Raw genomic sequence first — 55,757 nt, 5'->3', positions numbered from 1 at the left:
CAGATCCCTTTAACGACCTGTTGCTGAAATCGGCGCCAGAGAATTTCTGCCGCATAAGATCGTGAGCCGGATAAAACAGAACTCGAACTCGCCGCAGGCCCTCTCGCAGCGCTTCGAGCGTTTTGGATTTGATGCCCTCCGCCATGGTAAACGGGGTCGCATATTCGGTTCCACTGGTGGTGAATGTAGCGCCGGAGAACGATGCCCGATGGAAAGCCGAAGGATCGGCTGCTCGGGTACGTTCCGTTACCACCTGCGCGTAGTCGGGCAACAAGGATTTCGCTCGCTCGTCGGCCCAGTCTACAAGCGCCTGACGATCGCCTCCCCTGAACGACGCAACATCTCCGAATGTCGCGCCCTCGAACCCGGCACGCCCGCAAAAAGCAGCGCCTTCGAAATTGGCCCCCACGCCAAATTCCGTGTTGTTGAACTGAGCCAATGCCGAGAACACCGTAAACTCGAAACTCGCACCTTCCCCAAAAAGGCAACTCTGAAAATGAACACGCTCGAAAATGGCGCGGCTAAAGTCGACGTGGCGTCCAAAAATCGACTCTTCGAATGAGCCATCACGGACCATCAGAATTTCATCGAACCACGTCATGGGGCCGAAGATTGAGTGCGCGAACGACGAACTTTGGAAAATGGCTCGTGAAAATCGTGCCCCTTCACCAAACGTCACATCGACAAAATTGACGATGTCCTTGAAAATCGCGCCGTCAAAGCGTGCGTTACTCCCAAATTTAGCCTTACTAAACTGCGCACGCCGTTCAAACACTGTATTCTGAAATAGTGCCGCCCCTTTGGGTGATCCTGGAGCGCCTAATGCGGCACCATGAACCTGAAAGGGAACCGGAGTATCGCCGAATGTCGCTCCCTCGAAAATGACTGGCAGCAAGAAATGAAAATCGGAGAAGGTTATGTGCTCATTTTCGGGAGCACGAAAATCGACTCCGCTGAAGTCGAGCGTGTCATCGGGATGGCTGCGCTGAAAAGCCTCAAGTTCTGCCCTACCTTTGCGCGCCGCTTGCAGTACTTCTGATGCCGACATTCGTGGGTTCCCATATCTTCGTCATCGATCATCCAGCGCCTGTCCAAATCGACCCCAAAGCTTTCCCTTGCCACGATCAGACGGCGCCTGCCAAGAGGAACGGAACCGTCCCGCCCTGCGCTCGACGCCCACGGTCGGGTGAAATCACGCGCACAACGCGATCTTGAAGCGAGTTTATAACAGCCACCTTGGCGGCGGCTACTATGTGCCCCTCGGTGCAAGGGCGCGAACCAGCTCGGTAGCATCTACATCAAGCGCTTCGGCCACCTGGCCCAGGACGGTGACGCTCGCCGACACGTCGGCGCGCTCGATCGCCCCGATATACCGGGCGCTCAACCCGGCCCGCTCGGCCAACTCCTCTTGCGTCATCCCTTTCGCATGACGCAACCGACGCAGATTGATCGCCATGAGCTCCTTGAGATCCATGGCGATGATGGAGCCGGCGCAGGAACCATCGTTCCAGGAACGATCATTCCGATTCGTCCGCGGGTTATGCTATCCATGCCCGGTCTCGACTGCCTCTGCACCGTCAATTTGAGCAACGTGATGCGCCATAGGCATCGCGGCGCCGGCCTAATCATGCGCGAAGTCTGTCAAAATTTGCGGTAAATGAATCCCTACTGCATTGCTTTGATCTCGACGGGGGAAAGATCGCAATGACCGAGGCGCCCTTCTGTGACCGGCCGCCGCTTACCGACCGCGTGAACGCCTATGATGAGCGACATCTGGCGATATACCTACGGTTGCTGATGGCCGAGGAAGAAGGAGCCGACTGGCGAGAGGTCGTGCTGGTGCTCTTCGGCCTCGATCCGGCGCAAGAGCCCTGCCGTGCCAAAATCGTCCATGAAAGCCACCTGGCCCGCGCCCGCTGGATGACCAAAACCGGCTATCGGCACCTGCTTCAGCCACGAGCGCAGTGAGCCACCAAGACGTCTGTTGTACGGGTTGTCGTCGCGCGCGATGCAATCATAGGGTCTAGCGCAAAGCCTGCGTTTCCGGATGGTTTGAAGCTCCCCGAATAGGGGAGCAAGACGAGAGGAAACGCCATGCCCACACAGTATTGGCGCTCGCCGGAGACGATCGATCACTTGAATCGCCTTGAACGCCCCGGCTTCGCCGTCGAATTCCTGCGCCGCAACGCCGAATACCGGCGTGACTACGCCCAAATCCAGCGCCAGATCGCACGCGATCACGTCGATGCGGAGTCCGCTCGCGCGGATTTCGCCCGACGATGGGGGTTGCGGTTTCGCCCACGACCCGAGCATTCCGGTCGGCGACGAACCCGCTACCTGGCTGCCGGAACTGTCGCCCGGCACGCTGCTGCTCGATGCAGCGCCGAGCGGATTCGCGCCTGTGGCCCTCGACCCATCCCAGCTCGGCTCGATTGTCGCTGACCGGACCGATGATGAGGGTCGTGAGGTCGTAATCGTCGATGGGTCCGGCGAGCTTCACATCCGGCTCAACAGCGATCTGGCCGTTCGGCGCCCCATGATTCTCCTGCCGCTCGGCGCCGCATCGGTCGATCTCCGACTCGATGTCGCGTCGCGTTTCATCCGCAAGGTAGGCGGCCAAACCATCGGCCTTCTCCCACGGGCGTTGCGAATGACCACGCAGCGCAAGCGCCGTCTCGTCCAGCTTCTTCACGCCTTCGACGTTCACGACATGGGCGGCGGTCCTCGCGACGTCGCGGAGATCATCCTGCATTCGGACCAGGCCCAACTTCCATCTGTCGAGTGGAAGGACTCCCACGCGCGACGCGCGGCCAATCGTCTGATCCACGACTCGATCGCGCTCGTCGAACGCGGCTATCTCAAGTTTCTCCGCGGCGGCTGACCAGCCACATAACCTGATTTCAGCGCGCATCGCTCTTCGATCCATCTCCGTCTCGGCAGTGACGAATTGGACCATCGTCCCGCTCATGGTCGCGCGAAGGGGGACACACCCTTCCGAAAATCTTCGTCCACCCCCAACGCCTGAACCCTCCGCCACCATGACCCCGACATGCCGCGACTTGGCCGCGGCGCTTCGAGGCAAGACGGAGGCTTCCCATGCTCGACAGGTCCGCGCAGCTCGCCACCCGCTACGTCCGAACCCATGAGGCGGCGCGCATCCTTGGCATCTCGCCGCGCACCCTGGAAAAGTATCGCTGCCACGGCAGCGGCCCGACCTTCCGTAAGCTCGGCGGCCGCGTCGTCTACGCCATCGGCGACCTGGAGGCCTGGGCTGACAACGCCGCCTGCAACTCGACGTCGGATCCCCGCTACGTCGAGGCCCGCGCCGCCGGCCATGCGCATCGCTGAGGCGCTCGCCGATGTCGTCGCGCCGCCTCATCACCAGCAGCGAACGGAGCAAGCTCGATCCGTTCGTCGTCGCCATGGGCGACGCCAGCCCGCGCGACCAGCGCGACCTGATGGAGCGGCCGTTCTTCTCGCTCGCCAAGACCAGGCGTACCGCGCCCATCCTCTACGAGACCGGCGGCGTCCGCGTGGAAGTCTACGCCGTGCCCGAACACGGCATGGCGACTATCTGGGACGCCGACGTGCTGATCTGGGCGGCGAGCCAGATCGTCGAGGCCGAAGACCTTGGTTTCAAGACCTCACGCTTCCTGCGCTTCACGCCGTATCAGCTCCTGACATCCATCGGCCGGCAGACCGGCGCGCGCGATTACAAGCTTCTGAAGGGCGCGCTCGCTCGCCTGCAATCGACCGTCATCCGCACGACGATCCGCAACGGCGAGCATTGGCGCCGCCATCAGTTTTCCTGGATCAACGAGTGGGAGGAATGCACGACCCGCGACGGCCGCGTCGAGGGCATGGAGTTCGTGCTCCCCGACTGGTTCTACCGCGGCGTTATCGATCGCTCGCTGGTGCTCGCCATCGACCCAGCCTATTTCCGCCTGACCGGCGGCATCGAGCGCTGGCTATATCGAGTCGCCCGCAAGCATGCCGGCCGCCAGCCCAAGGGCTGGCTGTTCGAGGTCGCGCACCTGCACGAGAAGTCCGGGAGCCTCGCCAAGCTTCCAGATTTCGCCTTTGACCTCCGCCGGATCGCCGCTCGCCAACCGCTCCCCGGTTACCGATTACGCATCGAGCGCAACGGCCGACGCGAACTGCTGCGCATCGTGCCCGCCGCCTTATCCACAGGGCCTGTGGATATCGCTGTGGACGGGGTCGGGACTTCAGGCGTTCCGACTATCGGGACTTCGGGCGTGCGGGTATCGGGACTTCGGGCGTGCAAACCGCAGTTAACCCTCTGGCCTGAAACGACGATTCCGGGCCTTAACTTAGAGTCTAACTCAGAATCTAACTCTTGTTGTTGGCCCGCGCGTTCGGCGGATAACCCCGCCGACCGGCCGATTTCAGATCGCCCAGGACGCCAACCGTCGCTGCCCTTCAGCCGCAAGCCGGGAGGGAAGAGATGATCGTCGCCCTCCTCAACCAGAAGGGCGGTGTCGGCAAAACGACGCTCGCACTGCATCTCGCCGGTGAATGGGCGTTGCACGGCAGGCGCGTCACGCTGGTCGACGCCGACCCGCAAGGTTCAGCACTCGACTGGTCGCAGCAGCGCGCGCGGGAAAACGTCTCGCGGCTGTTCGGCGTCGTCGGCCTGGCGCGCGACACGCTCCATCGCGAAGCGCCCGAGCTGGCCACGACCTGCGATCACGTCGTCATCGACGGGCCGCCGCGCGTCGCCGGTCTGATGCGCTCGGCATTGCTCGCTGCCGACCTGGTGCTGATCCCCGTCCAGCCGTCGCCGCTCGACGGCTGGGCGTCGGCCGAGATGCTGGCCCTGCTGCGCGAGGCGCGCATCTACCGCCCAGGACTTGCCGCGCGCTTCGTGCTGAACCGCTGCGGCGCCCGCACGGTGATCGCCCGCGAGACGGCCGAGACGCTGGCCGATCATGATCCGCCGGTGCTCGCGAGCACCGTCGGCCAGCGGGTCGCCTTCGCCGACGCCGCGCAGTCCGGCCGCCTGGTTTTCGAGCTGGCCGAGCAGAGCGCCGCCGCCCGCGAGATCGCCGCGCTCGCCGCCGAAGTCGCGAGGATCGCGCCGTGAGCGAGCGACCCAACAGGCGCGGCTTCGCAGCGCGGCCGGGCGACGCCGAAAGCTGGATCAAGGCGCCCGAAATCCCGGCGCGGCGCGCCGATGACGCCTCGGCGTTCACCGCGCGCCTGACCATCGACGTCACGCCGGCGCTGCGTGGTCGCATCAAGGTCGCGGCCTTCCGGCGCGGGATCACCGTCGCCGACATGCTGCGCGATCTTCTCGCGCGCGAATTCCCCGACGATTCCGGAGAGCCATCATGAGCGACAACACGCTGTCGCCGCGGCATGTCGCGCCATCGCGAGGTCGCGCGGGCCTCGCGCTCACGCATGTCGAGCTGACCTGGATCGAGAGGAAGATCGAGCGCTGGCTCCGCTTCGGCCGCCGCGCCGAGGAGAAGATCCTCGACCGCCGCCGCAGCATCTCCAGCTTCAGGCCGGGCAGCATCTTCGCCTTCGTCCGCTGGGCGTCGAACGACTTCGGCACCATCGTCTCGCGGATGGACATCGTGCGCGCGGTCGAAGCCGGCGCGCCCCACCAGACACTGCCCTTCGTGCAGCCCGGTGGCGAAATCCTGTTGCGCGTCGATGGCTGGCCGAAGGTCGAGCGCGTGCTGCAGGCGATCGATGCGATCGAAGCCCTCGACATCGATCCGGCCGACGCCGCGCCGGAACACTGGCGTCATCTCCACAACCGCCTGGCCGTCGGCGACGAGCCGCACGCCTACACGCGCGCGCAGCATGCGGCCTGGCTGAGGCGTCGGAGGGTCGCGCCATGAGTCGCTTCGGCTACGTCATGTCGACCTATGTGGCGATGCTCGCTGCCGGCGCGCTGGTGTTCTTCCATCCCGCGCCGCGGCTGATCTGGAATGCCACGGCCAGCACGCCGACAGGGCTCTACGCGCTGCGGCCGGCCGGCCCGCTTCACGCGCTCGAGCTGGTCGCCGTGCGTCCGCCCGAGCCGATCGCGAGCTATCTCGCCGATGGCGGTTTCCTGCCGAGAGGCGTGCCGCTGCTGAAGCACGTCATGGCGGTCGCCGGACAAACGGTGTGCCGGGAGAACGACGCCGTGACCGTCGATCATATCGACGTCGGCGTCCCCAAGACACGCGATCATCTCGGCCGTCCGTTGCCGCGCTGGAGTGGCTGCCACACCCTCAGCGCGGGCGAAGTTTTCCTCATGAACCCGACCGTCCCGGACAGCCTGGACGGCCGCTACTTCGGCCCGCTCCCCGTCACTTCGATCGTCGCCCGCGCGGTCCCGCTTTGGACCGACGAGGCCGGTGATGGCCGCTTCGTGTGGCGCGCCGCCACCGATTGACCCGCTTCTCAACCCGCCAACCACGGAGGTTTCTCATGGTGCAGATCGGTCATTTCACCCGCGATAAGTCCGGCTTCGGCGGACGCATCCAGACGCTCACCTTCACCCAAGCCCTTTCTCTCGTTCCGGCCGAAGCTTCCGATGCCGAGAACGCGCCCGACTATCGCGTCCATCTGGGCGACGCCGACGGCCCGGAGATCGGCGCGGGCTGGAAACGCACCGGCGAGAAGGCGGGCGAATACGTCTCGCTCGTCATCGATGACCCGGCGCTGCATCAGCCAATCCGCGCCAATCTCTTTCAGTCCGGCGACGACAAGTCTGCGTGGGTGCTGAACTGGAACCGCCCGCCCAAGCGCGGCCAGCGGGATTGAGCGCATGCGGGCCGCTCTCGTCATGCTCGTCGGGGCGACGACGTTCGGCACGCCCGCCGTCGTCGCTCACGCCCAGACCGCTCGGATCGAGCTGCAAGCGCCGAGCGATACCTATGCCGGGCTCATCGCGGAGGCGGCCCAGCGCTTCGGCATTCCGGCAGCATGGATACGGGCGATCATGCGGGTCGAAAGCCGCGGCGACCGGCGCGCGATCTCGTCCAAGGGGGCGATCGGGTTGATGCAACTGATGCCCGACACCTGGGCGGGGATGCGCGCTCGGTACGGCCTCGGGCGCGATCCGTTCGATGCGCACGACAACATCTTGGCGGGCGCGGCCTTCCTGCGCGAAATGCACGACCGCTACGGATCGCCGGGCTTCCTCGCGGCATACAATGCGGGTCCTGGTCGATACGAAGACTATCGCGATCGACACCGCCCGTTGCCGCCCGAAACGGTCGCTTATGTCGCGGCGCTCGTCCCTTTTGTCGGGGACGGCGCGATCGATGGGCCTGTCCTCGTGGCGGCCTCCGATCCGTCGTCCTGGACGCAGGCGCCGCTCTTCATCACGCGTTCGGCAAGCGCTGAACCCGCTGATCGCACGTCGGCCAAGCAGCCGCCGAGCGAGACACCGGAGGTCGTCGCGGTGCGCGATGTCTCCGCCATCGCACCGCAATCGGCCGGCCTGTTCGTCTCGGTTTCCGCAGCGGGACCGAAGCCATGATCTCGCTGCCGCCTTGCAGTCATGCCGCGGCGATGTCTCAGCCAGCTCGCGCTTTCCTTAGCGGCGCGACGGTGCTCGGCGACTCCATGGGCCATGCCAAGGCTTTCGCGCGCGATTTCGCAGGCTGGCGCGGCGCAGCGTACTTCCGGAAAGGAGGACGGGCGGACAGGGGTGAAGGGCAGAAACCGACCGACAGAGGGCCAGATAAAAGGCCGCAATGTGCGGCTCTGTCGGTCGGTTGTTTTTGTTTGTGTTTTTGGCTGATCCGGCAAGGTGCGGCCTCGGCGCGCAATGTGCGCTGCAACTTCAACGCTTTGCCGATCCTGCATTTTCTGCACATTGCCGGGGCCGGCCATGGCTGAGGAGAACGACTTCCAGCCGCGGCCTGGCCGCATCCGCTCCTCGCGCAGCCAGCGGGCGAAGCCCTTCATCGCCCAAGCACTCGCCGCCGCGCAGCAGGCCGGCGGCGGTGTATCGCGCCAGGGCCTGCTCAGGAGAGGCAGCCGCTCGACTTTTGGCCGAGGCCGCGCCGCCAGCGTCCGGGCCAACCACCTGCTGACCGGCCGGTCCCGCTTGGTGACAGTGAAGGCCCGCGTCGTTCGTCACACCGCGCGATCGGCGCCGCTCGGCGCCCATCTCGGCTACCTCCGGCGCGAGGGCGTCACCCGGGACGGGGAGAAGGCCCGGCTGTTCGGTCCGGAGACCGAGGACGCCGATCCCAAGGCGTTTGCCGAGCGCTCCGAAGGCGACCGCCACCATTTCCGTTTCATCGTCTCGCCGGAGGACGCGCCGGAGATCGCCGACCTCAAGGGCTTCGCTCGCGAACTGGTTCGCCAGATGGAGAAGGACCTTGGGACCAAGCTCGATTGGGTCGCCGTCGATCACTGGAACACCCAGCACCCCCACGTCCACATCATTGTGCGCGGCGTCGCCGAGGACGGCCAGGACCTCGTCATCTCCCGCGACTACGTCAAGGAGGGCATGCGCGCCCGCGCCCAGGACCTGGTCACGCAGGAACTGGGATTGCGCAGCGATCTCGATATCCGGCACGCGCTGGAGCGCCAGGTCGAGGCCGAGCGTTGGACGCAGCTCGACCGGCAGCTTGCCCGCGACGCGGACCGTCACGGCGTCATCGATCTCGCACCAGATTCAGGACACCCGTCCGATCCGTACCACGCCCTCAAGGTTGGGCGACTGCGGCATCTGGAAAGTCTCGGCCTCGCGCATCAGCTTGGTCCGGGCCAATGGACAATCGACGAGGCCGCCGAGACCACGCTGCGCGAGCTCGGCGAGCGCGGCGACATCATCAAGCGCATCCACCGCGGTCTACGCGAGCGGGGCATCGAGCGCGCGGCCGCGAGCTATGTCCTCGCCAGCGAGAGCCTCGACGTGCCCGTCGTCGGCCGGCTAGTCGATCGCGGTCTCGACGACGAATTGAAGGGCACCGCCTACGCCGTGATCGACGGCGTCGACGGGCGCACGCACCACATCAAATTCCCCGACCTCGACGCCACCGGCGACAGTGGGTCCGGCTCGATCGTCGAGCTTCGTAAGTTCGACGATGCGCAAGGGCGCCGCCGCGTGGCGCTGGCGGTGCGCTCCGACCTCGCGATCGAGGACCAGGTGACGGCGAGCGGGGCGACCTGGCTCGACCGGCAGGCGGTCGCCCGCGATCCCGTGCCTCTCGGCCAGGCCGGCTTCGGCGCTGAGGTGCGCGACGCGATGGACCGGCGGACCGAACAGCTCATTGAGCAGGGCCTCGCCGAGCGCCAGGCCCGAGGCGTCGTCTTCTCCCAAGGCCTGATCGGCACGCTCCGGCGCCGCGAGGTCGAGGCCCTGGGCGAGCGGCTCGCGGCGGAGACCGGGCAGCCTTTCAATCAAGCGACGTCGGGTGAGTATGTCGCCGGCGCCTATCGGCAGCGCTTCGCGCTCGCCTCTGGCCGCTTCGCCATGATCGATGACGGCCTCGGCTTCCAGCTCGTGCCTTGGACGCCCAGCCTCGAAAAGCAACTCAGCCGTCACGTCTCCGGCGTCGCCCGCGATGATGGCGGCGTCGACTGGGGTTTCGGCCGCAACAGAGGAATTGGCATATGAGTGATCCTTCGAGCCAAAGATCCCAAGACAGGCTCGCCGGCATGTCCGCGACCAAGATTCTCTGGGGTCAGATCATCACCGTCTTCGCCATCGTCTTGCTGGCGATCTGGACCGCGACGGAGTGGACCGCTTGGCGGCTCGGCTTTCAGCCCGAGCTGGGGCGGCCCTGGTTCGAGGTCCTGCACTTCCCGTTCTATCTGCCGCCGGCGTTCTTCTGGTGGTGGTACGCTTATGACGCCTACGCGCCGTCGATCTTCATCGAGGGCGCATACATCGCCTCATCCGGTGGTCTCATTGCCGCGGCGGTGGCCATCGGCATGTCGGTCTGGCGCGCCCGCGAGGCCAAGAACATCGAGACCTATGGCTCCGCGCGCTGGGCCCAGGCGAAGGAAATCGAGCAGGCCGGCTTGCTCGGCCCCGACGGCGTCGTGCTGGGCCGTCATCAGCGCAGCTATCTCCGCCATGACGGTCCTGAGCATGTCCTGTGCTTCGCCCCGACCCGCAGCGGCAAGGGCGTCGGCCTCGTCATCCCATCGCTGCTAACCTGGCCGGGTTCGGCCATCGTCCACGACATCAAGGGTGAGAACTGGCAGCTCACCGCCGGCTTTCGCGCCCAGCACGGCCGCGTGCTGCTGTTCGATCCGACCAATGCGAAGTCGTCCGCCTACAACCCGCTGCTCGAGGTCCGCCGCGGCGAGTGGGAGGTCCGCGACGTCCAAAACATCGCAGACATTCTGGTCGATCCCGAAGGCAGCCTGGAAAAGCGGAACCACTGGGAGAAGACCAGCCATGCGCTGCTGGTCGGCGCGATTCTCCACGTCCTCTACACCGAGGAGGACAAGACCCTCGCTGGCGTCGCCTCGTTCCTCTCCGATCCGAAGCGGCCGATCGAGTCGACGCTATCGGCGATGATGCGGACGCCGCATCTCGGCGAGGCGGGCGTCCATCCTGTCGTCGCGTCCGCCGCGCGCGAGCTGCTGAACAAATCCGCCAACGAGCGGTCCGGCGTGCTCAGCACGGCGATGTCGTTCCTCGGCCTATATCGTGATCCCGTGGTCGCCGAGGTGACGCGGCGCTGCGACTGGCGGATCGGCGACATCGTCGCCGGCGACCGCCCGACGACCCTCTACCTCGTCGTGCCGCCGTCCGACATCAACCGGACCAAGCCGCTGATCCGCCTGATCCTCAATCAGGTCGGCCGACGGCTGACCGAGGACCTGCAGGCCAAGGCCGGCCGCCGGCGGCTTCTCCTCATGCTCGACGAGTTCCCGGCGCTCGGCCGCCTCGACTTCTTCGAGTCGGCGCTCGCCTTCATGGCCGGCTACGGGATCAAGAGCTTCCTGATCGCCCAGTCGCTGAACCAAATCGAGAAGGCCTACGGCCCCAACAACTCAATCCTCGATAACTGCCATGTCCGCGTTAGCTTCGCGACAAACGACGAGCGGACCGCCAAGCGGGTCAGCGACGCGCTCGGCACGGCGACCGAGATGAAGGCAATGAAGAACTATGCCGGCAGCCGGCTGTCGCCGTGGCTGGGGCACCTCATGGTTTCGCGCTCGGAGACCGCCCGCCCGTTGCTGACGCCCGGCGAGATCATGCAGCTCCCACCGACCGACGAGATCGTCATGGTCTCCGGGCTGCACCCGATCCGGGCGAAGAAGGCGCGCTACTACGAGGATGGGCGCTTCCAGGAACGCATCGTGGCGCCGCCTGTGCTCGCTCGCCCAAAGGAGGCGCGCCCCGACGACTGGAGCGCCCGTCCATTGCCACCACGGCCGCCGGCTCCGGTTGCAAGCGATGGTGATGATGCGGACGACGAAGACCCGAAGAACACTGACCGTCGCAAGCAGCCCGAGCTCAGCCAGGCGACCGTCGAGAAGAAGGAGCCGATCGAGAACGAGTTCGCGCTCGACCAGGTGGACGACATGGAGGAGGACGCGCCTCGCATCGGCCGGATGAATGACCTGATGCAAGGCATTGCCCGGCAGGCCTCGCTCGATCCGGGCGACGACCTCGGAATGTGAGGCGCGCATGACGACGCCGAAAAAGAAGGCTCAGCTCTCCGTCTATCTCGATCCGGACGTCATGCAGTCGCTGGCGGCATATGCCGCGCGGCGCGAGCAATCCATGTCGCTGATCGCCGAAGCCGCCATCGCATCCTTCCTGTCACCGGATGCCGACGAGCGGCGGGAAGCCGCCATCGCCAAGCGGCTCGACCAGCAGGATCGGCGCCTGGCGCGTCTCGAACGCGATGTCGGCATCGGCGTCGAGACGCTGGCGCTATTCATCCGCTTCTGGCTCAACACCACGCCGCCGCTGCCCGAACCGGCCGCCAAGGCGGCGCGAGCGCAGGCCGGGGCGCGGTACGACAATTTCGTGGCCACGCTGGGCCGGCGTCTCAATGAAGGGCCGAAGCTTCGGCAAGAGATTCCCGACGATGTTCGGGAAGAACCGAATCGGCCTTTAGCCAGCGATTAGCCGACGGCGGCAAACGAGCAGACGGCAGGCAAGGAACGCTAAGAGCCACTCCGCACCCAGCAAGTATTTTTTCTCTGCTTTACGCCGGGCCACTACGCCACATGAATACTTGTTGAAGCGCCCCATTTTCTTCCTTTTCTAATCATCCCCGTCGCCAATCGCGTGTCGCGATTGGCCTTCCGACGGGAACGATCGTGGCGGTTGCTCCACTCCATTCTGAGGCCTTCTCACGCGGCGCGCGCATGCTGCGCACCGCGCTCGGCCCGGCCATCGCCGCCTTCCTCGAAGACCCGTCGATCGTTGAGGTGATGCTCAACCCCGATGGCCGGCTCTGGATCGACCGGCTGTCGGGTGGGCTCGAAGACACCGGCCGGACGCTGTCCGCCGCCGATGGCGAGCGGATCGTGCGCCTGGTCGCGCACCATGTCGGCGCCGAGGTCCATGCCGAGCGCCCGCGTGTCTCGGCCGAGCTGCCCGAAACGGGAGAGCGTTTCGAGGGGCTGCTGCCTCCCGTCGTCACCGCGCCGGCCTTCGCGATCCGCAAGCCCGCCGTCGCGGTCTTCACGCTCGACGACTACGTCGCCGCCGGGACCATGACCGCCGGCCAGGCCGCGGCGCTGCGTGCTGCCGTGGCATCGCGCAAGAACATCCTGGTCGCCGGCGGCACCGGCACCGGCAAGACGACGCTGACCAACGCGCTGCTGGCCGAGATCGCCGGCACGAGCGACCGGGTGGTGCTGATCGAGGACACGCGCGAGCTGCAATGCCGCGCCCCCAATCTGGTCGCGATGCGGACGAAGGACGGCGTCGCTTCGCTCTCCGACCTGGTCCGCTCTTCGCTCCGGCTGCGGCCCGATCGCATCCCGATCGGCGAAGTCCGCGGCGCCGAAGCGCTCGATCTCTTGAAGGCGTGGGGGACCGGCCATCCCGGCGGGATCGGCACCATTCACGCCGGCACCGCACTCGGCGCGATCCGCCGCCTCGAGCAACTCATCCAGGAAGCCGTCGTCACCGTCCCCAAGGCGCTGATCGCCGAGACCATCGATCTCGTCGCGGTGCTGCGCGGCCGTGGCACCGAACGCCGTCTCTCCGAACTCGCCCTCATCGCCGGGCTCGATCCCGCCACCGGCGATTACCGTGTCCAGTCCGCCGGGGCGGGCGGCGACCCCTTGCCCCTCGGAGACCCATCATGATCCGTGTTCTCGCCGTCGCTCGCCAATCGCGCCGCCGCCTGGCGGAGCTACTCACGCTCGCCACCCTCACGCTGGCCTTTGCGCCCGCCGCCTACGCCTCCGGCTCCTCGATGCCGTGGGAGACGCCGCTCAACTCCATCCTGGAGTCCGTGCAAGGCCCCGTCGCCAAGATCATCTCGGTCATCATCATCACCGTGACCGGCCTGACGCTCGCCTTCGGCGACACCTCGGGCGGCTTCCGCCGGCTGATCCAGATCGTGTTCGGCCTCTCGATCGCCTTCGCCGCGTCGAGCTTCTTCCTGTCCTTCTTCAGCTTCTCTGGCGGAGCGCTGATCTGATGGCCGCGATCGTCGACCCGGACGTGCCCGGCTTCTTCGCGCCGGTCCATCGCGCGCTCACCGACCCGATCCTGATGGGCGGCGCGCCACGGACCGTCGCGATCGCCAACGGCACCTTGGCGGCGGCGATCGCCCTCGGCCTTCGCCTCTGGATTCCCGGCGCGCTGATCTGGGCGGTGGGCCACGCCGCAGCCGTCTGGGCGGCCAAGCGTGACCCGCAGTTCGTCGACGTGGTGCGCCGGCACCTCCGCTATCCGCCCCACCTCGGGATCTGAGGCTCGCGATGCTCAACCTCGCCGAATATCGCAGTCACGCCGCCGGCCTCGCCGACTTCCTGCCTTGGGCCGCTTTGGTCGAGGAGGGCATAGTCCTCAACAAGGACGGCTCCTTTCAGCGCACGGCGCGGTTTCGTGGGCCGGACCTCGACAGCGCGACACCGGCCGAGCTGGTCGGCGTCACCGCACGGCTCAACAACGCGTTGCGCCGCCTCGGCTCCGGCTGGGCGATCTTCGTCGAGGCGCAGCGGATCGCCGCGCAGACCTATCCCCATTCGGCCTTTCCCGACGCCGCGTCGGCGCTGGTCGATCTCGAACGGCAGGACGCTTTCGAGGAAGCAGGCACGCATTTCGAGAGCCGCTATTTCCTGACCTTCGTCTGGTTGCCGCCAGCGGAGGACGCCTCGCGCATCGAGGGCTGGCTCTACGAAGGGCGCGCCCAGAGCGGCGTCGATCCCTGGGAGCTGCTGCGCGGCTTCGTCGATCGCACCAACCGCGTGCTGCAACTGGTCGAGGGCTTCATGCCCGAGGTCGCCTGGCTCGACGACGGCGACACACTGACCTACCTGCACTCGACCATCTCGACCCGCCAGCAGCGGGTGCGCGTCCCTGAGACGCCGATGCACCTCGACGCGCTTCTGGCCGATGAGCCGCTCGCGGGCGGCCTCGAACCGCGGCTAGGGTCGCATCACCTCCGCACGCTGACCATCGTCGGCTTCCCAACCGCGACACATCCTGGAATCCTCGACGAGCTGAACCGGCTCGCCTTTCCGTACCGCTGGTCCACGCGCGCGATCCTGCTCGACAAGACCGAAGCGGTGAAGCTGCTGACCAAGATCCGGCGGCAGTGGTTCGCTAAGCGCAAGTCGATCGCCGCCATCGTCAAGGAGGTGATGACCAACGAGGCCTCGACGCTGGTCGATAGCGACGCCGCCAACAAGGCGGCCGACGCGGACCTCGCGCTGCAGGAGCTTGGCACGGACGATGTAGGGCAGGCCTACATCACCGCGACTGTCACCGTCTGGGACGAAGACCCCGGCCTTGCGGCCGAGAAGCTCCGCCTCATCGAGAAGGTGATCCAGGGCCGCGATTTCACCTGCATGCCGGAAGGGGTGAACGCCCTGGAGGCTTGGCTCGGGTCGATCCCCGGCCACGCTTACGCGAACGTCCGTCAACCGCCGGTGTCGACGCTGAACCTCGCCCACATGATCCCGCTCTCGGCGGTCTGGGCGGGGCCGGCGCGCGACGAGCACTTCCAGGCGCCGCCGCTGCTGTTCGGTAAGACGGAAGGCTCGACGCCGTTCCGGCTGAGCCTTCACGTCGGCGACGTCGGTCATACGCTAATCGTCGGGCCGACCGGCGCCGGCAAGTCGGTGCTGCTGTCGCTGATGGCGATGCAGTTCCGCCGCTATCGCAACAACCAGATCTTCGCCTTCGATTTCGGCGGCTCGATCCGCACCGCCGCGCTCGCCATGGGCGGCGACTGGCACGATCTCGGCGGCTCGCTCTCCGCTGGCTCCGACCATTCGGTCTCGCTCCAACCGCTGGCGCGGATCGACGACAAGGCTGAGCGCGCCTGGGCGGCGGAGTGGGTGACGGCGATCCTCGCCAAGGAAGCCGTCACCATCGACCCGACCGCCAAGGAGCATGTCTGGTCGGCGCTAACGTCTCTGGCGTCCTCGCCCGTGGGTGAGCGCACCATCACGGGCCTGGCGGTCCTGCTGCAATCGACGGCGCTGAAGCAGGCGCTGCAACCCTATTGCGTCGGAGGCCCCTCCGGCCGGCTGCTCGACGCCGAGACTGAGCAGCTCGGCTTCGCCTCAGTGCAGGCTTTCGAGACCGAGGGCTTGATCGGCGCCGGCGCGGCGCCCGCCGTGCTGACCTATCTCTTCCATCGCATCGAGGGCCGGCTCGACGGCCGGCCGACGCTGCTCATCATCGACGAAGGCTGGTTGGTCCTCGATGACCCGGCCTTCGCGCAGCAGCTTCGTGAATGGCTGAAGACGCTGCGTAAGAAGAACGCCTCCGTCGTATTCGCCACGCAATCTCTCTCGGACATCGACGGCAGCAACATCGCGCCCGCTATCGTCGAGAGCTGCCCGACACGCATCTTCCTGCCGAACGAACGCGCGATCGAGCCGCAGATCACGGCGATTTACCGGCGCTTCGGCCTCAACGATCGCCAAATCGAGATCCTCGCGCGGGCGACGCCGAAGCGCGACTATTACTGCCAATCCCGCCGGGGCAACCGGCTGTTCGAGCTGGGGCTCGGACCCGTCGCGCTCGCCTTCTGCGCGGCGTCGTCAAAGGCCGATCACGCCGCCATCGAGCGCGTCACTGCCGAGCACGGCCGCGAGGCATTCACGCCCACCTGGCTTGCCGATCGCGAGCTTCTGTGGGCGGCCGATCTCATCCCCGACCTGACCAACCTGGAGACGTCATCATGATCAAGCTGCGCCATCTGGCGGCGGCGAGCGCCGCCGTGCTCTCCCTGGCCATCGCCGTACCGCCCGCCTCGGCGCAATGGATCGTCTACGACCCGACCAACTTCAGCCAGAACGTGCTGACGGCAGCGCGCGAGCTACAGCAGATCACCAACCAGATCACGATGATCAACAACCAGGCGACGAGCCTGATCAACCAGGCCCGCAATCTCGCCAACCTGCCGATGTCGACGCTGACCCAGCTTCAGTCGTCGATCGCCCAGACCCAGTCGCTGCTCAGCCAGGCGCAGAACATTTCGTTCAATGTGCAGCGCATTCAGACCGCCTATTCGACCAGCTATGGCACGGCGGCGGGGACGGGCTCGACCACCGCCATGGTCGCCAACGCTCAACAGCGCTGGCAGAACTCCGTCGGCGCCTTCGAGGACAGCCTGAAGGTTCAGGCCGGTGTCGTTGGCAACATCCCGACCAACTCCAGCGCCATGACCTCGCTGGTGACGGCCAGCCAGAGCGCGACGGGTGCGCTGCAGGCCGCCCAGGCCGGCAACCAGCTTCTGGCGCTGCAATCCCAGCAGCTCTCCGATGTCGTCGCGGTGCTTTCGGCAAAGAGCCGCGCCGATGCACTGGAGCAGGCGCGCGTCGCCGCCGCCGAGGCGCAGGGCCAACAGAACTACAAGAATTTCTCGACGCGCAGCGGCTACCAGCCCGGCAACGTCACCATGTTCAGCGGCAACTGAGGTGGCGTGATGCTGGGCAGGTCGGAGGTCTTCCGCGCCGCCGCGATCGTCGCCCTGATCGCGTGCTTCATCGCGGCGCTCGTCGTAGTCAATCGGCGTCCCTCGGCGCCCGCGGCCGAGACCTCTCCGAACACTGTCGCCCCGGCATCCGATGACCTCACGGCCGAGTTGCGCCGTTGCAGCGCGCTCGGACCGCAGGACGCCGAAGCCGCGCGCTGCGTGGCGGTCTGGGAGGAGAACCGCCGGCGCTTCTTCGGCAGGCCGGCGCGGCCATTGCCGCCACAAACGCCCCCGGGCGCGGCTGCGCCGGCCACCAACGCGGCGGGAGATGCGCGATGAACAACGTCGGCGTCATCGACACCTTCCTCAACACCTTCACGACCTACATCGATTCCGGCTTCGGCCTGATCAAGGGCGAAGTCGGATACCTCTCCTCGACCTTGATCGTCATCGACATCACGCTGGCGGGCCTGTTCTGGGCCTGGGGCGCCGACGAGGACATTCTCCAACGGCTCGTGAAGAAGACGCTCTACATCGGCTTCTTCGCCTTCATCATCACCAACTTCAACAATCTCTCGGCCATCGTCTTCAACAGCTTCGCGGGCCTTGGCTTGAAAGCCGGCGGCTCCTCGATCTCGACGGCCGACTTCCTGCGGCCCGGCAAGCTCGCCCAGGTGGGGCTCGATGCGGGCCAGCCGCTGCTCGACGCCGCCAGCCAGATGATGGGCTTCACCAGCTTCTTCGCGAACTTCGTACAGATCGCGGTGCTCATGGTCTCCTGGCTGCTGGTGCTGATCGCCTTCTTCATCCTGGCGGTGCAGCTCTTCGTCACGCTGATCGAGTTCAAGCTGACGACTCTCGCCGGCTTCATCCTCATTCCCTTCGCGCTCTTCAACAAGACCGCCTTCCTGGCCGAGAAGGTGCTCGGCAACATCGTGGCCTCCGGCGTGAAGGTGATGGTGCTGGCTGTCATCGTCGGCATCGGCACCGGGCTCTTCGCCCAATTCACGCAGACCTATGCCGGGGGACAGCCGACGATCGAGCAAGCGCTCTCCGTCGTGCTCGCCGCGCTCGCCATGCTCGGCCTCGGCATCTTTGGCCCGGGCATCGCTACCGGTCTCGTCTCCGGCGCTCCCCAACTCGGCGCGGGTGCTGCCGTTGGCACTGGCCTCGCAGTCGCCGGCACGGCCATGGCCGGCGCCGGCGCGCTGGGCTTTGCCGGGAGGGGAGCGATGGCGGCAGCCTCCGGTACGGCCGCCGCCGCCCGTCGCGGCGCGGCGATGGCTGGCGGCGCCTCCTCCGCCTACAGCCTCGCCTCTGCTGGCCGGTCCGGCGCAGGTGGAGTTGCGGCGGGACTTGGCGGCGTCGGCCGTGCCGCCGCGTCCGCCGCCGCGGCGCCGGCCCGCCGCGCGGCCGGGCGCGCGGCAAGCTCGATGCGGGAGAGCTTCTCGGCCGGGGCGCGGTCCAGTTTCGCGGCCACCGGCGGCTCGTCGACGGCGGGAACGGTCGGCGGCGCGGAAGCCGCAAGCGGCTCCTCTGGCGCGGCAGAATCGTCCGGGCCGCCGGCCTGGGCTCAGCGCATGAGGCGCAATCAATCCATGAGCCACGGCGCGCAAGCCGCCGTGCAGGCTCTCAAGTCCGGCGACAGCCATGGCGGCGGCCATTCCGTCGATCTCTCGGGAGGAGAATAGAAGATGGCGCTCTTCCGCCGTCCGTCGGTCCGCTACGGCCGCACCCCTGAACCTGAAACCCCTTACCAGCGTGCGGCCCAGGCCTGGGATGAGCGGATCGGCTCCGCCCGCGTCCAGGCCAAGAACTGGCGGCTCATGGCCTTTGGTTCGCTAGCGCTCTCAGTGGGGCTTGCTGGTGGTCTCGTCTGGCAATCGACCCACGGCAGCATCGTCCCCTGGGTGGTTCAGGTCGACAAGCTCGGCCAGGCCCAGGCCGTGGCGCCCGCCACTGCGGACTATGCTCCGAGCGATCCGGAGATCGCCTGGTATCTCGCACACTTCATCCAGATCGTCCGCTCGCTGCCCGCCGATCCGATCATCGTGCGGCAGAACTGGCTCGAGGCCTACAACTTCACCACCACCTCGGGCTCCCAGGCGCTGAACGACTATGCCCGCGCCAACGATCCCTTTGCCAAGCTCGGCAAGCAGCAGATCGCCATCGACGTCTCCAGCGTCATCCGCGCCTCACCGTCGAGCTTCCGTGTCGAATGGGTCGAGCATCGTTACGAGGACGGCGCGCTCGCCGAGACCTCGCGCTGGACCGCCATCCTCACCGTGGCGGTCCAGCCGCCCACCACCGCCGATGCGCTCCGCAAGAATCCGCTCGGCATCTACGTCACCGCCATCAACTGGTCGAAGGAGCTGGGACAATGACCCCGCCGATTTCCATGGAAGCCGGCGGTCCGGCTTCACGTCTCTCCGTCTCTCAACAGAAGCGGGAAGGCGGGATTACGCCTTTCCGTAAAGCCGGCTTTGCGGCTCTACTCCTGTCCGTCTCCGCCCTCGTCGGCTGCGCGCATCCGTTCATCCCGCCCGATATCAACTACGACAGCGCTGTGCCGGCGAAGCTCGCCGTCGATCCGCCGGCCCCGGTCAAGATAGTCGAGCTGCCGAAGCCTCTGCCGCTGCCGGGCCAGATGAAGCCGCTCAACACCGGCAAACCCGCGCCAGAAGCGCCCGATCCCACGGTGCGCGTCAACCAGGCCAACGCGGCGGCGCGCATCCAGCCGGTCCGCAACGGCTTCATCAACGCGGTGCAAGTCTATCCCTATTCGGCGGGCGCGCTCTATCAAGCCTATACAGCGCCGGGCGAAATCACCGACATCGCCCTGCAGGAAGGTGAGCAGCTCGTGGGCACGGGGCCGGTTGCCGCCGGCGACACCGTGCGCTGGATCATCGGTGACACCGAGAGCGGAGCCGGCGCAACCAAGAAGGTCCATATCTTGGTCAAGCCGACGCGGCCCGACCTGGTGACGAACCTCGTCATCAATACCGATCGCCGGACTTACCTGCTGGAGCTGCGCTCGACCGAAAAGACCTACATGGCCTCGGTCTCCTGGCAGTACCCCGAAGACCAGCTCATCGCGCTGCGTCAGCAGAACGCCTCGGCGGAGGCAGCGGCGCCGATCGCGACCGGTGTCGATCTCGCCTCGATCAGCTTCCGTTATGCGATCGAGGGCGACAACCCAGCGTGGCGGCCGCTGCGCGCCTTCGACGACGGCCAGAAGGTCTTCATCGAATTCCCGTCCGGCATCCGCCAAGGCGAGATGCCGCCGCTCTTCGTCATCGGTCCGGCCGGCGGCTCCGAGCTGGTGAACTACCGCGTGCGCGGCTACTACTACATCGTCGATCGCCTGTTCGCCGCGGCCGAACTTCGTCTCGGCGACAAGGACAGTGAGCGGCGCGTCCGCATCGTCCGCACCGATGGAAGGCCGCGGTCATGACCGACGAGCCGGAAGAACAACCGGCGCCGACGACGCCCGTGGTCCCGCCCGATTTGCGCCTGCGAGGCGAGCGGCCGCGCGTGATGCGCCTCTCGCGCAAGGTGCTGATCACCCTCGGCGGCGTGTCTGCGCTCGCCGTCGCAGGAGCGCTCGGCTACGCGCTCCAGACCCACAACAGGGGTCAGTCCGGCCAGGAGTTGCTCAGTACCCAGAACCGGCCGTCGGCCGAGGGCCTCGCTGGCCTGCCGAAGGACTACACCGGCTTACCGCGTCAGGCGCCGCCGCTCGGGCCGCCACTGCCTGGGGATCTCGGTAAGCCGATCCTGAACGCCGGCGCGGCGCCGAACACGACCGTGCCGAACGCCACGCCGGATCCCGCGGCGCAGCGCCTTGCCCAAGAGACCGAGGCGGCGCGCGTCAGTCGCCTGTTTGCCCAGACCAACCAGCAGCCGCAGCCGGTGAGCCTCGTGACCCCTCCGTCGACAAGCACAACGACGGGTCCAACGCCCACACCGCCGGTCGACGCCGGGTCTGCGCAGAACATGCAGGACCGCAAGACCGCCTTCCTCAGCGCCACGCCCGACAGGCGGACAGTGAGCACCGACCGGCTCGAAGCCAAGGCGTCGCCCTATGTCGTGCAGGCCGGTACGGTCATCCCGGCCGCGCTCATCACCGGCATCCGCTCCGACCTTCCCGGGCAGATCACCGCCCAGGTGACCGAGGCGGTCTATGACAGCCCGACAGGTCAGTATCTGCTGATCCCGCAGGGCGCCAAGCTGATCGGCCAGTACGACAGCTCGGTCGCTTTCGGCCAGAGCCGCATCCTGCTGGTCTGGACCCGCGTCATCATGCCGGACGGTACGTCGATCGTGCTTGAGCGCCAGCCCGGCGCAGACACCGAAGGCTATGCCGGACTCGAGGACGAGGTCGACAATCATTGGGGCATGCTGTTCAAGGCGGCCGTCCTGTCGACCCTGCTCAGTGTCGGGGCCGAAGCCGGCACCAGCCAGGACGAGAACAATCTCGTGCAGGCGATCCGCAGCGGCGCGTCGAACAGCATCAGTCAGACTGGCCAGCAGATCGTCCAGCGCCAGCTCAACATCCAGCCGACGCTCACCATCCGACCGGGCTTCCCGGTCCGAGTGATCGTCACGCGCGACCTCGTGTTGGCGCCTTACGGGAGAGGAGGAACACCGTGACGAAGCTCAAGCTCGGGCCGCTGGCCGACGACAAGCCGGTCAAGATCAGCGTCGAACTGCCCGCGGCCGTGCATCGCGATCTCGTCGCTTATGCGCAGGTGCTCGGCGGGACAACCGGCCGATCGGCGCCCGAGCCTTCGAAGCTCATCGTGCCGATGATCGAGCGATTCATGGCGACCGATCGCGCCTTCGCCAAGGCGCGTCGCGATCGGCCCGCTCAGGCCACGGGCGGCTCGACCGAGAAATCGGGATAGTGTTCGCGTAGCATTGCCAGGAACGACCCCAAGGCGGGATTGCTGTTCGCGTCTCGCCAACACGCCATGAATTTGACTTGGGTCGGACCGTCGTCGTCCCAGACTTCCCGGTAGACGACGCCTTCGTAACGGCCCCCCGTCGCGCCCTCGAACATCAGGAGCGTTCCGTAGTTCGCACTGACCAGGCTCAGCAGCCTGTCCAGTGAAGCGTCCTGATGGACGATGTGTTGGGAGCCCACCGCATGACGAAGCTTCGCTGTGAGCAGCCCTTCCAATTCCGGTCCAGGGCCTTGCTGCGGGACGAGGAACTTTTCGTTTGCGAGATCCGCCCAACGAATCCTCGAATTTTGGCCAAGCGCATGATGCTCGGGTAAAGCCACGATCACCCGCTCGCTCCATAGCGGAAGCACGCGGCCGTCCCACGCCGTCGCTTGGCCGGTCATGATCGCGACATCGACAGCGTTGCCTGCAAGGTGGCAAAGCAGCCGCTCATGGCTCCCATCGACCGTGCGCACATCCACATCCGGAAAGCGCCGATGATATTCGACCAGCGTCGTGTGCATGTTCCCTGCCGAAGGGGAGGCATGAACCCCGATCGTCAACAGGCCAAGTTCGCCACGGCTTCTGCTCCTGAGCCGCCGGAGTTCCGTGTCCACGTCATCAAGTATCCGCTTGGCGCTCGCGACAAACTCGAGCCCCACCGTGGTGAGGCGAGTGCCGCCATTCGTCCTTTCGAACAACACCACGCCAAGCTGGCGTTCGATCTCATGAAGCCGGCGGCTCAGGGTCGATTGGCGTATGTTCAGAGCTTCCGCCGCCTGTCGGAGACTGCGGTGCTGTGACGTTACGAGCGCCAAACGCAAATCACGAAGCTCTATGTCCACGCCGTTCACATCGTCGGCCTGCATACGCGCCGACGCCTCCTACAAACTTTGCCGCCCCTCCCTGTTCGCCTCCATCTCGATATACGTAACGTTTGGTTTCGATCTTCCCCTACGCGTCAGGCCGGCAATGGATCGGTGCCGCGATCGAGCAACGCCAGATACTCCGAATAGGCATAAATCCGGCCACGCTGCCGTCCCGTGGTCTCGCGCACGACGTTGATTTTGGCGAGATTTTCCAGCGCCGTGCTGGCCGTCGGAAAGGAGACGGCGAGTTTCTCGGAGACAGTCTGGATGGTGACGATCGGGCTGGCTTGCATCAATTCGTGGACCCGGAGCGCCGACGGCGCCGCGCGGCCGAGGCCGGCGATCGTCTGGCGATGGGCGTCGAACATGGCGATCAGATCGCGCGCGGTCGCGGCAGCCTGTTCGGCGGTCTCCGCGACGCCGGTCAGGAAGAACTCCATCCAGCTCTCCCACGTCCCGGCCTGTCGGACCTCCTGCAGGAGCCGGTAGTAGTCGTCGCGCCGGGTCTTCAGGAACAGGCTGAGATAGAGGATCGGCTCGCGGAGCACTCCCGCCTCGCACAGGATCAGCGTGATGAGCAGGCGGCCCAGACGTCCGTTGCCGTCGAGAAAGGGATGGATGGTCTCGAACTGGACATGAGCCAGGCCCGCCCGGATGAGCGGTGGAAGTGCTGTGTCCTCGCTGTGCAGGAAGCGCTCGAGCGCATCAATGCATTCGTCCAACCGATTCGGCGGCGGCGGCACGAACAGGGCGTTGCCGGGCCGGGTTCCGCCGATCCAATTCTGCGAGCGCCGGAACTCGCCTGGTTGCTTCGCAGCGCCGCGCCCAGAATTGAGCAGGATGGCGTGCATTTCGCGGATCAGCCGGAGCGACAGAGGAAACCCGCCGCGCATCCGGGCGACGCCATGCTCGATCGCCGCGACGTAGTTCGAAACCTCGGTCACGTCGTCGAGTTCGACCGCTGGCGCCTCGTGATTTTCGAACAGCAGCAGGTCAGACAGCGAGGATTGCGTCCCCTCGATCTGCGAGGACAGGAGGGCTTCCTTGCGAACGTACATGTAGAGGAACAAAGGCGTCGAGGGCAGGATCGTCGTCACGCCGTCGAGACGCCCGACCGCGGCAATGGCGCGTTCATAGACCTGCATGAACCGCCCGAGTTCGAGTGGAGGATTCGGCGGCAGCGGCGCAGGCACATAGGCGCGCACGCGCTCGCCTCCCGCGCTTGTTTCGACATAGGCGCCTAGCCTTTGATTGTCTCCGTTCGTCACGCATGATCCTTTAATTAGCGTAGCCGCTATTAAAGCATACCGCCATATATCTTAATAGCGAGCGAGGCCAATTCAAGGCCACCTTCGGAGGCAACGCTCGGCGCTGTCGAACTATGCAGGCTGGGTCGCTATAGCAGGCAAAGGCGAGCTCACGTGTTGAGCGCGACCACCTGGGCTATGATCGCTCGCAGACGGGCCGCATCTGAGCCTTCTTTCGATAGCCGTTCCGCCAAAACACGGATCAAGTCCGCATCGAGTTCCGGGACATTATCAGCGGAGTCGCCGTCGTCCGATTGTACGGCTTTTCCTTCCAAGGCTGCGGCCAGCAGCTTCTCAACGCGCTTCGCCGCCTCTAGGGACGGGTCGCGCTGCACATGCGCGTAGATCGCGGTTGACCGAGGATTAGCGTGGCCCAGGATCGCCCCGGTGAGCGCCAAGGCCTCACCGTTCGACGTGGCCGTCGATCCGAGCGTATGGCGCAGCGTGTGCGGCGTAACGCCTGGCAACTTGGCGATCTTGATCACTTCCGCCCAGACTTTGCGCGTACTCTGGTAAAAGCCCTCGCCCGTTTCGGCTGGGAAGACGTAACCCGACTTCCGGTCTTTCAGAAGCTCCTCGAGGAGCGCTGCAGCTGCCGGCCCAATGGGACGAATGGACTTTCCTGTCTTCGTGTCGTCGAACTCGAACAGGCTCTGGTCCAGCTTCACTTCGTGGACCTTGAGTTCCGCGATTTCGTTGCGCCGACAGCCGGTCAGCGCCCAAAGCCGCGCGATCGCCACGGCCTTCGGATTAGCTCCGTCGGCCTCGACCTGGTTGAAGGCTTCTCCCAACCGCGAGACCTCCTCAAGCGTGAGAAAACGTTCACGCCGATTGTCCGTCTTCCGCACCGAGGCGTTCTCCACGGGATTCGTCGTGACGAAGCCATGACGCGCTCCGAAGCTGAACACAGCCGACACGTCGCGCACGACCTTTCGTGCGGCACCTTCGCCGCCACGGACGATGACTCGCTTGCGTGGTCCGACCTTCTCGTCCTTCGCCGTCTTTCCTGCCGTAATGTCTGCGACCATCGTTTCGATGTCGCCCGACTTGATTTCGCTAGCTCGCCGGTGGCCGAGCAGCACCTCGGCGTGATTGCGAAGCCGGGCCATCGTGTACTTCTTCGTCAGAGGCTTCATCGGCTTCCCCTTGTGGATGCCGCGCTGGATAAAGCAGCCATGCTCCTCGTAGAAGTCGAGCAGTTCGCGCACGGTCTTCTCGCGACGTTTCTCCTGCACGTTGCCGGCAGGATCTTCGCCGCTGGCGGCCGCGCCCAGCAAGGCCTTCGCCTTCTTCCTCCCCTGCTCGACCGTCAACGCCCCAAAGCGCCCAACGGTCAGGAATCGTCTCGGCGCGGACCGACCGCCCCCCTCGGTGCGGTAGCGGATGATGAACGTCTTTGTGCCGCTCTTCTCGACCCGCAGGCCAAAGCCGGCCAGATCCAGGTCCCAGAGGTCGTACCGGGTGTCACGAACTTCGGCTTTCTCGGCTACCGTTTTGGTAAGTCGAACGCTGGACGACCTATCCACAACATGCCTCCACGCCTGCTTTCCAGTGGACATCAGTCTACAATGGTGTCCACATGGTGTCCACCATGACGGAAAAATGAGGCGTGTCTGGTCGTAACGCTAGCGAGCGGTGTCCTTGTATATATTTGATATAATATGGATTAATCGTAACGCAGAGAAAATCCGGCGGCCCCGGCGTAGATAAGACGCAACCTTGCCAAGGTTGGGGTCGTGGGTTCGAATCCCATCGCCCGCTCCAAATTTTCCCATCAAAATCAGATGCATAGCAGGCGCTCTCCGGGGCGCTTTCTGCTTGCCGGCCACGGCTTGGCCCTCCCGGTCAGCGCGTCCGGCGCAGCCGTGGTGTCGCGTCCGGGATCAGCGGGACCAGGGCATTGTCCGCCTCAGGTGCCGGCAGCGTGAGGCCGATGACGGTGCTGTCGCGCGGATCGACGGAAGCGATGGTGTCGGACAGGTCGGAGAAACCCGGACGCCGGCAAACCGGGTGGCGGCGGACATGAAAGACCTCTTGAAGCGCGGTTGACGGGCGTCTTCAGAGGCTGACAGTGAGGGTTGAGCCGTTATCGGAACGTGGACATTGCCGGGCCCTGCGACCCGCACGCGCTTCCGATCCATTGCCGGCGGTCCTGCCCCTTTGCCGCGTACGTCGGCTTTGAGGCCGTCTCATTCTATCCGGCACAGCTGATCCCGAACGTCGCCTTGAGGGCGATGCGGCCTTTCGGCGTAATCTCCAGCGCGCGGTTCGCCTCTCGACGCCGCACCCAACTTTGCTCCAGAGCGTGCGTGCAAATCGCGGCACCCAGCACACCGGCGATATGCGGCCGCCGCTCGCTCCAATCCAGGCAAGGCCGACAGAATGGGCGAGCGGAGTGTTTGCCGGCATCGGGCTTCAGAATGCCCATGTCGCACATCCATGCGCGGCCCGATGCAGTCAATAGAGCGCCATCGCCGTCGATCACCATCGCCCCGCGAGCCTGCAGAGCATCCGCTATGTCAACGCCGAGCTGCCCTGCGAGGTGATCGTAGCAAGTCCTTGCGGCACGCATCGCAAGATCCCGTGGACCTGTCCGGGCACGTGGGCGCACCTGAATCCCGCCCGCGATCTGCATGATGCCTTCGATCATCTGGGCAACAGCCGGGTTCGCCAGCCGGTGATACCGATGACGCCCCTGCCTCTCGACCGCGATCAGACCGACAGCGATCAACCGCGCCAGATGGCTGCTGGCGGTTTGCGGCGTGATCGCGGCCACTCTTGCCAGTTCGCTTGCCGTTAGTGCGCGGCCGTCCATGAGGGCCGTGAGCATGGCTGCCCGTGCGGGCTCGCCCACCGCCGCCGCGACCTCCGCCATTCCGTTCGCTGTCACCATCTGCCGGCCTTCCGTTGGTCTCCAACGTAGAGCCCGCCCTGGTAGCATTGCTTCGGTCCCGGTCGAAGCATCGGCGACGGATTTGTTGCGATCAACGGATCGCAACATCCGGGATCATTCATGACACCATCATCATTCCGCACGCCGCGACCGTTCTTCGGCTGGCACGTCGTCGCGGCGACGTTCGTTCTCGCCGTCTTTGGCTGGGGCGTCGGCTTCTATGGTCCGCCTGTCTTTCTCTATGAGGTCGTCGCCCGCACCGGCTGGCCGGTGCGGATCGTGTCGGCGGCGGTCACAACGCATTTCCTGGTCGGTGCCGTCGTCGTCGCCAATTTGCCGCGACTTTATCGCTGGGTCGGCGTGGCGCAGGTGACCGTCATGGGTGCGCTTCTGCTGGCGCTCGGAACGCTCGGCTGGGCGTTGGCGCAGCAGCATTGGCACCTTTTCCTGGCCGCCTTCGCGAGTGGCGCGGGCTGGGTCGCCATGGGAGCCGCAGCCGTGAACGCCCTGATCGCACCGTGGTTCACGCAAGGACGACCGGCGGCACTGAGCATGGCTTACAACGGCGCGAGCCTCGGAGGCGTCATCTTCTCGCCCCTGTGGATCATGCTCATCGCCACCATCGGCTTCGAATTTGCGGCGTTGGCGGTCGGCGGCGTCATGGTGCTGGTGATCGCCATGCTTTCGTCCTGGGTGTTCTCGAAGACGCCCGGCGGTCTGGGACAGCTGGCCGATGGCGGGGGTGCGCCTCCGGTGACGGGAAGCCCCATGCCGATCTTGCCCGAGCGGGGGGCGCTTTGGCGAGATCGCCAGTTCCTGACGCTGGCGGGGGGCATGATGCTTGGCCTCTTCGCGCAGATCGGCCTGTTGGCGCACCTGTTTTCGCTGCTGGTGCCGGTCTTGGGCGAGCGTACGACGGGCTTTGCCATGGGCGCGGCAACACTGGCGGCTATCGTAGGCCGGTCGGCGGTTGGCTGGCTCATGCCCCCATCCGCCGACCGCCGCGTCGTCGCCTGCCTGAGTTACGGCGTGCAATTGCTTGGCTCGCTCCTGCTCGTCGCCGCGGCGGCGGGTGGCGAGATGTGCCTGATCCTGGGAATTTCCCTGTTCGGACTGGGAATTGGCAATGCGACCTCTCTGCCGCCACTGATCGCTCAGAAGGAGTTCGTTCCGAAGGATGCGGCGCGGGTCGTTCCACTTATCGTCGCCATCGGACAGGGCGGCTACGCCTTCGCGCCCGCCATTTTCGGCCTCCTCCGGTCGGATATGTTCCATGTGGACATGACGGCCGGAGGCGACGGACTTGCCATCTTCGCAGCCGCGGCAGCGGTGCAATTGGCGGCCATGTGTTGCTTGCTCGCAGGTCGTGGCAAGGCAAGCGAATAGGGCCATCCATTCCGCCTGCGGCGCGGCGAAGGTCTCGCATGTCCTGCATGGCAGAGGCGTCCCGCCCGGGCCGCTGTCGCGGGGCAAGCGGACGCTGCCGACCATCGGGACCAGATGGCGCAATGGGAAAAAGGTCCCGGCCGGAAGCCGGGACCTTGCCATCTACCATTCTCAGACGGGTGACATCCGATCCTGCGCGTCACAGGTGGCGCCGCGCGCAGGATCGCGGCGGCGCCGCCCGCAGGCTCCCGGCCGCTATTCGGCGGCCATTGCCGTTCGCCGTTCCGCGTCCTGCGCTTTCTCCGCGTGGACTTCATTCTCGGTGGGCTTGATGCGGAACCATGCGGTATAGAGCGCGGGGAGGAACAGCAGGATCAGCGCCGTGCCGACAGCTGTTCCGCCGATCAGCGTGTACGCCATCGATCCCCAGAACACGGAGTGCGTCAGCGGAATGAAGGCGAGCACCGCTGCCAGCGCCGTCAGGATCACAGGCCGCGTCCGCTGCACGGTCGCTTCGATGACCGCATGATAATCATCGAGCCCCGCGGCCTGGTTTTCCTTGATCTGCTCCGTGAGGATCAGGGTATTGCGCATCAGGATGCCGGCAAGCCCGATCAGCCCAAGAATGGCGTTGAAGCCGAAGGGCTGATGGAAGATCAGCAATGTCGGAACCACGCCGGCAAGGCCGAGCGGGGCCGTCAGCATCACCATCGTCATCGTCGAGAGATTGCGGACTTGCAGGATGATGACGATGAGCATCGCGGCGATCATCAAGGGGAAAATCTTGACCAGAGCGACATTGGCCTTGACCGATTCCTCGATGTTCCCGGCCATTTCGATGCGGTACCCCGCCGGCATCGACGCGATCAGCGGCTCCAGCGCCTTCATCACCTGCTTGGAAACCTCCGGCGGCTGCGTTGCCTCGTTGATATCCGCGCGGACGGTGATGATCGGCGTGCGGTCGCGGCGCTTCAGGATCGGCTCCTCAAGCCGGATTTCGGCGCGCCCGACCTGCTCCAGAGGAACCTGGCGCCCGTCTCGGCTCATCAATGAGAAGTCGGCCAGCCGCGCCGGATCAAGCCGGTTCTCGCCGGCGCTGCGCGCCACCACGGGCACGTTGCGGATGTTCTCGCGCACCTGCGTGACGGGAATGCCGGTCAGCAGCAGCTGCATCTGCTGGGCGGCCTCGGTGGGCGACAGGCCGATCAGGCTCAGCCGGTCCTGGTCGGGCACGAAGCGCACGATGGGCGAACGGTTGCCCCAGTCGCGGTTGGCCTGCCGGACGTCCGGAATGCCGCTCATGAGGTCGCGCGCCTTCTCGGAGATGCGGTACAGCTCCGCCGGATCGGGCCCCATGATGCGGAACTCGACCGGGAATGGCGTATAGGGGCCGAAGACGAGTTGCGTGACCCGGACGTAGGCTTCGGGAGCCAGCCCCGCCGCGATCGCCGCGCGGAGCTCATGCTTCAGCGTCTCGCGCGCCTCGGCATCCGGCGTCAGCACCACGATCTTGGCGAAGGAGGGATCGGGCAGTTCCGGCGCCATGGCGAAGAAGAAGCGCGGGGCACCCTGGCCGATATAGCTCGTGACGATCCTGGCATCCGGGCGTTCCTTCAGCCAGTCCTCGATCTTCTCCACGGCGGCGGTCGTGGTCTCGATGCTGCTGCCTTCCGGCATGCGCACTTCGACCAGCACCTCGGGGCGGTCCGAGGTCGGGAAGAACTGCTGCTTGACCGCCCCCATGCCCATGACGGAAAGACCCATGGCGACGCCCACCACCGCACAGGTCATGAATTTGTGCCGCACGCTGAACTTGATCACGCCGCGCAGGCGCCGATAGTTCGGCGTGTCGTAGATCGCGTGATGGCCGCCCTCGACCGGCTTGATATCCGGCAGCATCCTGACGCCCAGATAGGGCGTGAAGACCACGGCGACGATCCACGAAACGATCAGCGCGAAGGCGACGACCCAGAAGATGTTGCCGGCATATTCGCCGGCGGCGGAGGCGGCGAAGCCCACCGGCATCAGGCCGATGATAGTCACCAGCGTGCCGGACAGCATGGGCGCCGCCGTATGGCTCCAGGCATAGGCCGCCGCCTTGATGCGGTCCATGCCCTCTTCCATCTTCACCACCATCACCTCGATGGCGATGATGGCGTCGTCCACGAGCAGGCCGAGCGCCAGGATCAGCGCGCCCAGCGTGATGCGGTCGAAGAAGCGGCCGGTCTCCAGCATGATGAGGAAGACGACGGCGAGCGTCAGCGGCACCGCGAGCGCCACCACGATGCCGACGCGCCAGCCGAGGCTGACCAGGCTGACGAACAGGACCACGCCGAGCGCCATGGCAAACTTCAGCATGAACTCGCTGACCGCCGCATCGATGTTCACGGCCTGGTCGCTGACCTTGGCCAGCGTCATGCCGAGCGGCAGCGTCGCGGCGATGGCGCTGGAGCGCGCTTCAAGCGCCTTGCCGAGTTCCAGCCCGTTCCAGCCCTGCTGCATCACCGCCGCCAGCATGATGGCGGGTTCGCCATCATGGCGGATGATGTAGGTCTCGGGGTCCTGATAGCCGCGGCGGACCTCGGCGACATCGGAGAGCTTGAGCGTGCGCCCACCGGCGACGATCGGCGTGTTGGCGATAGCCTCGATGCTGTCGTAGGCGCCATCGAAGCGGATGAAGACCTGGGGGCCGCGCGTGTCGATGGAGCCCGCGGGCGAGACGGTGTTCTGCCGCTGAAGGGCGGCGGCGATTTCCTGCGCCGACACGCCCAGCGTTGCCAGCTTGGCGTATGAGAATTCGACGAAGATCTGCTCGGGGCGTTCGCCCAGAATGTTGATCTTCTTGACACCGGGCACATGCAGCAGGTCCTGCCGGATCACCTCGGCCTGCCGCGCCAGCTCGCGCATGGGCAGGCCCTTGGCCTTGAGGGCGTAGAGGCCGAAACTCACATCGGAGAATTCGTCGTTCACGAAGGGGCCGAGCACGCCGGAGGGGAGGTTGCGCGCCTCGTCGCCGAGCTTCTTGCGCGCCTGATAGAACTCCTCCTCGACCACCGAGGGGGGCGTGCTGTCCTTCAGTGTCACCGTCAGGAAGGCAAAGCCGGGGCGAGCGATGGTCTCGACCCGGTCATACCAGGTGAGTTCCTGGATGCGCTTCTCCAGCGGCTCGGCCACGAGATCCTGCATCTCGCGCGCCGTCGCGCCGGGCCACGCCACCGTGACGGTCAGCGTCTTGATGGTGAAGGACGGGTCTTCCGCCCGCCCGAGCTTGGCGAACGCGTAGACGCCCGCGGCCGCCAGGAGAACGATGAAGAACAGGGTGACGGCGCGCTCGCGAACCGCGATGGCCGATAGATTGAAGCTCATCGGGCTGCTCCCTCGATCCGGGCGGCCGGTCTGACGGGGGCGCCGTCTTTCAGCAGGTGCGCGCCCAGGGCGACGACTTCAGCGCCCAGCTCGATGCCGGTGACGGTGGCGTATTCTCCGCCGAGCTGCTTGATCCGGACGGGCGCGAAGTGCACGGTCGATGACGTGCGTTCAAGCAGCCAGACCCCGGTGCGGGCGCCGTCATCCAGCACCGCGCCGATGGGAACCGTCACGGCCTGCTGCCTTTCGTCATTGACGATGGTGATCGTCACGGTCGAACCGAGCGGCGCCGTGGCCGCGGTGCCATCCAGCACGTAGCGCGCCTCATAGGTTCGCGTCTGGGCATCGGCGGCATCGGAAATCTGGCGCAGGCGTGCCGTGCTGGGCTCCGCATTGCTGCCGTAGATGCTGGCTCTGGCCCGAGACCCCAAGGCCGGCCGGACCGTTTCGGGAAGCGCAACGACGGCCTCGCGCGGCCCGGCATGAGCCAGCTGGACCACGGTCTGGCCGGCCGTGACCACCTGTCCCGGCTCGCCGAGCGTCGCGACAACGGTCCCGTCCGCACCGGCCACGATGGTGGAATAGGTCGCCTCGTTCTCGGCGACATCGGCTTCCGCCTCCGCGGCCGCGAGCTGCGCCTGCGCGGTGTCCAGCGCCGCCTTGGCCTGCTCATAACGCTGGGGGGTCGCCGCAAGCCCGCCCTTGACCAGCGCGGCGTAGCGCTTTTCGTCCGCGCTTACTTGAACCACCACCGCGCGCGCGGCGGCTGCGGCATTGCGCTTGGCGGTCAAGGCGAGGCGCAGGTCCGTATCGTCGATCCGCATCAAGGGCTGGCCGGCCTTGACCTGCTGGCCGACATCGACCAGCCGCTCAACGATCTTTCCGGGAACCCGGAAGCCGAGATTGCTCTGCACCCTCGCCTCGATGCGGCCCGTGAAGGCACGTTCGAGACCTTTTGCCGGCGCTGCCGTCGCCACTCGAACAAGCGGCGCTTCCTGTCTAGGATCGCTCACCGCCCCGGCGTGTTGCGAGGAGAGTGAAAGCGCGATGAAGGCAGCGGCCCCAGCCCCGGCGATCAGGACACCTGCCAGCACGATAGCGGGCTTCTTCATCATGTTCGGCGCTCTACCCAATTAGATTGCATATGAACTCTATATGCGATATAGAACACGAACGCAATCTAATTGTGGAGGTGAACGATGAGAGTCAGTCGCGTTCAGGCGGAGGAAAACCGTCAGACGGTGATCAACGTGGCAAGCCGTCTCTTCCGGGAGCACGGCTTCGACGGCATTGGCCTGAAGGACCTGATGGCCGGCGCCGGACTGACCCAGGGCGCCTTCTATAAGCAGTTCGAATCCAAGGAAGATCTGGCGACGCTGGCCGCGCGGCGCGCGTTGGAGGATGCCTTGGGCAAATGGTCCGCCGCCGCCGCTTGCCGACCCGACGATCCGCTCTCGGCGGTGGTCGACTTCTATTTCAGCCAGGGTCATTGCGCCGAGCGGGCGGACGGCTGTCCGGTCGTCGCGCTTGGCTCGGATGCGGCCCGGCATGGCCCTGACGTGCGGGCCTCGTTCGAAGCCGGCATCAAGGAATATCTCGAACTGCTGGGCGGCTGGATCGGCGCGGGCGATGGCGCGCAGCCGGACAAGGCCATGGCTGTTCTCGCGACGATGGTGGGCGCCGTGCTGCTCGCGCGCGCCGTCAATGACAAGCACATGTCGCAGCAATTCCTCAAGGCTGCCGCAGACAGCGTGAGGGCCCAGGCGGCCCCGACCGCTGCCCCGCCCGCTGGCCGCACCAAGTCACGGCAATGACGGTGTCGTCGCCGCGAACGCGCGCGCGTTAGACGGAGGCGGCCATGACGATTGAAGCCATTCCCAGCGCCCCGCCCAGAGCGCTTCTGCGGGTCAGCAAGCACGACGTCATATCTGACCTCCGGCGGGGCCCGCCGGCCCGCTTCCTTCCTTCGGGACACGGGCCGACGGGCCGGCGCGGCCCGTGCCGGGCCGCGCGCTACCCCTTGTGGGCGACTGGAACGGGCTTGGCGTCAGCCGCCCATGCGGCCGGGAAGTCTTCCGCGCGCAAGGCCGGGGAGAATGCCCTGATGTCGTAATCGACAAGGCCGTTCTGGTGGAAAGAGTCCTGTTGAAGCAGGGCATCGAGCTCATGCCGGCTTTCGGAGGTGGCGATGATGATCCCCGCATTGCCCGCCTCCATCGGACCCGCGGCCAGGATGTGGCCCGATTGGATGCAGCGAACCAGCCACGCCTTGTGGCTGTCGAGGTGTGCGGCCACCACGTCCTTGGGCTTCGAATAGGTCAACGTGACAACGTACAGCATGGCGGATCCCTTTTGATGTTGTGCCCCGGATCATCACGCGTCCGGGCGCTGTCGGCAGAGGAAGATCCTCAGGCGGCCAGGACGGACGAGACCAGCGGCGCCACGGCGACGCTCGCGCCGTCCAGGGCAGCCGTCCGCGCTGCGTCCCCGCGGGACAGGTTCTCGGCGCGCAGGAACTGCACGTCCTTGATGCCCATGAAGCCGAGGGCCGCCCTCAGATAGCCCTCCTGGAAATCCAGGGGCGCCAGCGGACCGCTGAGGTAGGAACCGCCCCGGGTCGAGACGACGATCACCCTCTTGCCCGCAACCAGGCCTTCCGGGCCGCTGGCCGTGTAGCGGAAGGTCTTGCCGGGCTGCATGACGCGGTCGAGCCAGGCCTTCAGCTGGGTGGCCACCGAGAAGTTGTACATCGGCGCGCCGATGACGATGACGTCACTCGCAAGGAGTTCGGCCACCAGCGCGTCGGAGCGGCCGTGTTCCTGGCGCGTGGCGGCGTCGAAGTCCGCGAAGGCAATCGGCCTGAAGCCGGCGCCGATGGGCCCGTTCAGATGCGGAATGGCCTCCTCTATGAGGTCATGATAGGCGACGGCCGCGTCGGGACGGGCGGTTCGCAGGCGCGCAACGACGGCTTGCGTGAGAAGCCGCGAGGCGGACGCATCGCCTTGGATGCTTGAGTCGAGATGAAGGATCTGCATGGCGTGTCGCTTCCCTGAGCTGATGGGCTCACGCTACGCCTGCGGTCCGACGTTCCACTAGCCGTCGCTTTGGTATAGATTGTTCCATAGGCAGGACAATCAGGTGGCCCATGGAAGACCTGAACGAACTGGTGATGTTCGCTTCGGTGGCGAGGCACGCGAGCTTTTCCGCGGCCGCGCTTGCCCTCGGCATTCCCAAGTCTCGGGTCAGCCGCAGGATTTCGGATCTTGAAGCCCGCCTCGGCGTGCGGCTGCTGCAGCGATCGACGCGTGTTGTTCAGCTGACCGATACCGGGCGCGACCTGCTGGTGCATTGTGAAGAGATGATCGGCGCGGCCCGGCTGGCGTTCGAGGTCGCCGAACGATCCGGAGAGGCTCCCGCCGGCCGGCTTCGCGTCAGCTGTCCGGTCGGCGTCGCTCACCTGTTCGTGGCCCCGGTGCTCGGCACATTCATGTCCGCCTATCCAGCCGTCCGGCTCGAGCTGGACCTGTCGAACAGGAAGGTCGATGTCATAGCCGAAGGCTATGATGTCGCCATTCGCATTCGCTCGTCGGTGGACGACTCGCAGTTGATGATCCGGCGGCTCGGGCTGAGCGAACAATGGCTCGTCGCCAGCCCGGACCTCGTTGCGAGGGACGGCCCGTTCCTGTCCCCGGACCACATCCAGCACAGGCGGGGGTTGGGCCCGGCGGGGGTGAGAGGGGAACGCAATCTCTGGCATGTCATCATGCCGGACGGGCAGAGGATGGGGATCGAGTATGATCCGGTCCTTGCGACGGACGACATCTATACGCTCGGCCGGGCGGCACTCGCGGGCCTCGGCATCGCGATCCTGCCGCGCAACCTCTGCGGACGGGCCGTGCGCGAGGGGCGCCTGGTGCGGCTGCTGCCCGGCTATCCCATCGCCCCGCATCAGCTCCACGCGATCTTCCCGTCGCGACGCGGTCTCGTTCCCGCTGTCCGGGCCTTCCTCGATTTCCTGGGCACGGAATTGCCCATGCGCACCCGCGACTGGGAGGATGGCTATCGGCCGGGAGCCTCAGGGCGTCATGACGACCTGGAGCTCTGAGGCCGTCCCGCCCGGATCTGTCGAAACAGCGTCATTGACTTGAACCCCCCTTTCTCCTCCGGTCGAGAGAGGCCGAGGGGGATGTGGTCCGGGACCATTTTCTGGACCGCCGGCGTTCCGCGGCGTGATCGGCGGCTTGCCGGATGTCAGGCCGGCGCCAGGGCCTCGTCCACCATCCGCCGCAGCTCCGGCAGGCAGGAGCCGCAATTGGTGCCGGCCTTGAGGCAGGCGCCGATGGCCGCCGTGTCGCGCGCGCCGCCGGCGATGGCGGCGGAAATCGCCCCGCGCGGCACGCCGAAGCAGGCGCACACCAGGGGGCCGCCGGCCGCCCCGTCCCCGGCGCGGCCGGAGAGCACGGCGCGGCGCTCCTCCAGGGCCACCGCATCCAGGGCCAGAAGGCGTGTCCAGGCATCCCAGGCCGGGGCGTCCGCCGCCGGGGCGAGGACGAGGGCGAAGGCGAGCGCGCCGGACGAGGTGAAGGCCGCCGCGCGATAATGCCCGCCAGCCGGGTCGCTGAGCTCCACGAAGCTGTCGGCGCTGCCCATCTCCTGCGCCAGCGTGCGGGCGTGCCCGGCCCAGGCGTCGGGGTCGGACGGGCCGGCGAGCGTCCAGCCGTGGCCGCCCTCCAGCCGCGCCCGCGCCCACAGCAGGCCGGGCGGCGGGGCGAGCCGCGTGCGCGCCACCAGGAAGCCGCGCGCGGCGACCGGGGCGGGGGCGAGGCGCACCGGCGTCGCCTTGGAGTCCGGCTGGCCGGACAGCGGGTCGGTGGCCGGGTGCACCAGCGCCCCGACCCGGCCGTGCGAGGAATTGGCGCCGCTCCAGTGGATCGGCGCGAACACCGTGCCGCGCCGCTGGCCGGCATCGAGCCGCACCTCCAGCACGGTGTCCCCATGCGCGGAGGCGATGCGCGCCGTCATGCCGTCCGCCAGCCCGGCGGTGGCGGCATCGTCGGGATGCACGGTGACGAGCGGCGCCGGAATGTGGCTGCCGAGGCGCGGCGAAAGGCCGGTGCGGGTCATGGTGTGCCACTGGTCGCGGATGCGGCCGGTGTTCAGCAGCAGCGGGAAGTCCGGCGTGGTCGGCGCCGCCGCCACCGGGGCCGGCGCGACGAACCGGGCGCGGCGCGCGGGCGTGAAGAAGCCGCCCTTCGCGAACAGCCGCGCCGTGCCCTGCGGCCCCTCCGGGGTCGCGCGCACCGGCCACTGCACCGGGGCCAGCGTCTCATAGGCGGCATCGGAGAGGCCCGCGAGGCCGGAGAGGTCGAAATCCCGCGTGCCGCCGTTCTCGAAGGCCGAGAGCGCGGCGTGCTCGCGGAAGATCTCGGCCGGCGTCTCATAGGCGAAGGCATCGCCATGGCCAAGGCGGCGGGCCACCTGCGCCAGCGCCCACCAGTCGGGCTTCGCCTCGCCCGCCGGGGCGAGGAACGGCCGCTGGCGGGAGATGCGGCGCTCGGAATTGGTCACCGTGCCGTCCTTCTCGCCCCAGGCGGCGGCGGGCAGCAGCACATGCGGCGCGCCGCCGGCGGTGTCGGTGCCGACCACATTCTCCGACAGCACGAACAGGTCGAGCTTGGCCAGAGCGGCGCGGGCGGCGTCGGCGCGGGGCAGGCTCACGGCCGGATTGGTGCCCATAACCCACAGCGCCTTGATCTCGCCGCGCTCGATGGCGGCGAACAGATCCACCGCTTTGTGCCCCTCGGCGGCGGCGATGTTGGGCGCGCCCCAGAAGCGGCGGACGCGGTCCACCTCCTGCGGCGAAAACCCCATGTGGGCGGCGAGCTGGTTGGCGAGCCCGCCCACCTCGCGCCCGCCCATGGCGTTGGGCTGGCCGGTGAGCGAGAACGGCCCCATGCCCTCCCGGCCGATGCGCCCGGTGGCCAGGTGGCAGTTGAGGATGGCGTTCACCTTGTCGGTGCCGCGCGCCGACTGGTTGACCCCTTGCGAATAGCAGGTGACCGTGCGCTCAGTTGCGCGGAACAGGTCGAAGAAGCGGGCAACGTCCGCCTCCTCCAGGCCGGTGCGGCGGGCGGTGGCGGCGATCGTCGGCGCCTCAAGGCGGGCGGCGGCGAGAACCTCGGCGAAGCCTTCTGTCGCGGCGTCGATGAAGCCGGCATCGAGCGCGCCGGCATCCGCCAGATGCACCAGCAGGCCGGAGAACAGCGCCGCGTCGGTGCCGTGGGCGAGCGGCAGGAACAGGTCCGCCTCGTCCGCCGTGGCGGTGCGGCGGGGATCGATGACCACGATCTTCGTGCCGCGCGCCGCCTTCGCCGCCGCCATGCGGCGGAACAGGACCGGGTGGCACCAGGCGGTGTTGGAGCCGGTGAGCACGATGAGGTCGGCCCGGTCCAAATCCTCATAGGATCCCGGCACGGTGTCGGAGCCGAAGGCGCGCTTGTGGCCGGCGACGGAGGAGGCCATGCACAGGCGCGAATTGGTGTCCACGTGCGCGGTGCCGAGGAAGCCCTTCGCCAATTTGTTGGCGACATAATAGTCCTCGGTGAGCAACTGCCCGGAGAGATAGAAGGCAACAGCCTCCGGCCCGTGCCGCTCCAGCGTGTCCCGGAAGCCCTCGGCCGCGCGGTCGAGCGCCGCCTCCCAGGTGACGCGCTTCAGCGGCCCGTCGCCGGTGCGCGCCATGGGGTGCAGCAGGCGGGTGTCGAGGCCGATGGTCTCGCCCAGCGCCGCGCCCTTGGAGCACAGCCGGCCGAGATTGGCGGGGTGGGCCGCATCGCCTTCGATGCGCGCCCCGCCGAGGCCGTCGGGCGTCGCCTTCACGCCGCAGCCGACGCCGCAATAGGGGCAGGTGGTGGCGGTCGCCTGAGGCGAGGGGAGGGGGGCGTTCATATTGCTGCGCCGGGGCTCAGTAGACGTCGGCCTGGTAGCGGCCGGCCTTCTTCAGCTCCGCCACGAAGCGCATGCCGCCCTCGGCGCCGAGGCCGCCGTGGGTGGCCGCCACCTCCGCCACCGCCGCCTCCACGTCCTTGGCCATGCGCTTGGCATCGCCGCAGACGTAGAAATGCGCGCCGGCCTCGATCCAGGCCCACAGCTCCGGCCCGGCGGCGCGGATGCGGTCCTGCACGTAGATCTTCTCCGCCCCGTCCCGCGACCAGGCGGTGTCGAGGCGCGAGAGCACGCCGGCGGCCTGCATGCCGGCCAGCTCGTCCTCGTAGAAGAAGTCGGTGCCGGAGCGCTGGTGGCCGAAGAACAGCCAGTTGCGGCCGGGCGCCCGGGTGGCCATGCGCTCGTGCAGGAAGGCGCGGAACGGGGCGATGCCGGTGCCCGGGCCGACCATGATGACCGGCTTCTCCGCATCCGCCGGCAGGCCGAAGCCGTGCGCCTTCTGCACATAGGCCTTCATGCGCGTGCCCTCCGCCACCCGCCCGGCGAGGAAGGTGGAGCACACCCCGTGCCGGGTGCGGCCCTGGTGGTCGTAGCGCACCGCGTCCACGGTGAGCGAGAGCCGGCCCGGCGTCGCTGCGGGGCTGGAGGAGATGGAATAGAGGCGCGGCTGGAGCGGCTCCAGGCATTCCACGAACGCCTCCGGATCCGGCCGGATGCCGGGAAACTTCTCCAGCGCCGCCAGCACATCCAAGGTCGCCGCGTCGCCGTCCGGATCGCCGCCGGCGGCGAGCGACTTGGCGGTCTCCTTGCGGGCGCCGCCGGTGATGTAGGAGATGAGCGAGAACAGGGTGTCGGGCGGCGACTTCAGGCACACCTCGCGCGAGAGCACCTCCTCCAGCGTCTTCTCGCCGATGGGGAAGTCGGCCGGGGCATGGAGCGCGGCCAGCACGTCCCGGACAAGCTGCGGATCGTTCACCGGGAACAGGCCGAAGCTGTCGCCCACCCGGTAGTCGAGCCCCGAGCCGGCGAGGTCGAAATCCACGTGCCAGGTCTCCTTCTCCGAACCGTCCTTGTTGAGGCGGAAGCGGCCGAGAAAGATGACGTCGGCAGGGTTTTCGCGGGTGCCGTGCACGACGGAGACGGGCGCGGCCGGCGCGGCCTCAGCGGCGGCGGGCGCAGCGGCAGAGTTAGAGGCGGGGGCGGGCGCGCCGTCCAGCTCGGTGGCGAGCTGCTTCAGCATGCGCAGCGTCTCCTTGCCGCCGGGGGCGCAGAGGTTGAGCTTGCTCTCGGTGCCGGCGGCCAGCGCCTTGGAATAGCTCTCGCAGATATAGCCGCACTGGCCGCAATCCTGCTGCGCCATGGCCGCCATCATGCGCCGGTCGAGCGGCTTGCCGGCGGCGAGCGCCATGCGCTCGTCGAGCGGCATGGCGGCATCGTGCCAGGGGGCGCCGTCATCCTCATCCGCCGGGGCGGCGGGGGCGAGGAGGGCCGCGCCCTCGGCGGGCGAGAGCGCGGTGGCCCCCGCCGGCGTGTCGGCGGAGAAGACGCCGGCGAAGAAGCCGTTGAGCCAGGCCCGCTGCTCGGCCGAGAAGGGCGCGCTCTCGGGCAGGAAGGGCACCATGGGGGTTCGCGTCTGGAGGGTCATGCCGCGCGCTCCGCAACGGTATCGACGAGGGATTTCAGGGCATCGCCGCCGATGCGGCGGGTGAAGGCGGCGAACGGCTCGCCGGGCGCGCGCCCGGCCATCCAGGCGTTGAGCAGGCGCTCGACGAGAACGGGGGCGTCCTCGGCTTTGACCGCCGCGAACAGCTCCTGGGCGATGGCGGCCTCGGTGCCGAAGCCGCCGCCCACCAGGATGTTGTAGCCGTCCACGGTGTCGCCCTCGTCATTGACGGCGACGCGGGCGCCGATGAGGCCGATGTCGCCGATATAATGCTGGGCGCAGCTGTTGTGGCAGCCGGTGACATGGATGTTGACCGGGCTGTCGAGGGCCACGCGCGGCCCGCAATGGGCGCCGATGGCCCGCGCCGTGCCCTTGGTGTCCGCATTGCCGAAGCGGCAGCCCACCGCCCCGGTGCAGGCGACGATGCCGGCCTGGAGCACGTCCGCCTCCGCCGAGAGGCCGAGGGCGGCGACGGCGGCCTTGGCCTGCGTGACGCGGGCATCGGGGATGCCGGAGAGCAGGAGGTTCTGCCACACGGTGAGGCGCAGGTCGCCGTCGCCCATCGCCTGGGCGATGTCGGCGAGGCCGTGCATCTGCGCCACGGTGAGGCGGCCCACCGGCAGGCCGACGCCGATCCAATTCAGCCCCGCCTGCTTCTGCGGCCGCACGCCCAGGTGCGCCATGCGGTCCGGCTGCGGGCGCGGCGCCACCGCCTCCGCCGGCAGGCGGGCGAGCGGGGCGCCGAGCTTCTCCTCCACGGCGGCGAGGAACTTTTCGAAGCCCCAGGCATCGAGCACGTATTTCAGCCGCGCCTTCTTGCGGTCGGTGCGGTCGCCGCTGTCGATGAACACGCGCACGATGGCATCGGCCACCTTGGTCGCATCCTCCGGGCGCAGCACGACGCCGGTGTCGCGGGCGAAATCCTTATGGCCGGTGATGCCGCCGAGCGCGAGGCGGAACCACACGCCGGGCGCGAGCCCGAAGCCCTCCTTCACCGCCACCGCCTGGAAGCCGATGTCGTTGGTGTCCTCCAGCGCGCCGATCATCCCCGCGCCGTCGAACGCCACGTTGAACTTGCGCGGCAGGCCGTACATGGAGCGGGTGTTGAGGATGTGGTGGTGCCACGCCTTGGCGTAGGGGCGGGTGTCCAGCAGTTCCTGCGGGTCGATGCCGGCGGTGGGGGTGCCGGTGACGTTACGGATGTTGTCGCCGCCGGAGCCCTTGGCGGTGAGGCCGAGGTCCACCAGCTTCTCCAAGAGGATCACGCCGTCGGTGGCGGGGATCTCGCGGATCTGGAGGTTGGCCCGGGTGGTCACGTCCGCATAGCCCCCGCCGTGGTCCCGCGCGATGTCGGCGATGCCGCGGACCTGCCAGTGGGTGAGGATGCCGTTGGGCATGCGCAGGCGGCACATGAAGCTGTCCTGCGCCGGGGCGACGTAGAACAGGCCGTGATACTTCCAGCGCAGGATGTCCGGCCCCTTGGGATAGGCGCCCTCGCGCGCCGCCTCCTCCATGCGCGGCCAGGCGTCGAGGCCGTTCTCCTCGCGCTTGGCCTTCTCCTCGGGGCAGAGCTTGCCGCCCTCGGCCTCGGTGCGGGCCATGGCCCTGAGGCTCGCCGCCTCCGGCCCGGTGGGGTCGGAGGGGGCGGGTGCGGGCGCGGCGCCCGGCGCGCGGCCGAGGCGGGCCACCTGGGCGCCGGAGACGAAGCCTTCCAGGTAGCGTTTCTGGTCGGGGGTGAAATCGCCGCTCATGGGTCTCTCCTCACGCGGCCAGCGCCGGGCGCCCGAAGGCAAGCTCGGTGCGCAAAGCGGCGATGGGGGTGCGGTTGGTGATCAGGTCGAGGTAATAGAGGCCGTCCGCCGTGTCGCCGAACAGCACGGCGCCCACCAGCGCGCCGTCGCGGATGAACAGGCGGCGGTAGAGGCCGTGGGCGCGGTCGTTGAGCAGGATGTCCTGCGCGCCCGCGCCGGAGATGTCGCCGGCGGAGAAGACGTGCACGCCGGAGACCTTCAGGTTGGTGGAGATGGTGCTGCCCGGATAGGCCGCGTCCGCCCCGGCGAGGCGCCGGGCCAGCACGCGCGCCTGCTCATAGGCGGGGGCGACGAGGCCGTAGGTGGCGCCGCGATGCTCGGCGCATTCGCCGAGCGCGAAGATGTCCGGGTCGTCGGTGGCGAGGGCATCGTCGATGATGACGCCGCGATTGCAGGCGAGGCCCGCGGCGCGGGCGAGATCGGCGTTGGGCTTCACCCCGCAGGCCATGACCACGAGGTCGGCGGGCAGCACCTCGCCGTCCTTGAGCCGCAGGCCGGTGGCGCGGGTGGTGCCTTCGATGGCGGCGCTATGGGCCTCCAGCCGCACGGTGACGCCGCGCGCCTCCACCGCCTGGCGCAGCAGGCCGGCGGCGGGCATGTCGAGCTGGCGCTCCATCAGCCGGTCCATGAGATGGACGAGGGTGGTCTCGACGCCCGCGCCGGCAAGGCCGGTGGCGGCCTCCAGGCCGAGCAGGCCGCCGCCGATGACCACGGCGCGGCTGCCGGGCCGCGCCGCCGCCAGCAAAGCGGAGACGTCGGCGAGGTCGCGGAAGGTGGTGACGCCCGGCAGGTCGGCGCCGGGCAGCGGCAGGCGGATGGGGTGCGAGCCGGTGGCCAGCACCAGCTTGCCGTAGGCCATGCGCCGCCCGTCCGCCAGCACCACCGCATGGGCGGCGCGGTCGATGGCGGCGACGGGGGTGCCGTAGACGAGGGTCACACCCTGCTTCGCCCACCAGGCGGCGGGCTTCATCTGCAGATCGGCGGCGGGCAGCTTGCCGGCCAGCACGTCGGAGAGCAGCACGCGGTTATAGGCCAGGCTCGGCTCGGCGCCGATCACCGCCACCGCGTAGCGGCCCAGTGCGCGGGCGCTCAGTTCCTCGCAGAGCTTGGCGGCGGCCATGCCATTGCCGACGATGACGAGCGGTTCGCTCATGGGGGTTTCCTCGGGTTCTCTCAGGCGACGGGGGCGGCGTCTGCGGCCGCTTCGATCATCACCGAGGACAGCAGCGTGTAGGCCTCCGCCCAGGCGGCCTTGGTCTCGGGGGTGAAGTCGGGGCCGAGGCCCTGCTCCAGCGTCCACAGCAGCGCCGCGCCCACCGGGGCGTAGTGCTCGGGCCGGACGCCATAGGCCACGTGGCGGCGCGCCAGGGTCTGGGCGGCGGGCACTATGACCTCCAGCTTGGTGAGGCCGTTCACCACCACCGCGAGGGTGGCCATCAGCTTCCGGCCCTGCTCGGCGATGTCGCCCTTGAACAAGGGCTTCACCTCGGGCGCGGTCTCGAACAGCCGGCCGTAGAACAGGCCGGCGGCGGTGTCGGCGATGGGCGCCACCTTGGCGAAGGAGGATTGCACCAGTTCCACTTGGCTCGGGGTCATGATCGGACTCCTGGCTGGGCGAGGACGGGAAACGCTGCGGCACGGGCCGGGCATCCGGTGGGCGCGGGCCCACCGGCGCCGGGGATCAGGCGGCCTCGACGAAGCGGTGGCGCTCGTGGAGGAACTTCAGCACCGCCTCGCGGGCCTTGAGGTAGGTGGGGTTGGCCACCAGCTCCAGGCGCCGGCGGGGGCGGGGCAGGTTGACCTCCAGCACCTCGCCGATGCGGGCGGAGGGGCCGTTGGTCATCATCACGATGCGGTCGGAGAGCAGCACCGCCTCGTCCACGTCGTGGGTGATCATCAGGATGGTGTTGCCGAGGGAGGCGTGGATCTGCATCACGCTGTCCTGCAGGTGCGCGCGGGTCAGCGCGTCGAGCGCGCCGAACGGCTCGTCCAGCAGCAGCACCTTCGGCTCCATGGCCAGCGCCCGGGCGATGCCGACGCGCTGCTTCATGCCGCCGGAGATTTCCGCCGGGCGCTTGTCCTTGGCGTGGCCCATCTGCACCAGGTCGAGATTGTGCAGCGTCCAGGCGTGCCGCTCGGCGCGCGAGCGCGTGCCGGAGAACACCTTGTCCACCGCCAGGCGCACATTGTCGTAGACGGAGAGCCAGGGCAGCAGGGAATGGTTCTGGAACACGACCGCGCGGTCGGGGCCGGGGCTGTTGACCTCGCGATCATCGAGGATGACGCCGCCGGTGGTGGCGGGCGTCAGCCCCGCCACGATGTTGAGCAAAGTGGACTTGCCGCAGCCGGAATGGCCGATGATGGAGATGTATTCGCCCTTGGCGATGTCGAGCGAGACCTCCTTCAGCACCTCGGTGGTGGCGGCGCCGCGGGTGAAGGTCTTGCCGATCTGGCTGAGCTGGAGATAGGCGGGCATGGAAACCTCCTTCAGGACGCAGCGGTGCCGCGGGTGACGAAGCCGCCGACAGCGGCCACGAGACGGTCGAGGACGAAGCCCACCACGCCGATGTAGACGAGGGCGACGATGATGTCGGGCAGGCGGGAGGAGTTCCACGCATCCCAGATGAAGAAGCCGATGCCGACGCCGCCGGTGAGCATCTCCGCCGCCACGATGGCCAGCCAGGAGAGGCCGATGCCGATCCTGAGGCCGGTGAAGATGTAGGGCGCCGCCGAGGGCAGCATGATCTTCCAGAAGAATTCGATCGGGTTCAGCCGCAGCACCTGGGCGACGTTGCGATAGTCCTGCGGGATGTTGCGGATGCCGACCGCGGTGTTGATGATGATCGGCCAGATGGCGGTGATGAAGATGACGAAGATGGCCGAGGGGCTGCTGTCGCGGAAGGCCGCGAGCGCCAGCGGCAGCCAGGCCAAAGGCGGCACGGTGCGCAGCATCTGGAAGATGGGGTCGAGGCCGCGCATGGCCCAGACCGACTGGCCGACCAGCGCGCCCAGCAGCACGCCGACCACGGCGGCGAGGCCGAAGCCCACCGCCACGCGCTGGAGCGAGACCAGCACGCGCAGGCCGAGGCCGATGTCCTGCGGGCCGGCGACGAAGAAGGGATCGACGATCAGATCCTTGCTGTCGGCCCAGATGCGGCTGGGCGGCGGCAGGGTCGCCCCGGCGCCCCGGCACAGCAACTCCCACAGCAGCAGCAGCAGGGCGGCCACCACCAGAGGCGGCAGCACGCTGACGGCGAACCAGTGCAGGGCCGCGCGGGCGCGGGCGGCGACCGGCGTCTTCGGCCGGGCGAGGCGGACCACCTCGGCGGGGGTGCGCCGGGGCGTCTGCGGTGCCTCTTTCAGAGCGGTGACGGACATGGGCTGCGGTTCCATTGCGAGGGCGGCGATCAGACTTCGACGCGCTTGATGCCGAGGCTTTTCAGGTAGGCGGTGGGGTTGGCCGGATCGAAGGTCTTGCCGTCGAAGAAGGTCTCGACGCCGCGCGAGGTGGTGGCCGGGATGTCGGCGGCGGCGACGTTCAGCTCCTTGGCTGCGGCGCGCCACAGATCCTCGCGGTTCACCTTGTCCACCAGGGCCTTGATGTCGGTGGAGGGCTCGAACTTGCCCCAGCGGATGTCCTCGGTGACGAACCAGGCGTCGTGGCTCTTGAACGGATAGGAGGCGTGGTCCTTCCAGAACTTCATGTACTGGTCGGAGCCCTTCACCACCCGGCCGTTGCCGTAATTGATGTCGCCGATGGTGCGGCCGTAGATGTCGGCCACCGGCACGTTGAACCACTGCCTTTTGCCGACGATCTCGGACATCTCCTTCTTGTTCTCGAACTTGTCGCACCACTGCTGGGCTTCCAGCACCGCCATCAGGATGGCCTTGGTGGCGTTGGGGTTCTTGTCCACATAGTCGGCGCGCATGCCGAGCGCCTTCTCGGGATGGTTCTTCCAGATCTCGCCGGTGGTGCAGGCGGTGAAGCCGATGCCCTGGTTGACCAGCTGCTCATTCCAGGGCTCGCCGACGCAGAAGGCGTCCATGTTGCCCACCTTCATGTTGGCCACCATCTGCGGCGGCGGCACCACGATGGTGGAGACGTCCTTGTCGGGATCGATGCCGGCGGCCGCCAGCCAGTAGCGGATCCACAGATCGTGGGTGCCGCCCGGGAAGGTCATGGCGATCTTCACCTCCTTGCCGTCGGCCTTCTTCTTGGCGAAGACGCTCTTCAGGGCGGAGGCATCGGCGGTGACGTTGAGGTCCTTGTATTCGTTGAACACCGAGATGCCCTGGGCATCGAGATTGAGCCGCGCCAGGATGTACATCGGGGTGGGCGCGTTGTTCTGCGTCACCTTGCCGGTGGAGATGAGGTAGGGCATCGGGGTGAGGATGTGCGCGCCGTCGATGCCGTTGGCGGCCCCGCCCAGCACCAGATTGTCGCGGGTGGCGCCCCAGGAGGCCTGCTTCACCACCTCCACGTCGGGCACGCCGTATTTGGCGAACAGGCCCTTCTCCTTGGCGATCACCAGGGGTGCTGCATCCATGAGCGCGATGTAGCCGAGCACGGCCTTGGTGGTTTCCGGGGCCGCCGCATAAGCCGAGGGCACGCCGCCGGGGAAGGCCACGCGGGCGGCCTCGAACAGCGCCGCGGTGCCGAGCGCGGCGGCGCTGCCCTTCAGCAGCGAGCGGCGCGACACGCCGGCGGGGGCAAGGGCCGCGGGGGCGTCGGTGGCAGGCGTGGTCGCGGCGGGCGTGGTCGTGGCGGAACCGGACTTGATCGCGTCGCTCATCATGTTCCCCTGTGGATCGGCATCGAGATCGGCGTGACGGGTGGCAGAAACGAAAAAAGCCGCAGACATCCGGACGGCGGTCTCGCCATCGGTGTCAGCGGCTTTGCTGCGGGTCCCGTCATTGGGACGAATGTCGGGCACCGTCAGCGTTGGCGGTGCACGCCTCTCCTCATTCAAGAGGCGTGCCAAATGGCCGTTTTCGCTAGGGGCTTGTAATTGTTCGAATTTTGTTCCGCCTAAAAGACAGGCAAATTCAAAATTGCGGCCTGCGCATGCAGTATTTCAGAGCAAGTGCCCGCGTTTTGTGCGCTGCGGGAGGGGCGGCGATGTCCGTTTGGCACCCCGTCAAGGATCGCTTTTGGCGCGTTCATGCAGGCTGAGATGGGCGCGGCGCGCGAGAAATCTCCCCGCCGGGTCCGTGCGCAGTGGCGCGGTATCGCTTCTTGTTTTGTGTACACTTTTTGTGTACCTTAAGGCTGCGGGATTTGCCCTGCGTCGCGTGCCGATTTTCAAAGAGGATTTTTAGATGACAGCATTTGAGAAGGGGAAAAAATTGTGGATTTTGAATGGGATGAGAACAAGAGGCAAAAGACCATTGTGGAGCGGGATGTTGACATTCTGCCTGCCGCAGGAATTTTCGAGGGCGAGGTTCTCACGCGCGTCGATGACCGTGCTGACTATGGCGAAGAACGCCTGATCTCAATGGACATGGTTGATGACGAGTGCTTCGTCGTCGTTCACACCGAGAGAAACGGTGCCACTCGGCTGATTACAGCATGGAAAGGAGGTCGCGATGAGCGATCATACTATGAAGCGGGCATCGCTCGCAGAGCTGAAGAAAATGAGGAAGGCGGGTGAGTTTCACCATAATCCTCAAGCTCCCGAAGGTGAAAGCTTGGGGCGTGAATTCTGGGAGAAGGCCATGGTGTCTTCGCCAAAGGAAGCGCCCAAATCGGTGCATCTGAAACTTGATCCAGACGTATTCGAATTCTTCAAGGCGCAGGGCAAGGGGCATCTGACGAAGATGCAGGAGGTTCTGAAGGCCTATGTCGTAGCGCACCGGTGATGGAAGGGCTGGCCTTGTCAGCCGCTCTGGCCCACCACGTGCGGGAGGGCGCCGGCGGAGGAAAAGCCCCTCACGCCCCCGTGGCGAGGAAGGCGTCCTTGTCGAACACCGCGCCGAATTGCGTCGCCACGCAGTCCGGCGCGTGCGGCGGGGTAGGCGGCGTCGGGCCCACGGCGGCGTCGAAGATGTCCGGCCGATAGACGCTGATCGCCTCGCGCGCCGCGTCCGGCGCCCAGTCGCCCTGGTGGGCGGCGACGATCTGGCTGTACATCCACAACGCATGGTCCGGGTCGGGCCGGTTGGCGCCGTCGCGGTGCAGCACCAGATAGTCCGGATGCACCCTGAGCGCCCCGCCCGGCGCGGTGTGGAGGCGCCCGTCCAGGGTGCGGCGGATCAGTTCGGCCGGCAGCGCCAGGTGGCGGGGCTCGCTCAAGAGGCGGGCGAGGTCCGCATGGTTGGCCGGATCCTCGCACCAGGCGGCGGCGGCGTGCAGGGCGCGCACCAGGCGGTGCAGCACCTCGGGCTCGGCATTGGCGAAGCGGGCATGCACGCCCAGCACCTTCTCCGGCACCCAGCCGAAGATCTCCGCCCCCAGCACGGCGATGCGGCCCACGTCCGCGTCCACCGCCACGCTGTTCCAGGGCGAGCCCACCGAGAAGCCGTGGATCAGCCCGTTGCGCAGGCTCTCGGCCATGAAGGGCGGCGGGATGACCACGAGGCGCACGTCGCGGTCGGGATCGATGCCGCCGGCGGCGAGGAAGTGGCGGATGAGATAATGGTGGGTGGAGAAGGTGTAGACCGCCGCGAAGGTCAGCGGCTCCTCGCCCGCCGCCTTGCGCGCCGCCACCACCCGGCCCAGCGCCCGCGCCGCGCCGAGCGCGGTGGACAGGTCCGCGCCGGTCTCGCCCATGGCGGCATAGAGGCTCTTCGCCAAAGTGATGGCGCTGCCGTTGAGGTTGAGCGCGAGCGGCACCACCAAAGGCACCCGCACATGGCCGAGGCCGAGCGAGGAGGCGATCGCCAGCGGGCCCAGCATGTGGGCGCCGTCCAGCAGGCCGACGTTCACCTTGTCGCGGATGTTGGCCCAGGAGACCTCCTTGTGCAGGGCGATCTCGATGCCTTCGGCCATGGCGAAGCCGCGCTCGGCGGCGGCGATCAGCACGGCGGCGTCGGTGAGGGGGATGAACCCCATGGCAAGCCGTCTCATCGCAGGAGCTCCGCGGCGGTGATGATGGACTGGGCGATGTCGACGATGCGCTTCTTCTCGTTCATCGCCGTGCGGCGGAGCAGGCTGTAGGCCTCCTCCTCGCTGATGCCCTTCAGCTTGATGAGGATGCCCTTGGCGCGGTCCACCAGCTTGCGTTCCTCCAGCTGGCTTTTGGCCTCCTCCAGCTCGGCCTTCAGCCGGGCGAAGGCGCGGAAGCGGGAGATGGTGGTCTCGACGATGGGCCGCACCCGGTCCTTGCGCAGCCCGTCCACCACATAGGAGGCGACGCCGGCCTCGATCGCCTGCTGGATGGTCTGGCCGTCCGACTGGTCGACGAACATGGCCACGGGCCGCTTCACCTCGCGCGAGACGTGCAGCATCTGCTCGATCACGTCGCGGCTGGGGTCTTCCAGGTCGATCAGGATGACGTCCGGGTCGACGGCATAGATGCGCTCCAGGAGATTGTGCCGGCCTTCCATGCGCAGCACGTTCACATAGCCCGCCTCGCGCAGGCCCTCGCTGAGGATCGCGGCGCGCACCGGGCTTTCATCGACGATGACGATCCGCAGCAGGAGGTCGTTGGACATGCCAATCCGTGTTCACGCGCGGGGCGGGCGCCCCCGTTCTAGTTTGCACGGACCTGAGGTCCGGGGGGCAAGTTTTTTTGCGGTGCGCTCTCAGGTCGGCGGCAGGCTCGCGGCATAGTCCATGAGCTTCTTGCGCAAGGCGGGGAGCTTGGGCGGCGCCTTCTGGTAGCTCGCCCAGTCGCCGGGCACGGCGGCGAAGATCTCGTCGCGCAGCGCCTTGGCCCTGGGATCGCTGGCCGCCCGGCCGTCCAGCCATTGCAGGAAGCGCAGATCGGTGATGCCGTCGCCGGTGGCCAGCACCATGGCGTCCACGGTCGGCACCTTCTGGCAGCGGTCGGCGGTGAGCGGCAGGAACATGAAGTCCGGCTCGCGCCCGTCGGTGGGGTCGGAGGGGTCGGCGGTGGCGGCCCGCGCGTGCCACTGGATGTAGCCTTCCGCCCCCACCCGCCAGAGCAGGAAGCCGGCGGCGGCCTCGATGTCCGGCATGTTGTAGAGCCAGGGCGAGATGCCCTGCGCCCGCATGTCGGCGAAGTCGCGCGAGGAGACGCCGTAGCCATTGTTCACCAGCACGGTGTCGAACAGCTTGAGGAAGGGCTTGTCCTTGATGTCGTTGAGCTGGCCGGCGATGCGCGCCTTGGGCGCGAACAGCCGGATGGCGTCGCGCAGGCGGGTGAGGTCGGCCATGGGGTTGGCGAGATTCTGCGGCTCGTCGGCGATGGACCACAGCGGCAGCGGCAGGCCGGCGGCGGCGAGCGCGGCCTCGGTGGCGGCGACGTTCTCGCCCATGCCCTGCATGCCCACCTTGTCCACCAACAGCTTCACCGAGACATAGTCGAAGAAGGGCGGCGAGAAGCCGGCCGCCTTGGCGAGGCGGGTCTGCTCCAGATAGCGCCCGCGCTGCTCGGCGGTGGGGGTCACGAGGTCCGGCGACAGGCCGGTGAGGCCGAAGCGGCGCAGCGCGCGCAGGTCGCAGGCCATCAGCCGGTCGGAATTCTGCGGCGTCGGTGGGAACCAGAAGTCCGGGTTGGGCGCGGCCATGTAATAGCCCACCGGCGTGGTGGTGGGCGGCAATGCCAGCGGGATCACGTCCACCGTGGCGGTGGCCTCCACGCTGTGGCCGGCGATGTCCACGGCCAGCGCCACCGGCAGCGCGCCGGACGCGCCCTCCGGCACGGTGAAGGTGACGGTGAGCCGGCGCGGGATGCCGGACAGGATGCGCATGCGCGAAAGGTCGCCCTCCAGCACGTCGGAGGTGATGGACAGCGAATTCTCGCCGCCGCCCCGGCGCATGTAGGTCCACTTGCCCCAGCGCACCTCGCCGGTGACGCCCTCCGGCAGCTTCAGGGCCACCTGCGGATAGAGGTCGTCCTGGTCGGAGAAGGCGAGGAAGTCCACCGAGACCACCTGCCCGCGCAAAGCGTTGAGGCGGGCCTCCACCGGCAGCGTCTCGTCCCAGAACGGATGCTGGCTGCGCGCCGTGCCGGGCGGGATGACGCGCAGCGTCACGCCCTTGGCGAGCTTGGGGTCCACCGGCTTGTCCACCAGCGGCCAGCGCTCCAGGTAGCGCTCCTTGCGCCACTTTTCGACCGCCTCGGCGGCGGCGTTGGTGGCGCCGGGCGCGATCACCATGGCGGCGATATAGCCGTCATTGGGCGGCTGGTCGGAGGCAATTTCCACCGTGATCTTGCCGTCGATCACCGGCACGGTGGCGGTGACGAGCCCGGCGCGGCGGGCGGCGTAGACCTCCCACGGGCCGCCATCCAGCATCGCCTCGGACCACAGGCCGCGATGGAACACCTCGTTCACCCACTGGTCGGGGGTGAAGTCCTCCTTCAGCGCCACCTGCCCGTTGATGATGAAGCTGCGGTGCAGGGAATGCGGAAAATATTCCCATTCGCCCTGGTCCTCGGTCCACAGCGAGACGGTGGCGGTGGTGCTCTTGGTCCAGGGCACGGTGATGGTGCGCACGCCGTTGAGGCCGGAGGACAGCAGCGGGTCGTTCTGGGTGCGCACCAGGTCGCGCCCGCCGCCGCCGAGGCGGGGGTCGCCCTTGGTCACGGTCTCGAAGCCGGGCACGGAGACCTCCGGCGGGCCGAAGCGCAGGCCGAGCGCGTCCTTGGGCAGTGGGCTGCCGCCGGCCACATGCACGTCGCCGAGGCGGATGGTGCCGTCGCCGTCGCCCAGCGAGATCACGATGCGCGACACCTGGGTGCGGTCGAGCCGCGTCTTGCCCGGCGTCACCCAGGAACTGACCGGCGAGCGGAAGGTGAAGGGGCCGGGCGGCACCGTCACCGTGGTGTTGACGCGCGAGTTCCAGTTCTTGGAGGCCGCGTCGTCGATGCGCAGATAGACGGTGATCGGCTTGGCGTTGGTATTGGTGCCGGAGACCACCAGTTCCTGGTCCTGGGCGAAGGCGATGGGGGGATAGAATTCCTGCTCCGCCGTGGTGGCGGCGCCCTTCAGCCAGGACTGGCCGAGCTTGGCCTCGTTGGTGGGCGAGAGCGGTTGCCCGGCGCGCGCCTCCAGCTTCACGCTGGCGATGCGGGCGGGCGGCAGGTTCTCCGGCGTGAAAATGATGATGCGGGTGATGGCATTGATGTCCATCGCCCTCTTGTCCTGCGTCATCAGGCCCTTGAACGGCACCACCCATTCGAACGGGCCGGGCGGCACCACATTGACCGCGCCGAAGCGCGAGCTCCAGTCCTTGGAGCCGGCGTCGTCGATGCGCAGGTCCAGCTCCAGGAAGTCGCTGGAGGTGTTGGTGCCGGTGATGACCAGGCTGTCGCCGGCCAGGAAGGCGCGCGGCGGCTTGAAGTCCGCCTCCAGCGCCTGGGCGGTGGTGGCGTTGGCGAACAGGGTGCGGCTGTCGGTGGCGGCGGCCGGGGCGGGCGCGGAGGCCGGGGCGAGCGCGGACTGGCTCTTGCGGGCCAGCGCCCGCTCGATGCGCTCGACCGAGAGCTTCTCCCAGATGTCCGGGCGGAGCACGGCGATGCCGAGCACCACGCTGGCCACCACGCCGAGCATGGCGCCCCAGGCGAAGCCGCTGAGCCACAGGCGGATGTTGCGCATGTCCCCTCTCCCGCAGGGGCGTCCCCGCCCCCGCCGGGCCGCCCCCTGGCTTCGGCTCTAGACCATCGGCCGGGAAAGGGGAAGGTGGCGGCCGCAACCGGAGGTGGCCGGGGCGCACCCGCCGGGCGAGGCCGCGCGGTTCCGCCGGGGCGTCCTGCGCGGGTTGCCCGCAAGGGTGCCCTCCGGCGGTCGCTGCCGGCGGTGTGCGTGGGTCCGCCCCGCCGGGCCTGCGCCGCCATTGGGCTCGGCGTCGTCGGGCTCGGCGCCATTGGGCCGGCGCCATGGGCCTCGGGCCTGCCGTGGCCCGCGGGGGAGGGGAGGAGCCGATTCGGGCCGGTTTCGGCCCCGGTCCGTTCCCGTCGTCCGCAGCGTGTCCCGAAGCGGGACGAGGGCTTTCCGAGAGCGCGATCCGATCAGATTGAATCAATCTGATCGGTGAATCGCCCTCCAATTTGATGAGAGAGAACGTTTTGCCGTTCAGATGGCGATGCCATTTGAACGGAACGTGCTCTACGACCAGGCGAAGGTGAGCGGCGCCTCGCGGAAGGCGAAGCGGTCGAGATGGCTGGCGACGACGCCCTTCAGCGCCTCCACCTGCTCCGGCGCGCTGCCGGCGATCTCGCACACCAGCACGTCCGGTTCGGCGGTGAGCGTCACCACCGCCGGGCCGGGCCAGTCGGCGCCGCGCGCATCGCGCGGGAAGGTGATGGCGCAGGTGCCCTCGCCGAAGGCGACCTCCAGCTTGTGCGCCCAGTGCTTGCCCAATTGCTGGAGATAGCCGCCGCCCTTGAGGGTCGGCACGCGCGCGATGGTGGAAAAGCGCACCGGGGTGGATGTGTCCATGGAATGATCCCTGCCTGAAGCCCCACCACCGATGTTAGATAGGCCGGCGGCGGGCGGCGTCAACGCGGCCGGCGCAAAGTGTCCAAAAGCGGCGCTTGCCGGCGCCGGTGTCTCGCTCCGGGATCGATCGGCGGCGCTGCGGCCTTGCGGCAAGCCGCTGTCCCGCACGCAGGGAAGAGGTTCCGGGCCGATGTCGATTGGCCTTCAATGCATGAAGGGAGATCGTTTGCCCCTTCAGTGGCGCTTCGTCTGACGTGGCGTCCGGGGCATCCCTGTCGTTGACGAAAACTAGGAAACTGTGATGTGGTGTCCTTTGTCCTAGGACAGAGGACAGAGGACAGGCAGTATGAACGGAATGAAAAGTCAGGACATCGTCGTCCTGCTAAAGCTCGTGAGCCTTCAGGAGCAGGAAGAGCTGGAGGGCCTGGGGGATGTCGGATTGAGCCTCAAGGGTGAGACGCCGTATTCCGTGCGCGGCCTTGAAGCCCTGCTCGGCATCAGCAAGACCGAGATCAACGGCGCGATCAGGCGCAGCCTTTCAACGGGGCTGGCGATCAAGGACCGCCGGTCCGGTCGGCCAAATCCTAACCGGCGCAATCTCCATGGTTTCATCGTCCACGGCCTGAAATATGTGTTCCCCGCGAAACCCGGCGGCATGACGCGCGGCACCGCCACGGCCTTTGCCGCGCCGATGCTCAAGGGCCTGCTGATAAGCGGCGGCGAGTACATCTATGTCTGGCCATCTGCCGAAGGGAGCGACATGGGGCAGTCCGTCCAGCCCTTGTTCAAGAGCGTCCCGCAAGCCGTGCGGAAAGATGACCGGCTGTATGAGTATCTCGCCCTCGTCGACGCGATCCGGCTTGGAAATCAGAGGGAGGCAGCACTGGCCGGGAACCTGCTTGCCGAAAGACTGTTGCGCAAATGACCGTCCGAGGCCAGTTGCTCCAGATGTTGCGAACCGTTGCCGAAGCGCTGGGAAGCGACCTTCGTGAACGGCTGGTGTTCGTGGGCGGCTGCACGACCGCCCTCTTCATCACCGATGAAATCACGCTTGAAGGCGTGAGAGCAACGGACGACGTGGATCTCATCGTAGATCTTGCAGGATACGCTGCATGGGCGGAGATGCAGGCGAAATTGCGTGAGAAGGGATTTGCGGAGTCGCACGAGGACGCCGTCATCTGCCGCATGCGGCTCGGTGGCCTCAAGGTCGATTTCATGCCCGATGACCCAGCGATTCTCGGTTTCGCGAACCGCTGGTATGCGAAAGGAATCGAAACTGCGGTCACCCATCCACTCACCGGCACTCTCGACATACGCCGGCTGGCGCCAGAGCTGTTCGTGGCGACAAAGCTGGAAGCGTATCTCGGTCGCGGTGGGGGTGATCTGCTCGCAAGCCATGATCTGGAAGACATCCTGCTGGTCGTGGATGGTCGGCCGGAAATCGTGGCGGAGGTCCTGGCGGCGGATGATGACATTCGACAGTTCATTGCCGAACAGTTCACCGCTCTGCTTCAAGACAGCAGTTTCGACCATTTTCTCGAAGGCAATATCCGCGGGCCGCAAGGGCGCTCCGATATCGTTCGAAGGCGCTTCGAGGCCATGAGTGCGGCCGGCGACTGATGGGGATCTAACGTCAGGCGGCAAAATTAGAAATGGAGACCCGTTCCCCGTTCACAGGACGGTGCCATTTGGGCGGAACGTGCTCTAGGTGGTGTGGACAGTTACCTGATCCACAGGACGATGGCAGCGATTGTGACGATGGCGAGGTAGTTTCGCGCGGTCTTCTCGAAGCGGGTCGCGACACGCCTGAACTGCTTGAGCTTGGAGAAGCAGCATTCGATCAGGTGGCGCTGAGCGTAGAGGTGCCTGTCGAGGCTATGCTTCCTGGCGCGGGATGGATTGGACGGGATGACCGCCTGCGCGTTCCTTGCCGCGATTGTGGC

Annotated in this window: 55 protein-coding genes and 1 pseudogene (1 of these 56 running past the window's edge); 33 read left to right on the top strand and 23 right to left on the bottom strand. The window is 67.2% G+C overall.

Annotated features, from left to right (window positions below):
• Positions 1-1,048, bottom strand: partial view of a pentapeptide repeat-containing protein gene (locus tag YU1_RS32820; RefSeq protein ID WP_084539965.1) — the 5' portion only. It extends 773 nt beyond the left edge of the window; the window shows 1,048 of its 1,821 coding nt (coding positions 1-1,048); it begins with the start codon at positions 1,046-1,048; its stop codon lies beyond the left edge, outside the window.
• A 201-nt stretch (positions 1,049-1,249) separates the two neighbouring features.
• A complete protein-coding gene (locus YU1_RS0118570; RefSeq protein ID WP_029005370.1) occupies positions 1,250-1,474 on the bottom strand; it encodes a helix-turn-helix domain-containing protein in 225 nt (74 codons plus the stop codon).
• 230 nt (positions 1,475-1,704) lie between these two features.
• Between YU1_RS0118570 and YU1_RS0118565 the strand changes: the two genes are divergently transcribed.
• From YU1_RS0118565 to YU1_RS0118445, 26 genes and pseudogenes are all read left to right on the top strand, one after another.
• Entirely contained in the window at positions 1,705-1,968 is a 264-nt protein-coding gene (locus YU1_RS0118565; RefSeq protein ID WP_029005369.1) for a DNA -binding domain-containing protein, read from the top strand.
• A 126-nt stretch (positions 1,969-2,094) separates the two neighbouring features.
• Positions 2,095-2,238: pseudogene (locus tag YU1_RS34485) on the top strand (transcriptional regulator domain-containing protein); the annotation flags it as partial.
• A 7-nt stretch (positions 2,239-2,245) separates the two neighbouring features.
• Positions 2,246-2,881, top strand: a complete 636-nt coding sequence (locus tag YU1_RS0118560) for a DUF2285 domain-containing protein (protein WP_035715882.1) — start codon at positions 2,246-2,248, stop codon at positions 2,879-2,881.
• A gap of 215 nt (positions 2,882-3,096) precedes the next feature.
• On the top strand, positions 3,097-3,348 hold the full coding sequence (locus YU1_RS0118555) for a helix-turn-helix transcriptional regulator (protein ID WP_029005367.1): 252 nt from the start codon (positions 3,097-3,099) through the stop codon (positions 3,346-3,348).
• Positions 3,349-3,359: 11 nt separating this feature from the next.
• Positions 3,360-4,469: a replication initiator protein A gene (locus tag YU1_RS0118550; RefSeq protein ID WP_029005366.1), complete on the top strand. Its 1,110-nt coding sequence runs from the start codon at positions 3,360-3,362 to the stop codon at positions 4,467-4,469.
• Positions 4,466-5,104: a ParA family partition ATPase gene (gene parA / locus YU1_RS0118545; RefSeq protein WP_029005365.1), complete on the top strand. Its 639-nt coding sequence runs from the start codon at positions 4,466-4,468 to the stop codon at positions 5,102-5,104. The genes YU1_RS0118550 and parA overlap by 4 nt, the downstream gene beginning before the upstream one ends.
• Positions 5,101-5,355, top strand: coding sequence for a hypothetical protein (locus tag YU1_RS0118540; protein ID WP_029005364.1), 255 nt, complete (start codon positions 5,101-5,103; stop codon positions 5,353-5,355). Before parA ends, YU1_RS0118540 begins: the two co-directional genes overlap by 4 nt.
• Positions 5,352-5,870: a DUF2840 domain-containing protein gene (locus tag YU1_RS0118535; RefSeq protein ID WP_029005363.1), complete on the top strand. Its 519-nt coding sequence runs from the start codon at positions 5,352-5,354 to the stop codon at positions 5,868-5,870. The genes YU1_RS0118540 and YU1_RS0118535 overlap by 4 nt, the downstream gene beginning before the upstream one ends.
• Positions 5,867-6,412, top strand: a complete 546-nt coding sequence (locus YU1_RS0118530; protein WP_029005362.1) for a S26 family signal peptidase — start codon at positions 5,867-5,869, stop codon at positions 6,410-6,412. Before YU1_RS0118535 ends, YU1_RS0118530 begins: the two co-directional genes overlap by 4 nt.
• 35 nt (positions 6,413-6,447) lie before the next feature.
• Positions 6,448-6,783 (top strand): DUF736 domain-containing protein, encoded by a 336-nt coding sequence (locus tag YU1_RS0118525; RefSeq protein ID WP_029005361.1) that lies wholly within the window; start codon positions 6,448-6,450, stop codon positions 6,781-6,783.
• A gap of 4 nt (positions 6,784-6,787) precedes the next feature.
• On the top strand, positions 6,788-7,504 hold the full coding sequence (locus YU1_RS30105; protein WP_035715880.1) for a lytic transglycosylase domain-containing protein: 717 nt from the start codon (positions 6,788-6,790) through the stop codon (positions 7,502-7,504).
• Complete coding sequence (locus YU1_RS33565) at positions 7,501-7,866, top strand: hypothetical protein (protein ID WP_156922245.1); 366 nt, start codon at positions 7,501-7,503, stop codon at positions 7,864-7,866. Before YU1_RS30105 ends, YU1_RS33565 begins: the two co-directional genes overlap by 4 nt.
• Complete coding sequence (locus YU1_RS0118510; protein ID WP_029005360.1) at positions 7,859-9,598, top strand: relaxase/mobilization nuclease domain-containing protein; 1,740 nt, start codon at positions 7,859-7,861, stop codon at positions 9,596-9,598. The genes YU1_RS33565 and YU1_RS0118510 overlap by 8 nt, the downstream gene beginning before the upstream one ends.
• Positions 9,599-9,639: 41 nt before the next feature.
• Positions 9,640-11,622, top strand: a complete 1,983-nt coding sequence (locus YU1_RS0118505) for a conjugal transfer protein TraG (protein ID WP_029005359.1) — start codon at positions 9,640-9,642, stop codon at positions 11,620-11,622.
• 7 nt (positions 11,623-11,629) lie between these two features.
• Positions 11,630-12,076: a hypothetical protein gene (locus tag YU1_RS0118500; protein WP_029005358.1), complete on the top strand. Its 447-nt coding sequence runs from the start codon at positions 11,630-11,632 to the stop codon at positions 12,074-12,076.
• 194 nt (positions 12,077-12,270) lie between these two features.
• A complete protein-coding gene (gene trbB / locus YU1_RS0118495) occupies positions 12,271-13,269 on the top strand; it encodes a P-type conjugative transfer ATPase TrbB (protein ID WP_029005357.1) in 999 nt (332 codons plus the stop codon).
• On the top strand, positions 13,266-13,607 hold the full coding sequence (locus YU1_RS0118490) for a TrbC/VirB2 family type IV secretion system protein (RefSeq protein WP_029005356.1): 342 nt from the start codon (positions 13,266-13,268) through the stop codon (positions 13,605-13,607). Before trbB ends, YU1_RS0118490 begins: the two co-directional genes overlap by 4 nt.
• Positions 13,607-13,882: a VirB3 family type IV secretion system protein gene (locus tag YU1_RS0118485; RefSeq protein WP_029005355.1), complete on the top strand. Its 276-nt coding sequence runs from the start codon at positions 13,607-13,609 to the stop codon at positions 13,880-13,882. Before YU1_RS0118490 ends, YU1_RS0118485 begins: the two co-directional genes overlap by 1 nt.
• Positions 13,883-13,890: 8 nt before the next feature.
• The gene (gene trbE / locus YU1_RS0118480) at positions 13,891-16,329 is read left to right on the top strand and encodes a conjugal transfer protein TrbE (RefSeq protein ID WP_029005354.1); all 2,439 of its coding nucleotides are present in this window, start codon (positions 13,891-13,893) and stop codon (positions 16,327-16,329) included.
• Positions 16,326-17,063, top strand: a complete 738-nt coding sequence (gene trbJ / locus YU1_RS0118475; protein ID WP_029005353.1) for a P-type conjugative transfer protein TrbJ — start codon at positions 16,326-16,328, stop codon at positions 17,061-17,063. The genes trbE and trbJ overlap by 4 nt, the downstream gene beginning before the upstream one ends.
• A gap of 9 nt (positions 17,064-17,072) precedes the next feature.
• Positions 17,073-17,402 (top strand): putative entry exclusion protein TrbK-alt, encoded by a 330-nt coding sequence (gene trbK-alt, locus YU1_RS0118470; RefSeq protein ID WP_029005352.1) that lies wholly within the window; start codon positions 17,073-17,075, stop codon positions 17,400-17,402.
• Complete coding sequence (gene trbL, locus YU1_RS0118465) at positions 17,399-18,754, top strand: P-type conjugative transfer protein TrbL (RefSeq protein WP_029005351.1); 1,356 nt, start codon at positions 17,399-17,401, stop codon at positions 18,752-18,754. Before trbK-alt ends, trbL begins: the two co-directional genes overlap by 4 nt.
• 3 nt (positions 18,755-18,757) lie before the next feature.
• Positions 18,758-19,447, top strand: coding sequence for a conjugal transfer protein TrbF (gene trbF, locus YU1_RS0118460; protein ID WP_029005350.1), 690 nt, complete (start codon positions 18,758-18,760; stop codon positions 19,445-19,447).
• A complete protein-coding gene (gene trbG, locus YU1_RS0118455; RefSeq protein ID WP_029005349.1) occupies positions 19,444-20,517 on the top strand; it encodes a P-type conjugative transfer protein TrbG in 1,074 nt (357 codons plus the stop codon). The genes trbF and trbG overlap by 4 nt, the downstream gene beginning before the upstream one ends.
• A complete protein-coding gene (locus YU1_RS0118450; protein WP_029005348.1) occupies positions 20,514-21,716 on the top strand; it encodes a TraB/TrbI/VirB10 family type IV secretion system protein in 1,203 nt (400 codons plus the stop codon). The genes trbG and YU1_RS0118450 overlap by 4 nt, the downstream gene beginning before the upstream one ends.
• Positions 21,713-21,970 (top strand): DUF2274 domain-containing protein, encoded by a 258-nt coding sequence (locus YU1_RS0118445; protein WP_029005347.1) that lies wholly within the window; start codon positions 21,713-21,715, stop codon positions 21,968-21,970. The genes YU1_RS0118450 and YU1_RS0118445 overlap by 4 nt, the downstream gene beginning before the upstream one ends.
• On the opposite strand, the gene YU1_RS0118440 is transcribed toward YU1_RS0118445, so the two are convergent.
• From YU1_RS0118440 to YU1_RS0118425, 4 genes are all read right to left on the bottom strand, one after another.
• Positions 21,934-22,878 carry a LysR family transcriptional regulator gene (locus tag YU1_RS0118440; RefSeq protein WP_245263376.1) on the bottom strand — a complete coding sequence of 315 codons (945 nt, stop codon included), beginning with the start codon at positions 22,876-22,878 and terminating at the stop codon, positions 21,934-21,936. The two genes, YU1_RS0118445 and YU1_RS0118440, sit on opposite strands and share 37 nt — an antisense overlap.
• Positions 22,879-22,970: 92 nt before the next feature.
• A complete protein-coding gene (locus YU1_RS0118435) occupies positions 22,971-24,146 on the bottom strand; it encodes a Fic family protein (RefSeq protein WP_029005345.1) in 1,176 nt (391 codons plus the stop codon).
• A 149-nt stretch (positions 24,147-24,295) separates the two neighbouring features.
• Positions 24,296-25,711 (bottom strand): site-specific integrase, encoded by a 1,416-nt coding sequence (locus YU1_RS0118430; RefSeq protein WP_035715877.1) that lies wholly within the window; start codon positions 25,709-25,711, stop codon positions 24,296-24,298.
• A 668-nt stretch (positions 25,712-26,379) separates the two neighbouring features.
• Positions 26,380-27,078 carry an ArsR/SmtB family transcription factor gene (locus YU1_RS0118425; RefSeq protein WP_029005343.1) on the bottom strand — a complete coding sequence of 233 codons (699 nt, stop codon included), beginning with the start codon at positions 27,076-27,078 and terminating at the stop codon, positions 26,380-26,382.
• Between the two features lie 120 nt (positions 27,079-27,198).
• On the opposite strand from YU1_RS0118425, the gene YU1_RS30100 reads away from it, so the two are divergent.
• Positions 27,199-28,464 carry an MFS transporter gene (locus YU1_RS30100; protein ID WP_035715875.1) on the top strand — a complete coding sequence of 422 codons (1,266 nt, stop codon included), beginning with the start codon at positions 27,199-27,201 and terminating at the stop codon, positions 28,462-28,464.
• A 255-nt stretch (positions 28,465-28,719) separates the two neighbouring features.
• Here the strand turns inward: YU1_RS30100 and YU1_RS0118415 are convergent, their stop codons facing one another.
• Together YU1_RS0118415 and YU1_RS0118410 are read right to left on the bottom strand one after the other, a co-directional pair.
• Complete coding sequence (locus YU1_RS0118415) at positions 28,720-31,830, bottom strand: efflux RND transporter permease subunit (protein ID WP_029005342.1); 3,111 nt, start codon at positions 31,828-31,830, stop codon at positions 28,720-28,722.
• Positions 31,827-32,942, bottom strand: a complete 1,116-nt coding sequence (locus YU1_RS0118410; RefSeq protein WP_029005341.1) for an efflux RND transporter periplasmic adaptor subunit — start codon at positions 32,940-32,942, stop codon at positions 31,827-31,829. Before YU1_RS0118410 ends, YU1_RS0118415 begins: the two co-directional genes overlap by 4 nt.
• A gap of 87 nt (positions 32,943-33,029) precedes the next feature.
• Between YU1_RS0118410 and YU1_RS0118405 the strand changes: the two genes are divergently transcribed.
• Positions 33,030-33,644, top strand: coding sequence for a TetR/AcrR family transcriptional regulator (locus YU1_RS0118405; RefSeq protein ID WP_029005340.1), 615 nt, complete (start codon positions 33,030-33,032; stop codon positions 33,642-33,644).
• Positions 33,645-33,843: 199 nt separating this feature from the next.
• Here YU1_RS0118405 and YU1_RS0118395 read toward each other — a convergent pair whose 3' ends face one another.
• Both YU1_RS0118395 and YU1_RS0118390 read right to left on the bottom strand, forming a co-directional pair.
• Positions 33,844-34,170 carry a YciI family protein gene (locus YU1_RS0118395; protein WP_029005339.1) on the bottom strand — a complete coding sequence of 109 codons (327 nt, stop codon included), beginning with the start codon at positions 34,168-34,170 and terminating at the stop codon, positions 33,844-33,846.
• 68 nt (positions 34,171-34,238) lie between these two features.
• Positions 34,239-34,865, bottom strand: a complete 627-nt coding sequence (locus tag YU1_RS0118390; protein WP_029005338.1) for an FMN-dependent NADH-azoreductase — start codon at positions 34,863-34,865, stop codon at positions 34,239-34,241.
• 110 nt (positions 34,866-34,975) lie between these two features.
• Here YU1_RS0118390 and YU1_RS0118385 point away from each other — a divergent pair, with 110 nt between their 5' ends.
• Positions 34,976-35,935 (top strand): LysR family transcriptional regulator, encoded by a 960-nt coding sequence (locus YU1_RS0118385; RefSeq protein ID WP_029005337.1) that lies wholly within the window; start codon positions 34,976-34,978, stop codon positions 35,933-35,935.
• 146 nt (positions 35,936-36,081) lie between these two features.
• On the opposite strand, the gene YU1_RS0118380 is transcribed toward YU1_RS0118385, so the two are convergent.
• The 8 genes from YU1_RS0118380 to YU1_RS0118345 all read right to left on the bottom strand — a co-directional run bounded on the left by YU1_RS0118380 (position 36,082) and on the right by YU1_RS0118345 (position 47,042).
• The gene (locus YU1_RS0118380; RefSeq protein ID WP_029005336.1) at positions 36,082-38,778 is read right to left on the bottom strand and encodes a nitrate reductase; all 2,697 of its coding nucleotides are present in this window, start codon (positions 38,776-38,778) and stop codon (positions 36,082-36,084) included.
• A 16-nt stretch (positions 38,779-38,794) separates the two neighbouring features.
• A complete protein-coding gene (locus YU1_RS0118375) occupies positions 38,795-40,420 on the bottom strand; it encodes a sulfite reductase subunit alpha (protein ID WP_029005335.1) in 1,626 nt (541 codons plus the stop codon).
• Entirely contained in the window at positions 40,417-42,189 is a 1,773-nt protein-coding gene (locus tag YU1_RS0118370) for a NirA family protein (RefSeq protein WP_029005334.1), read from the bottom strand. The genes YU1_RS0118375 and YU1_RS0118370 overlap by 4 nt, the downstream gene beginning before the upstream one ends.
• Positions 42,190-42,199: 10 nt before the next feature.
• Positions 42,200-43,402 carry an NAD(P)/FAD-dependent oxidoreductase gene (locus tag YU1_RS30095; protein WP_051357012.1) on the bottom strand — a complete coding sequence of 401 codons (1,203 nt, stop codon included), beginning with the start codon at positions 43,400-43,402 and terminating at the stop codon, positions 42,200-42,202.
• Positions 43,403-43,422: 20 nt separating this feature from the next.
• The gene (locus tag YU1_RS0118360) at positions 43,423-43,845 is read right to left on the bottom strand and encodes a globin family protein (RefSeq protein ID WP_029005333.1); all 423 of its coding nucleotides are present in this window, start codon (positions 43,843-43,845) and stop codon (positions 43,423-43,425) included.
• 85 nt (positions 43,846-43,930) lie between these two features.
• Positions 43,931-44,725 (bottom strand): ABC transporter ATP-binding protein, encoded by a 795-nt coding sequence (locus tag YU1_RS0118355; RefSeq protein ID WP_029005332.1) that lies wholly within the window; start codon positions 44,723-44,725, stop codon positions 43,931-43,933.
• 11 nt (positions 44,726-44,736) lie between these two features.
• A complete protein-coding gene (gene ntrB / locus YU1_RS0118350) occupies positions 44,737-45,627 on the bottom strand; it encodes a nitrate ABC transporter permease (protein ID WP_029005331.1) in 891 nt (296 codons plus the stop codon).
• A gap of 29 nt (positions 45,628-45,656) precedes the next feature.
• Entirely contained in the window at positions 45,657-47,042 is a 1,386-nt protein-coding gene (locus YU1_RS0118345; RefSeq protein ID WP_029005330.1) for a CmpA/NrtA family ABC transporter substrate-binding protein, read from the bottom strand.
• 555 nt (positions 47,043-47,597) lie between these two features.
• Here YU1_RS0118345 and YU1_RS32810 point away from each other — a divergent pair.
• Both YU1_RS32810 and YU1_RS0118335 read left to right on the top strand, forming a co-directional pair.
• Entirely contained in the window at positions 47,598-47,900 is a 303-nt protein-coding gene (locus YU1_RS32810; RefSeq protein WP_084539964.1) for a BrnT family toxin, read from the top strand.
• Complete coding sequence (locus YU1_RS0118335) at positions 47,836-48,108, top strand: BrnA antitoxin family protein (protein ID WP_198018976.1); 273 nt, start codon at positions 47,836-47,838, stop codon at positions 48,106-48,108. The genes YU1_RS32810 and YU1_RS0118335 overlap by 65 nt, the downstream gene beginning before the upstream one ends.
• A 70-nt stretch (positions 48,109-48,178) precedes the next feature.
• Here YU1_RS0118335 and YU1_RS0118330 read toward each other — a convergent pair whose 3' ends face one another.
• The 4 genes from YU1_RS0118330 to YU1_RS0118315 all read right to left on the bottom strand — a co-directional run bounded on the left by YU1_RS0118330 (position 48,179) and on the right by YU1_RS0118315 (position 53,814).
• Positions 48,179-49,300, bottom strand: coding sequence for a CmpA/NrtA family ABC transporter substrate-binding protein (locus tag YU1_RS0118330; RefSeq protein ID WP_245263375.1), 1,122 nt, complete (start codon positions 49,298-49,300; stop codon positions 48,179-48,181).
• A gap of 11 nt (positions 49,301-49,311) precedes the next feature.
• On the bottom strand, positions 49,312-49,902 hold the full coding sequence (locus YU1_RS0118325) for an ANTAR domain-containing response regulator (protein WP_029005327.1): 591 nt from the start codon (positions 49,900-49,902) through the stop codon (positions 49,312-49,314).
• A 90-nt stretch (positions 49,903-49,992) separates the two neighbouring features.
• Entirely contained in the window at positions 49,993-52,971 is a 2,979-nt protein-coding gene (locus YU1_RS0118320; RefSeq protein ID WP_029005326.1) for a hypothetical protein, read from the bottom strand.
• Between the two features lie 510 nt (positions 52,972-53,481).
• Positions 53,482-53,814 (bottom strand): DUF2218 domain-containing protein, encoded by a 333-nt coding sequence (locus tag YU1_RS0118315; RefSeq protein WP_051357011.1) that lies wholly within the window; start codon positions 53,812-53,814, stop codon positions 53,482-53,484.
• Positions 53,815-54,169: 355 nt separating this feature from the next.
• Between YU1_RS0118315 and YU1_RS0118310 the strand changes: the two genes are divergently transcribed.
• Together YU1_RS0118310 and YU1_RS0118305 are read left to right on the top strand one after the other, a co-directional pair.
• Positions 54,170-54,739, top strand: coding sequence for a hypothetical protein (locus YU1_RS0118310; protein ID WP_029005324.1), 570 nt, complete (start codon positions 54,170-54,172; stop codon positions 54,737-54,739).
• Positions 54,736-55,434, top strand: coding sequence for a hypothetical protein (locus YU1_RS0118305; protein ID WP_029005323.1), 699 nt, complete (start codon positions 54,736-54,738; stop codon positions 55,432-55,434). The genes YU1_RS0118310 and YU1_RS0118305 overlap by 4 nt, the downstream gene beginning before the upstream one ends.
• Positions 55,435-55,535: 101 nt before the next feature.
• Here YU1_RS0118305 and YU1_RS0118300 read toward each other — a convergent pair.
• On the bottom strand, positions 55,536-55,757 hold a 222-nt coding region (locus tag YU1_RS0118300; RefSeq protein ID WP_029005322.1), incomplete at its 5' end, for an IS5/IS1182 family transposase.

The organism is Azorhizobium doebereinerae UFLA1-100 (assembly GCF_000473085.1).
Lineage (GTDB): Bacteria > Pseudomonadota > Alphaproteobacteria > Rhizobiales > Xanthobacteraceae > Azorhizobium > Azorhizobium doebereinerae.
Note: the sequence above shows the minus strand (reverse complement) of the source record. Positions and strands in the feature narration are given on the sequence as shown.

Excerpts from the sequence above, each read along its gene's own strand:
- YU1_RS0118555 (WP_029005367.1), top strand. The coding sequence starts at position 3,097 with ATGCTCGACAGGTCCGCGCAGCTCGCCACCCGCTACGTCCGAACCCAT.
- YU1_RS0118305 (WP_029005323.1), top strand. The coding sequence starts at position 54,736 with ATGACCGTCCGAGGCCAGTTGCTCCAGATGTTGCGAACCGTTGCCGAA.
- YU1_RS0118315 (WP_051357011.1), bottom strand. The coding sequence starts at position 53,814 with ATGGACACATCCACCCCGGTGCGCTTTTCCACCATCGCGCGCGTGCCG.
- trbG (WP_029005349.1), top strand. The coding sequence starts at position 19,444 with ATGACCCCGCCGATTTCCATGGAAGCCGGCGGTCCGGCTTCACGTCTC.
- YU1_RS0118500 (WP_029005358.1), top strand. The coding sequence starts at position 11,630 with ATGACGACGCCGAAAAAGAAGGCTCAGCTCTCCGTCTATCTCGATCCG.
- YU1_RS0118335 (WP_198018976.1), top strand. The coding sequence starts at position 47,836 with ATGAGCGATCATACTATGAAGCGGGCATCGCTCGCAGAGCTGAAGAAA.
- YU1_RS0118440 (WP_245263376.1), bottom strand. The coding sequence starts at position 22,878 with ATGCAGGCCGACGATGTGAACGGCGTGGACATAGAGCTTCGTGATTTG.
- YU1_RS0118330 (WP_245263375.1), bottom strand. The coding sequence starts at position 49,300 with ATGGGGTTCATCCCCCTCACCGACGCCGCCGTGCTGATCGCCGCCGCC.
- trbE (WP_029005354.1), top strand. The coding sequence starts at position 13,891 with ATGCTCAACCTCGCCGAATATCGCAGTCACGCCGCCGGCCTCGCCGAC.
- YU1_RS0118490 (WP_029005356.1), top strand. The coding sequence starts at position 13,266 with ATGATCCGTGTTCTCGCCGTCGCTCGCCAATCGCGCCGCCGCCTGGCG.
- YU1_RS0118380 (WP_029005336.1), bottom strand. The coding sequence starts at position 38,778 with ATGAACGCCCCCCTCCCCTCGCCTCAGGCGACCGCCACCACCTGCCCC.
- YU1_RS0118530 (WP_029005362.1), top strand. The coding sequence starts at position 5,867 with ATGAGTCGCTTCGGCTACGTCATGTCGACCTATGTGGCGATGCTCGCT.
- YU1_RS0118450 (WP_029005348.1), top strand. The coding sequence starts at position 20,514 with ATGACCGACGAGCCGGAAGAACAACCGGCGCCGACGACGCCCGTGGTC.
- trbK-alt (WP_029005352.1), top strand. The coding sequence starts at position 17,073 with ATGCTGGGCAGGTCGGAGGTCTTCCGCGCCGCCGCGATCGTCGCCCTG.
- YU1_RS30100 (WP_035715875.1), top strand. The coding sequence starts at position 27,199 with ATGACACCATCATCATTCCGCACGCCGCGACCGTTCTTCGGCTGGCAC.
- YU1_RS0118375 (WP_029005335.1), bottom strand. The coding sequence starts at position 40,420 with ATGACCCTCCAGACGCGAACCCCCATGGTGCCCTTCCTGCCCGAGAGC.
- YU1_RS0118410 (WP_029005341.1), bottom strand. The coding sequence starts at position 32,942 with ATGAAGAAGCCCGCTATCGTGCTGGCAGGTGTCCTGATCGCCGGGGCT.
- YU1_RS0118425 (WP_029005343.1), bottom strand. The coding sequence starts at position 27,078 with ATGGTGACAGCGAACGGAATGGCGGAGGTCGCGGCGGCGGTGGGCGAG.
- YU1_RS0118485 (WP_029005355.1), top strand. The coding sequence starts at position 13,607 with ATGGCCGCGATCGTCGACCCGGACGTGCCCGGCTTCTTCGCGCCGGTC.
- YU1_RS0118385 (WP_029005337.1), top strand. The coding sequence starts at position 34,976 with ATGGAAGACCTGAACGAACTGGTGATGTTCGCTTCGGTGGCGAGGCAC.
- YU1_RS0118525 (WP_029005361.1), top strand. The coding sequence starts at position 6,448 with ATGGTGCAGATCGGTCATTTCACCCGCGATAAGTCCGGCTTCGGCGGA.
- YU1_RS33565 (WP_156922245.1), top strand. The coding sequence starts at position 7,501 with ATGATCTCGCTGCCGCCTTGCAGTCATGCCGCGGCGATGTCTCAGCCA.
- YU1_RS0118535 (WP_029005363.1), top strand. The coding sequence starts at position 5,352 with ATGAGCGACAACACGCTGTCGCCGCGGCATGTCGCGCCATCGCGAGGT.
- YU1_RS0118310 (WP_029005324.1), top strand. The coding sequence starts at position 54,170 with ATGAAAAGTCAGGACATCGTCGTCCTGCTAAAGCTCGTGAGCCTTCAG.
- YU1_RS0118505 (WP_029005359.1), top strand. The coding sequence starts at position 9,640 with ATGTCCGCGACCAAGATTCTCTGGGGTCAGATCATCACCGTCTTCGCC.
- trbL (WP_029005351.1), top strand. The coding sequence starts at position 17,399 with ATGAACAACGTCGGCGTCATCGACACCTTCCTCAACACCTTCACGACC.
- YU1_RS30105 (WP_035715880.1), top strand. The coding sequence starts at position 6,788 with ATGCGGGCCGCTCTCGTCATGCTCGTCGGGGCGACGACGTTCGGCACG.
- YU1_RS0118360 (WP_029005333.1), bottom strand. The coding sequence starts at position 43,845 with ATGACCCCGAGCCAAGTGGAACTGGTGCAATCCTCCTTCGCCAAGGTG.
- YU1_RS0118550 (WP_029005366.1), top strand. The coding sequence starts at position 3,360 with ATGTCGTCGCGCCGCCTCATCACCAGCAGCGAACGGAGCAAGCTCGAT.
- YU1_RS0118325 (WP_029005327.1), bottom strand. The coding sequence starts at position 49,902 with ATGTCCAACGACCTCCTGCTGCGGATCGTCATCGTCGATGAAAGCCCG.
- YU1_RS0118345 (WP_029005330.1), bottom strand. The coding sequence starts at position 47,042 with ATGAGCGACGCGATCAAGTCCGGTTCCGCCACGACCACGCCCGCCGCG.
- YU1_RS0118560 (WP_035715882.1), top strand. The coding sequence starts at position 2,246 with ATGCGGAGTCCGCTCGCGCGGATTTCGCCCGACGATGGGGGTTGCGGT.
- YU1_RS0118570 (WP_029005370.1), bottom strand. The coding sequence starts at position 1,474 with ATGGATCTCAAGGAGCTCATGGCGATCAATCTGCGTCGGTTGCGTCAT.
- YU1_RS0118415 (WP_029005342.1), bottom strand. The coding sequence starts at position 31,830 with ATGAGCTTCAATCTATCGGCCATCGCGGTTCGCGAGCGCGCCGTCACC.
- YU1_RS0118355 (WP_029005332.1), bottom strand. The coding sequence starts at position 44,725 with ATGCCCGCCTATCTCCAGCTCAGCCAGATCGGCAAGACCTTCACCCGC.
- trbJ (WP_029005353.1), top strand. The coding sequence starts at position 16,326 with ATGATCAAGCTGCGCCATCTGGCGGCGGCGAGCGCCGCCGTGCTCTCC.
- parA (WP_029005365.1), top strand. The coding sequence starts at position 4,466 with ATGATCGTCGCCCTCCTCAACCAGAAGGGCGGTGTCGGCAAAACGACG.
- ntrB (WP_029005331.1), bottom strand. The coding sequence starts at position 45,627 with ATGTCCGTCACCGCTCTGAAAGAGGCACCGCAGACGCCCCGGCGCACC.
- YU1_RS0118405 (WP_029005340.1), top strand. The coding sequence starts at position 33,030 with ATGAGAGTCAGTCGCGTTCAGGCGGAGGAAAACCGTCAGACGGTGATC.
- YU1_RS0118320 (WP_029005326.1), bottom strand. The coding sequence starts at position 52,971 with ATGCGCAACATCCGCCTGTGGCTCAGCGGCTTCGCCTGGGGCGCCATG.
- YU1_RS0118370 (WP_029005334.1), bottom strand. The coding sequence starts at position 42,189 with ATGAGCGGCGATTTCACCCCCGACCAGAAACGCTACCTGGAAGGCTTC.
- YU1_RS0118510 (WP_029005360.1), top strand. The coding sequence starts at position 7,859 with ATGGCTGAGGAGAACGACTTCCAGCCGCGGCCTGGCCGCATCCGCTCC.
- YU1_RS0118390 (WP_029005338.1), bottom strand. The coding sequence starts at position 34,865 with ATGCAGATCCTTCATCTCGACTCAAGCATCCAAGGCGATGCGTCCGCC.
- trbF (WP_029005350.1), top strand. The coding sequence starts at position 18,758 with ATGGCGCTCTTCCGCCGTCCGTCGGTCCGCTACGGCCGCACCCCTGAA.
- YU1_RS30095 (WP_051357012.1), bottom strand. The coding sequence starts at position 43,402 with ATGAGCGAACCGCTCGTCATCGTCGGCAATGGCATGGCCGCCGCCAAG.
- YU1_RS0118395 (WP_029005339.1), bottom strand. The coding sequence starts at position 34,170 with ATGCTGTACGTTGTCACGTTGACCTATTCGAAGCCCAAGGACGTGGTG.
- YU1_RS0118565 (WP_029005369.1), top strand. The coding sequence starts at position 1,705 with ATGACCGAGGCGCCCTTCTGTGACCGGCCGCCGCTTACCGACCGCGTG.